General features: G+C 71.1%; 54 protein-coding genes (1 of these 54 running past the window's edge). 18 read left to right on the plus strand and 36 right to left on the minus strand.

What is annotated here, in order from left to right:
* Positions 1-35: 35 nt before the first annotated feature.
* Complete coding sequence (locus tag ABZ910_RS11620) at positions 36-431, plus strand: DUF192 domain-containing protein (protein ID WP_361362106.1); 396 nt, start codon at positions 36-38, stop codon at positions 429-431.
* Here the strand turns inward: ABZ910_RS11620 and ABZ910_RS11625 are convergent.
* The 14 genes from ABZ910_RS11625 to ABZ910_RS11690 all read right to left on the minus strand — a co-directional run bounded on the left by ABZ910_RS11625 (position 406) and on the right by ABZ910_RS11690 (position 11,680).
* Entirely contained in the window at positions 406-1,044 is a 639-nt protein-coding gene (locus tag ABZ910_RS11625; protein ID WP_361362108.1) for an OmpA family protein, read from the minus strand. The two genes, ABZ910_RS11620 and ABZ910_RS11625, sit on opposite strands and share 26 nt — an antisense overlap.
* A gap of 7 nt (positions 1,045-1,051) precedes the next feature.
* Positions 1,052-1,633, minus strand: coding sequence for a hypothetical protein (locus ABZ910_RS11630; protein ID WP_361362110.1), 582 nt, complete (start codon positions 1,631-1,633; stop codon positions 1,052-1,054).
* 34 nt (positions 1,634-1,667) lie between these two features.
* The gene (locus ABZ910_RS11635; protein WP_361362281.1) at positions 1,668-2,285 is read right to left on the minus strand and encodes a pilus assembly protein TadG-related protein; all 618 of its coding nucleotides are present in this window, start codon (positions 2,283-2,285) and stop codon (positions 1,668-1,670) included.
* Positions 2,282-2,488, minus strand: coding sequence for a hypothetical protein (locus tag ABZ910_RS11640; protein ID WP_361362283.1), 207 nt, complete (start codon positions 2,486-2,488; stop codon positions 2,282-2,284). Before ABZ910_RS11640 ends, ABZ910_RS11635 begins: the two co-directional genes overlap by 4 nt.
* A gap of 143 nt (positions 2,489-2,631) precedes the next feature.
* Positions 2,632-3,393, minus strand: coding sequence for a response regulator transcription factor (locus ABZ910_RS11645; protein ID WP_361362112.1), 762 nt, complete (start codon positions 3,391-3,393; stop codon positions 2,632-2,634).
* 11 nt (positions 3,394-3,404) lie between these two features.
* The gene (locus ABZ910_RS11650; RefSeq protein WP_361362286.1) at positions 3,405-4,706 is read right to left on the minus strand and encodes a histidine kinase; all 1,302 of its coding nucleotides are present in this window, start codon (positions 4,704-4,706) and stop codon (positions 3,405-3,407) included.
* Positions 4,707-4,786: 80 nt separating this feature from the next.
* Positions 4,787-5,683: a DUF5936 domain-containing protein gene (locus ABZ910_RS11655; protein ID WP_361362114.1), complete on the minus strand. Its 897-nt coding sequence runs from the start codon at positions 5,681-5,683 to the stop codon at positions 4,787-4,789.
* 14 nt (positions 5,684-5,697) lie between these two features.
* Positions 5,698-6,642, minus strand: coding sequence for a type II secretion system F family protein (locus ABZ910_RS11660; RefSeq protein ID WP_361362116.1), 945 nt, complete (start codon positions 6,640-6,642; stop codon positions 5,698-5,700).
* Positions 6,643-6,651: 9 nt separating this feature from the next.
* The gene (locus tag ABZ910_RS11665) at positions 6,652-7,989 is read right to left on the minus strand and encodes a CpaF family protein (RefSeq protein WP_361362118.1); all 1,338 of its coding nucleotides are present in this window, start codon (positions 7,987-7,989) and stop codon (positions 6,652-6,654) included.
* 24 nt (positions 7,990-8,013) lie between these two features.
* Positions 8,014-8,370: a TadE/TadG family type IV pilus assembly protein gene (locus ABZ910_RS11670; protein ID WP_361362120.1), complete on the minus strand. Its 357-nt coding sequence runs from the start codon at positions 8,368-8,370 to the stop codon at positions 8,014-8,016.
* Between the two features lies 1 nt (position 8,371).
* Complete coding sequence (locus ABZ910_RS11675) at positions 8,372-8,764, minus strand: pilus assembly protein (RefSeq protein ID WP_361362122.1); 393 nt, start codon at positions 8,762-8,764, stop codon at positions 8,372-8,374.
* On the minus strand, positions 8,761-10,014 hold the full coding sequence (locus ABZ910_RS11680) for an AAA family ATPase (protein ID WP_361362124.1): 1,254 nt from the start codon (positions 10,012-10,014) through the stop codon (positions 8,761-8,763). Before ABZ910_RS11680 ends, ABZ910_RS11675 begins: the two co-directional genes overlap by 4 nt.
* Positions 10,015-10,026: 12 nt before the next feature.
* Entirely contained in the window at positions 10,027-10,734 is a 708-nt protein-coding gene (cpaB, locus tag ABZ910_RS11685) for a Flp pilus assembly protein CpaB (RefSeq protein ID WP_361362126.1), read from the minus strand.
* Between the two features lie 91 nt (positions 10,735-10,825).
* Positions 10,826-11,680 carry a hypothetical protein gene (locus ABZ910_RS11690; protein ID WP_361362289.1) on the minus strand — a complete coding sequence of 285 codons (855 nt, stop codon included), beginning with the start codon at positions 11,678-11,680 and terminating at the stop codon, positions 10,826-10,828.
* Between the two features lie 392 nt (positions 11,681-12,072).
* On the opposite strand from ABZ910_RS11690, the gene ABZ910_RS11695 reads away from it, so the two are divergent.
* Entirely contained in the window at positions 12,073-12,588 is a 516-nt protein-coding gene (locus ABZ910_RS11695) for a SigE family RNA polymerase sigma factor (protein ID WP_361362129.1), read from the plus strand.
* A gap of 53 nt (positions 12,589-12,641) precedes the next feature.
* Complete coding sequence (locus tag ABZ910_RS11700; protein WP_361362132.1) at positions 12,642-13,895, plus strand: hypothetical protein; 1,254 nt, start codon at positions 12,642-12,644, stop codon at positions 13,893-13,895.
* Here ABZ910_RS11700 and ABZ910_RS11705 read toward each other — a convergent pair.
* On the minus strand, positions 13,874-14,410 hold the full coding sequence (locus ABZ910_RS11705; RefSeq protein ID WP_361362135.1) for a hypothetical protein: 537 nt from the start codon (positions 14,408-14,410) through the stop codon (positions 13,874-13,876). The two genes, ABZ910_RS11700 and ABZ910_RS11705, sit on opposite strands and share 22 nt — an antisense overlap.
* A gap of 70 nt (positions 14,411-14,480) precedes the next feature.
* A complete protein-coding gene (locus ABZ910_RS11710; protein WP_361362138.1) occupies positions 14,481-14,891 on the minus strand; it encodes a RidA family protein in 411 nt (136 codons plus the stop codon).
* Positions 14,892-15,045: 154 nt separating this feature from the next.
* Between ABZ910_RS11710 and ABZ910_RS11715 the strand changes: the two genes are divergently transcribed.
* Both ABZ910_RS11715 and ABZ910_RS11720 read left to right on the plus strand, forming a co-directional pair.
* Positions 15,046-16,323, plus strand: a complete 1,278-nt coding sequence (locus tag ABZ910_RS11715) for an amino acid deaminase (RefSeq protein ID WP_361362141.1) — start codon at positions 15,046-15,048, stop codon at positions 16,321-16,323.
* A gap of 47 nt (positions 16,324-16,370) precedes the next feature.
* A complete protein-coding gene (locus tag ABZ910_RS11720; protein ID WP_361362144.1) occupies positions 16,371-17,999 on the plus strand; it encodes a D-aminoacylase in 1,629 nt (542 codons plus the stop codon).
* 21 nt (positions 18,000-18,020) lie between these two features.
* Here ABZ910_RS11720 and ABZ910_RS11725 read toward each other — a convergent pair whose 3' ends face one another.
* The 3 genes from ABZ910_RS11725 to ABZ910_RS11735 all read right to left on the minus strand — a co-directional run bounded on the left by ABZ910_RS11725 (position 18,021) and on the right by ABZ910_RS11735 (position 22,058).
* Positions 18,021-18,911, minus strand: a complete 891-nt coding sequence (locus ABZ910_RS11725) for a serine protease (protein WP_361362147.1) — start codon at positions 18,909-18,911, stop codon at positions 18,021-18,023.
* 127 nt (positions 18,912-19,038) lie between these two features.
* A complete protein-coding gene (locus ABZ910_RS11730; RefSeq protein WP_361362150.1) occupies positions 19,039-21,141 on the minus strand; it encodes a bifunctional polysaccharide deacetylase/glycosyltransferase family 2 protein in 2,103 nt (700 codons plus the stop codon).
* Positions 21,142-21,245: 104 nt separating this feature from the next.
* The gene (locus ABZ910_RS11735) at positions 21,246-22,058 is read right to left on the minus strand and encodes a hypothetical protein (RefSeq protein ID WP_361362153.1); all 813 of its coding nucleotides are present in this window, start codon (positions 22,056-22,058) and stop codon (positions 21,246-21,248) included.
* A gap of 126 nt (positions 22,059-22,184) precedes the next feature.
* Between ABZ910_RS11735 and ABZ910_RS11740 the strand changes: the two genes are divergently transcribed.
* Positions 22,185-23,396 (plus strand): pyridoxal phosphate-dependent aminotransferase, encoded by a 1,212-nt coding sequence (locus ABZ910_RS11740; RefSeq protein WP_361362156.1) that lies wholly within the window; start codon positions 22,185-22,187, stop codon positions 23,394-23,396.
* A 179-nt stretch (positions 23,397-23,575) separates the two neighbouring features.
* Here ABZ910_RS11740 and ABZ910_RS11745 read toward each other — a convergent pair whose 3' ends face one another.
* Positions 23,576-25,399, minus strand: a complete 1,824-nt coding sequence (locus ABZ910_RS11745; protein WP_361362159.1) for a phosphoenolpyruvate carboxykinase (GTP) — start codon at positions 25,397-25,399, stop codon at positions 23,576-23,578.
* Between the two features lie 327 nt (positions 25,400-25,726).
* On the opposite strand from ABZ910_RS11745, the gene ABZ910_RS11750 reads away from it, so the two are divergent.
* Genes ABZ910_RS11750 through ABZ910_RS11760 form a run of 3 tightly spaced genes read left to right on the plus strand, consistent with a single transcriptional unit; the run spans position 25,727 to position 27,869 of the window.
* Positions 25,727-26,440 carry a hemolysin III family protein gene (locus ABZ910_RS11750; RefSeq protein WP_361362162.1) on the plus strand — a complete coding sequence of 238 codons (714 nt, stop codon included), beginning with the start codon at positions 25,727-25,729 and terminating at the stop codon, positions 26,438-26,440.
* 31 nt (positions 26,441-26,471) lie between these two features.
* Positions 26,472-27,104, plus strand: a complete 633-nt coding sequence (locus ABZ910_RS11755) for a TetR family transcriptional regulator (RefSeq protein ID WP_361362165.1) — start codon at positions 26,472-26,474, stop codon at positions 27,102-27,104.
* Positions 27,105-27,137: 33 nt separating this feature from the next.
* On the plus strand, positions 27,138-27,869 hold the full coding sequence (locus tag ABZ910_RS11760; protein WP_361362168.1) for a Mut7-C RNAse domain-containing protein: 732 nt from the start codon (positions 27,138-27,140) through the stop codon (positions 27,867-27,869).
* 33 nt (positions 27,870-27,902) lie between these two features.
* Here ABZ910_RS11760 and ABZ910_RS11765 read toward each other — a convergent pair whose 3' ends face one another.
* Together ABZ910_RS11765 and ABZ910_RS11770 are read right to left on the minus strand one after the other, a co-directional pair.
* A complete protein-coding gene (locus ABZ910_RS11765; RefSeq protein WP_361362171.1) occupies positions 27,903-29,930 on the minus strand; it encodes a thioredoxin domain-containing protein in 2,028 nt (675 codons plus the stop codon).
* Entirely contained in the window at positions 29,911-30,501 is a 591-nt protein-coding gene (locus tag ABZ910_RS11770; RefSeq protein ID WP_361362174.1) for a helix-turn-helix domain-containing protein, read from the minus strand. Before ABZ910_RS11770 ends, ABZ910_RS11765 begins: the two co-directional genes overlap by 20 nt.
* Before the next feature lie 90 nt (positions 30,502-30,591).
* Here ABZ910_RS11770 and ABZ910_RS11775 point away from each other — a divergent pair, with 90 nt between their 5' ends.
* Together ABZ910_RS11775 and ABZ910_RS11780 are read left to right on the plus strand one after the other, a co-directional pair.
* Positions 30,592-30,972, plus strand: a complete 381-nt coding sequence (locus ABZ910_RS11775; RefSeq protein WP_361362177.1) for a hypothetical protein — start codon at positions 30,592-30,594, stop codon at positions 30,970-30,972.
* A 94-nt stretch (positions 30,973-31,066) separates the two neighbouring features.
* Positions 31,067-34,270 (plus strand): tetratricopeptide repeat protein, encoded by a 3,204-nt coding sequence (locus ABZ910_RS11780; RefSeq protein ID WP_361362179.1) that lies wholly within the window; start codon positions 31,067-31,069, stop codon positions 34,268-34,270.
* A 25-nt stretch (positions 34,271-34,295) separates the two neighbouring features.
* Here the strand turns inward: ABZ910_RS11780 and ABZ910_RS11785 are convergent, their stop codons facing one another.
* A complete protein-coding gene (locus ABZ910_RS11785) occupies positions 34,296-34,541 on the minus strand; it encodes a hypothetical protein (protein ID WP_361362182.1) in 246 nt (81 codons plus the stop codon).
* A 1-nt stretch (position 34,542) separates the two neighbouring features.
* Entirely contained in the window at positions 34,543-35,424 is an 882-nt protein-coding gene (gene mca / locus ABZ910_RS11790) for a mycothiol conjugate amidase Mca (RefSeq protein WP_361362185.1), read from the minus strand.
* Positions 35,425-35,638: 214 nt separating this feature from the next.
* On the opposite strand from mca, the gene ABZ910_RS11795 reads away from it, so the two are divergent.
* Positions 35,639-36,037 carry a DUF4307 domain-containing protein gene (locus ABZ910_RS11795; RefSeq protein ID WP_361362188.1) on the plus strand — a complete coding sequence of 133 codons (399 nt, stop codon included), beginning with the start codon at positions 35,639-35,641 and terminating at the stop codon, positions 36,035-36,037.
* A 168-nt stretch (positions 36,038-36,205) separates the two neighbouring features.
* Positions 36,206-36,706: a transcription elongation factor GreA gene (gene greA, locus ABZ910_RS11800; RefSeq protein ID WP_361362191.1), complete on the plus strand. Its 501-nt coding sequence runs from the start codon at positions 36,206-36,208 to the stop codon at positions 36,704-36,706.
* Positions 36,707-36,765: 59 nt separating this feature from the next.
* On the opposite strand, the gene ABZ910_RS11805 is transcribed toward greA, so the two are convergent.
* The 3 genes from ABZ910_RS11805 to ilvA all read right to left on the minus strand — a co-directional run bounded on the left by ABZ910_RS11805 (position 36,766) and on the right by ilvA (position 39,990).
* Positions 36,766-37,557, minus strand: a complete 792-nt coding sequence (locus tag ABZ910_RS11805) for an ABC transporter permease (protein ID WP_361362194.1) — start codon at positions 37,555-37,557, stop codon at positions 36,766-36,768.
* Between the two features lie 5 nt (positions 37,558-37,562).
* Positions 37,563-38,555, minus strand: a complete 993-nt coding sequence (locus ABZ910_RS11810; protein ID WP_361362197.1) for an ATP-binding cassette domain-containing protein — start codon at positions 38,553-38,555, stop codon at positions 37,563-37,565.
* Positions 38,556-38,760: 205 nt separating this feature from the next.
* Positions 38,761-39,990, minus strand: coding sequence for a threonine ammonia-lyase (ilvA, locus tag ABZ910_RS11815; protein ID WP_361362200.1), 1,230 nt, complete (start codon positions 39,988-39,990; stop codon positions 38,761-38,763).
* Positions 39,991-40,152: 162 nt separating this feature from the next.
* Between ilvA and ABZ910_RS11820 the strand changes: the two genes are divergently transcribed.
* The 3 genes from ABZ910_RS11820 (at position 40,153) to ABZ910_RS11830 (ending at position 41,610) form a co-directional block, all read left to right on the plus strand.
* On the plus strand, positions 40,153-40,659 hold the full coding sequence (locus tag ABZ910_RS11820) for a MarR family transcriptional regulator (protein ID WP_361362291.1): 507 nt from the start codon (positions 40,153-40,155) through the stop codon (positions 40,657-40,659).
* A gap of 138 nt (positions 40,660-40,797) precedes the next feature.
* Positions 40,798-41,301 carry a sigma factor-like helix-turn-helix DNA-binding protein gene (locus ABZ910_RS11825; RefSeq protein WP_361362203.1) on the plus strand — a complete coding sequence of 168 codons (504 nt, stop codon included), beginning with the start codon at positions 40,798-40,800 and terminating at the stop codon, positions 41,299-41,301.
* A gap of 60 nt (positions 41,302-41,361) precedes the next feature.
* Positions 41,362-41,610 carry a hypothetical protein gene (locus ABZ910_RS11830; RefSeq protein WP_361362205.1) on the plus strand — a complete coding sequence of 83 codons (249 nt, stop codon included), beginning with the start codon at positions 41,362-41,364 and terminating at the stop codon, positions 41,608-41,610.
* Between the two features lie 34 nt (positions 41,611-41,644).
* On the opposite strand, the gene ABZ910_RS11835 is transcribed toward ABZ910_RS11830, so the two are convergent.
* On the minus strand, positions 41,645-42,799 hold the full coding sequence (locus ABZ910_RS11835; RefSeq protein WP_361362208.1) for a cystathionine gamma-synthase: 1,155 nt from the start codon (positions 42,797-42,799) through the stop codon (positions 41,645-41,647).
* A 187-nt stretch (positions 42,800-42,986) separates the two neighbouring features.
* Between ABZ910_RS11835 and ABZ910_RS11840 the strand changes: the two genes are divergently transcribed.
* Positions 42,987-44,105 carry a hypothetical protein gene (locus tag ABZ910_RS11840; RefSeq protein WP_361362211.1) on the plus strand — a complete coding sequence of 373 codons (1,119 nt, stop codon included), beginning with the start codon at positions 42,987-42,989 and terminating at the stop codon, positions 44,103-44,105.
* 170 nt (positions 44,106-44,275) lie between these two features.
* Here ABZ910_RS11840 and msrA read toward each other — a convergent pair whose 3' ends face one another.
* The 4 genes from msrA to ABZ910_RS11860 form a co-directional block, all read right to left on the minus strand.
* Entirely contained in the window at positions 44,276-44,788 is a 513-nt protein-coding gene (msrA, locus tag ABZ910_RS11845; RefSeq protein ID WP_037683774.1) for a peptide-methionine (S)-S-oxide reductase MsrA, read from the minus strand.
* Between the two features lie 186 nt (positions 44,789-44,974).
* Positions 44,975-47,395, minus strand: a complete 2,421-nt coding sequence (locus ABZ910_RS11850; RefSeq protein ID WP_361362214.1) for a SpoIIE family protein phosphatase — start codon at positions 47,393-47,395, stop codon at positions 44,975-44,977.
* 156 nt (positions 47,396-47,551) lie between these two features.
* Positions 47,552-47,935, minus strand: coding sequence for a VOC family protein (locus ABZ910_RS11855; RefSeq protein WP_361362217.1), 384 nt, complete (start codon positions 47,933-47,935; stop codon positions 47,552-47,554).
* Between the two features lie 93 nt (positions 47,936-48,028).
* The gene (locus ABZ910_RS11860; RefSeq protein WP_361362220.1) at positions 48,029-49,072 is read right to left on the minus strand and encodes an NAD(P)-dependent alcohol dehydrogenase; all 1,044 of its coding nucleotides are present in this window, start codon (positions 49,070-49,072) and stop codon (positions 48,029-48,031) included.
* Between the two features lie 170 nt (positions 49,073-49,242).
* Here ABZ910_RS11860 and ABZ910_RS11865 point away from each other — a divergent pair, with 170 nt between their 5' ends.
* A complete protein-coding gene (locus ABZ910_RS11865; RefSeq protein ID WP_361362223.1) occupies positions 49,243-50,136 on the plus strand; it encodes a helix-turn-helix transcriptional regulator in 894 nt (297 codons plus the stop codon).
* 98 nt (positions 50,137-50,234) lie between these two features.
* On the opposite strand, the gene ABZ910_RS11870 is transcribed toward ABZ910_RS11865, so the two are convergent.
* The 4 genes from ABZ910_RS11870 to ABZ910_RS11885 all read right to left on the minus strand — a co-directional run.
* The gene (locus ABZ910_RS11870; protein WP_361362226.1) at positions 50,235-53,477 is read right to left on the minus strand and encodes a S8 family serine peptidase; all 3,243 of its coding nucleotides are present in this window, start codon (positions 53,475-53,477) and stop codon (positions 50,235-50,237) included.
* A 229-nt stretch (positions 53,478-53,706) separates the two neighbouring features.
* Positions 53,707-53,907, minus strand: coding sequence for a hypothetical protein (locus ABZ910_RS11875; protein WP_361362228.1), 201 nt, complete (start codon positions 53,905-53,907; stop codon positions 53,707-53,709).
* Between the two features lie 54 nt (positions 53,908-53,961).
* Positions 53,962-55,203, minus strand: coding sequence for an Ig-like domain-containing protein (locus ABZ910_RS11880; protein ID WP_361362231.1), 1,242 nt, complete (start codon positions 55,201-55,203; stop codon positions 53,962-53,964).
* 222 nt (positions 55,204-55,425) lie between these two features.
* Positions 55,426-55,705: the 3' portion of a hypothetical protein gene (locus ABZ910_RS11885; RefSeq protein WP_361362234.1), read on the minus strand. It continues 74 nt past the right edge of the window; the window shows 280 of its 354 coding nt (coding positions 75-354); its start codon lies beyond the right edge, outside the window — the gene reads right to left on this strand; it ends in the stop codon at positions 55,426-55,428.

A 55,705-nucleotide genomic window follows, 5' to 3' on the forward strand; every position in this document is an offset into this window, starting at 1 on the left:
CAGGCGCAGCACGGGACAGCGGAGGGGATCTCGGCATGGGGTACTGGAAGGACGGGCCGGGGAGGCTGGTCGTGCACGGGAGCGATCCTTCGGACGCCGGCGGCCCGACCGTTCCCCTGGAGATAGCGGCCTCGTACCGCACGCGTACGAAAGGGCTGTTGGGGCGGGACTCTGTGGCCGGGGCGATGCTGCTGACGCCCGCGAACAGCGTGCACACCTTCGGGATGGGGATGCCCATCGACGTCGCCTACCTCGACCGCCTGCTGAGGGTCATCGCCGTACGCACCATGAAACCCGGCCGCCTGGGCCTGCCCCGGCTCCGCGCCCGGCATGTGCTGGAGGCGGAGGCGGGGGCCATGGCGGAGTGGGGGATTCGGGCGGGGGTGCGGGTGACGGTCGAGGACGTCAGCTCTCCGGGCGCGGGAAGGTGACCTCCACCCGTCGGTTCTTCTTGCGGCCCGCCTCCGTGGAGTTGTCCGCGATCGGGTACTGCTCGCCGTAGCCGCGCACCTCGAAGGTGATGTCCGGGTCGTTCAGGTCCTGGTCCAGCACCTCCTGTACGGCGTTGGCGCGCCGCTTGGACAGGACGTCGCCGTGGGCGGAGGAGCCCAGGTCGTCGGTGAAGCCGAACACCCGGATCTGCGTAGCGTTCTGCTTCTTGATCTCCTCGGCGATCGCGGAGATACGGGCCTTCGCCTCACCACCGAGCTTCGCGCTGTCCTTGCCGAACAGGACCTCGGCCTGGAGCGCGAACGTCACGTCCGCGTTGGTGTCCTCGCGACGCTCGTCGCCGCTCTGGTCCTCGACGACCGACTTGATGTCCAGGACCTTGGGGCTCGCGAGGGTGGCGCCCTCGGGCAGCTTCAGGTCCGGGTCGTTGGGGTCGACCCGGACGGGGGCGGCGGGGCCGGCCTCGGTGCCCGGGGGAACGCTGGGGCCGCTGTCGTCGGCGCGGGCGGCTCCGGCACCGTAGAGGCTCGTGGCGAGGAGGACGGTGGCGGTGGCGGTGGTGACGGCGAGGGGGAGGCGGGATGTGGTGGTCACGGCGGCCTCACCCGGAGATCGTGACGGGGGCGGACGCAAACGTCGGCAGCTGGAAGGTGACGTCGGTCGTACTCGTCGGCGGCGCCGGGAACTGCATGAACACGGCCAGGCTGTCGCCCGCCTTGATCGTGGAGAATCCCGTGGTGGTCAGCGGACGGCCGTCCGTGTCGCGCAGCACGTAATAGCGCTTCTTGCCCTTGGAGTCGACGAGGGTGGCGCCGCCGAGTGAATGTCCGTTGCGGATGATCTCCGTCTCGTTGCCGCTCAACGCCGAGGGAATCGCGACGCTCTTGGCGCCGTCGTTCTTCAGCATTCCGTTCACCGTGACGAAACCGCCGGAATCCCGCTGGGCCGAGGTGATCCGGAGGATCAGTCCGTCCGATCCCTTCAACTCGGCCAGGGGCGTGTCCGACTGCCCCTCCTGGGCGCTCGGATCGGCTCCACCGTTCTTGTCGGCCGAGGCCGAGGTCTTCGGCTTCTCGTCACCCCCGCCACTCCCACCGCAGCCGGCCGCACCGACGGCCAGGCCGGCCGCAACGGTCAGTGCGACCATCCCTCTGCGGGCCCCCGCAGTGAACCGCATGCTCATCGCCCCGCTTCCTTCTCCACTCGTCGTGTGCTTGTCAGTCGGCGGCCAGGTGGACGTCGAAGAGATCCTCAGGACCCGGGAGGTCCGTGAGGTCGTGCGGATCCAGGTCCCAGTCCCGGTCCTTGCAAGTGAGCCGCGGCAACGCGTGGCCGCCCGCCTTACCGCCCGGAACCTTTCCGCTTGGAAGCTCGAACGTGCACAGCGGCTCGATGACCGCGGTGGCATGCGCCTTGGCGTACGTCCGTTCCGTGCCGGGCACGATCGAGTCCCCCACCGGCTTGTCGGTCCGGACGTCCACCCGGTAGCCCAGCGGGCCCTTCGGCGTGCACGCCTCCACATGGGCGCCGTTGCGGCCGGCCAGCTGATCGGCACGCCCGCAGGAGGGGTCGACGGGCACGTCCGCGTCGAAGATGTCCTGCCACTTGGCCGGGTCGAGTACGTCCTTCACCCACTGGCCCGTCAACTGGTCCCGGGTGTCCTGAGCCGCCGCGAGCGCCGCCGCGTCCGCGGCTGTCTGGGCGCCGTTGCGCGTCGCCGCGGCCTGGCCGACCGCGAGATAGACCAACGCGAGAAAGAGCAGGCCCGCCACCACCGTGAGGTAAATGGGAAAGGCCTGCCCTGCGTCGTCGTAGTAGGTGAGAGGGCGCCTCAGCCGCCGGTCACCTCGGCGATCTTCTGCGTGATCGCGTCGAAGATCGTCTGCCCGATGTCCGTACCGGTGATCGCCAGCACGATCGCCACGACCACCGCGATGATGCCCAGGTACTCCACCGCCGTCTGCCCCCTGTCGTCGCGGGCGAGACGGGCGACGCGGGACCGCAGGTACGCGACGGTCGTGTTGGTCCAGTTGCTCATGGAGCTCCCCTCCCCGTGCCGCGCTCCCGGCTTCCTCCCCGCCGCTGCAGCCGTCGGCACGGGCAACGTACGGCCGGGCACCCCACCCGCCGGAGGGCCCCAGGACCCAATCCCGGGCCCAGCCCGTCCCCCGTACGCGCATCTCAGGCCACCCCCAGCCACTTGGCGGCCGCCTGCGAGCGGCTGGTGCTGTGGAGCTTGGCGAAGATGCGGTTGATGTGGTTCTTGACCGTCTTCTCGCTGATGAAGCAGGCGGCGGCGATCTGCTGGTTGGTCATGCCGGACGCGATGAGGTCCATGATCTCCGCCTCCCTCGGGCTGAGTTGGAACCGCGACCTCCCCGACTGTCCCACGCCTGATTGCAGTTGCGAAAGGTTTTGTGAAGAAACAGTGGGTGCGGAACTGGCCATTTCCGGATTGCCGTGTGCAGTTGCGTCGCTTTTGAGTTGCGCCATCAGCGCTCCCGCCGCCGTCGGCGTGAAGTGCGGTCGGCCGTGGCGGATGTCCCGTACCGCCGTGAGGAGTTGGTCCACGGTGAACTCGCCGTGGACCAGATAGCCGGCGGCGCCCAGCCGTACGGCCTCCTGGACGGTCTCCGACTCGTGGCTGTAGGTCAGCATCATGACCGGGGCCAGGCGCACGAGGTGCGGGAGCGCGGCGATGCCGTCGACGCCGGGCATGCGGACGTCGAGGAGGATGACGTCGGGGCGGTGACGGCAGGCCGCGTCGTAGGCCTCGCGGCCGTCCGCCGCCTCCGCCACCACCGTGATGTCCTCACGGCCGGCGAGAAGGGCCGTGAGGCCCGCGCGGACCACGGGGTTGTCGTCGGCCACCAGGATGCGGAGGGGGGTGGCGACGGGGGTGGTCGGGGGAAAGGTGTCGAAGGGGTTCGCCGGGACCGGCATGGGGCCTCCTCTCATGTGTCCGGGGCCTGTTCGGCGTTCGGGGGTGTCAGGGCCGTCAGCGGCAGCTCCAGGAGCACCTCCGTGCCCTGGGGGCGGGCGCCCTGTCCGATATGGATGCGGGCGCCGACCGACGCGGCACGCTCGGTCATGCCGATCAGGCCGAAGTGGCCGGTACGGCGGAGTCGGTCGAGGGTGGTGCCGGGCGGCAGGCCCCGGCCGTCGTCGCGGACGCTGATGCGGAGCACACCGCCTTGGACGTCGGCCCGTACGTCCACGCGGGTGGCGTCCGCGTGACGGTGGGCGTTCTCCATGGCCTCCGAGGCGATGGCGAGGAGTTGGCGGGCCATGGCAGGGGGGATCGGTGGGAGGGGGTGCGTGGGTGTCGCGGGGCCGGTGGTCGGCAGGCCCGTCCGGTGTGTGAAGTCCTCAGCCTTCCTTGCCAGTTCCGCGAGCAGGCCCCTGTCCGGGGTGTCCTCGCGGCGCAGGTCCGTCAGCAGCTCGCGTGCCTCCACCGCCGCCCTGCGGGCCGAGCGGGACACCAGTTCCGCCTGCTGTCTGATCAGGGCCGGGTCCATGCGGGGGCCCGCTGCCGCCGAGGCCGCCAGGCCGTCCGCCGCGAGGGCCACGCCGTACAGCGTCTTGGTGACCGAGTCGTGCATCTCCCGGGCCAGGCGGGCCCGTTCCGCGCCCGCCGCCTCCGCGCCCGCCAGCCGGGCCTGGACCGCCGTCAGGGCCTGGGTCGCGGCGCCGTAGCGGAGCATCAGGTTGCGCAGGGTCGAGCCCATCGCGCCCGTGATGACGCAGAGTCCGGGCAGGAGCAGTGACTCGGCCGCGTCCGTGTGGGGGCCCTTCGTCAGCGTGGCGTGGACCAGGAGCAGGATCAGGGCCTGGAGCGAGGCGAAGCAGGCCGCGCCCCGCCAGCCGTAGACGAGGCCGGCGAGGAGGGGGGTGCAGACGCTGACGTAGGCGAGGGTCGTGTCCGGGCCGGCCGAGACGAGCAGGAGGGAGCCGAAGAGGGTGTCCGCCGCCAGGAGGGTGGGGTGGCGCAGGAGGAGGGGGCCGAAGCGCTCCCAGTCGCGGAACAGGACGTACGACACCATGAAGGTGACGACCACCGCCGCGCCCACCAGGCGGGCGCCCAGGCCGGGGGCCGCGTTGACGAGGGCGGCGGGGGCGGCCACGGCGATCATGGCCAGACGGAAGCCGAAGACCTGGCGGCACATCGCCTGCAGGGCGCGTATCTGGAGTCTTTCGGGGTCCGGTGGGGGTGGTCCCTGCGGGGCCCTTCCGCCGGGGGTGGCCGGCGGGTCGATCGTGATCACGGGGGGCTCCGTGGGGTGCCGGGGCTGCGGTCCCGTCCGGTCGTTCGCCGTCGCCATGGCCATCACCCCGCCTACTTCCCCGTGAGCGTGCCGAAGTCCACCCCGGAGCCCAGCAGCAGGCCCGCGCCCAGGAGCAGCATCGTGGCCGGGACCATGAACGTCGTGATCATCAGCGTGGCCTTGGGGACCGCACGGGCGGCCTTGCGGCGGGCGTTCTGGGCGTCCGTGCGGCGCATGTCCTTGGCCAGGGCGACGAGGGTGTCGACGATGGGGGCACCCAGTTCCTCGCCCTGCTGCAGCGCCGTCACGAACATCGCCACCTGCTCGGAGTCGTTGCGCCGGCGCAGCTCCGCGAAGGCCTGGCGGCGGCTCATGCCGAGGTCCATCTGGCGCAGGGTGATGCGGAGTTCGTCGGCCCAGGGGCCCTCGTACCGCGAGGCGACCCGGTCCAGCGCCTGGCGGAAGCCCAGGCCCGCGCTCACCACCACCGCCAGGACGTCCAGGAAGTCGGGCAGCGTCCGTTCGATCACGTCCTTGCGGATGCGGATCGCCGACCAGATGCCGACCTCCGTCCAGAACGCGCCGAAGGCGAGCAGGAGTACGGCCACGACGTACTCCCCTCTCAGCAGCATCACCAGGAACCCCACCCCGCCGAGCGCGCCGTACACCGCCCGGCGGGCCGCGTAGCGGTCGATGGTCAGGCCCCCGGGGTTGCCCGCCAGGTCGATCCTGCGGCGGTACTTGGCGACCTGCTTCGGGCCCATCAGGCGCAGCACGGCCGGGGCGTAGCGCATGCCCATGCGGTCGATCAGGGAGTTCGCGGCGCCGGTGCGGGTCGCGCCCACCTCCAGGGCCAGTGCGAGGTCGCTGGGCAGCTTGACCTCCGCCCGGTACATCCGGATCCCGGCGAGGACGCCCCACACGCTCAGGCCCATCAGCAGGGCCGGCAGGAATCCCGTCCATCCCATCAAGGCCGGCCTCCTCAGACGTCGATACGGCTCATGCGGCGGATGAGGACGAAGCCGACCGCGTACATCGCGAACGCGACGATCACGCAGGCCTGGCCGATGGCCGAGCCGGTCATGCGGTCCAGGGCGCCCTCCTTGACGCCGTTCATGAGGAACAGCGCGCCGGTGCCGAGGACGGGGACGGCGTACGAGGTCATCGTCACCTGGGAGAGCTGGGTGCGGATCTCGCGCCGGGTCTCCTTGCGTTCCTCCAGCGTCTCGGTCAGGTTGCGCAGGGCGCCCACCACCTGCCCGCCGGCCCGGTTGGACAGGACGAGTGTGGTGACCAGCACGACCAGCTCGCGGGAGGGGAGGCGGTCGGCGAGGTCGCCCAGCGCGTCGTCCATGGAGTGACCGATCGCCAACTGGTCGGCGACTTTGGCGAGTTCCTCGCCTGCCGGGGCCTCCAGCTCCTCCGCGGCCAGGCCGATCGCGGTGCGCAGGGCGAGGCCGGCCTGGGTGGCGTTGGCCAGGATGCGGGCCAGTTCGGGGAGTTGGTTGATGAAGCGCTCGATGCGTTTCTGGCGTTGCCAGGCGAGGAACTGCCAGGCGGCCCAGACGCCGAGCAGCCCCGCCAGCGGGCCGAAGAAGGGGGCGAGGGTGGCCTCGCCGACGAGCCACAGCGCGGCCACGGCGGCGAGCATGCAGGCGAAGAACTCGCCCGGGGTGATGTCCAGGCCGGTCGCCGCCAGCCGGAGTTCCAGCCTGCGGCCGAGAGCGGTGCGGCGCAGGCGGCGGTCGAGGGTGCGCAGGCGGCGCCGGCGGCCGGTCATCGGGATCTGCCCCGTGCTCGACAGCCGCTCGACCAGCTCGGCCTGCCGGCCGCGGCCCGCCGCGTAGGCGTGCAGGCCGAGCACGGCCAGGACGAGGGTGAGCAGCGTGATGCCGGTGGTGAGGGCGACGAGGGTGTGGAGATCCATGGGGGTGGCCTACCTGGCTTCTCGGGTGGCGAGCTGGTCCGCGCTCTGGGCGACGCCGAAGGCCTGCGGGAGGGGCTGGCTCGCCATGTAGAGGCGGTCGGCGGTACGGCGCGGGAGGGGGAAGTGCTCGAAGGTGCCGTGGACGCGGCCGTCGGGGGTCATGGGCCGCGCGTGGAAGCGGGCCACCGTCGCCAGCCGGTACGGCTCGCTGCCGTGGCTGTCGAGCAGGGCGATCTCGGTGATGCGGCGGGCGCCGTCGGCGAAGCGGGTGAGCTGGACCATGACGTCCACGGCGCTGTTGATCTGGTCGTGCAGGGCGACGAAGGGCACCTCGACGTCGGACATCGAGGCGAGGGTCTGCAGCCGGGTGAGGGCGTCCTCGGCGCTGTTGGCGTGCACGGTGGCGAGGGAGCCGTCGTGGCCCGTCGACATCGCCTGGAGCATATCGAGGGACTCGCCCCCGCGGACCTCGCCCACCACGATCCGGTCGGGGCGCATGCGCAGGGAGTTGCGGACCAGGTCGCGGATGGTGACCTGGCCCTTGCCCTCGACGTTCGGCGGGCGGGACTCCAGGCGGACGACGTGGGACTGCTGGAGCTGGAGTTCGGCGGAGTCCTCGATGGTGATGATGCGCTCGTGGGCCGGGATGAGCCCGGAGAGGGCGTTCAGCAGGGTCGTCTTCCCGGTGCCGGTGGCCCCGGAGACGATGATGTTGAACTTCGCCTGCACCAGGCCCGCGAGCAGGAACACCATGGGCTCGTCGAGCGAGCCGAGGCCGATCAGCTCCTGGAGGGTGAAGGAGCGCGGGAAGCGGCGGATCGTGAGGATGGGGCCGGTGAGCGACAGGGGCGGGATGATGACGTTGACGCGCTCGCCGGAGGGCAGGCGGGCGTCGACCATCGGATTCGACTCGTCCACGCGGCGGTTGACCGTCGAGACGATCCGCTCGATGGTCTGCATCAGCTGGTCCTGCGAGACGAAGCGCAGCGGCAGCTGCTCGACCCGGCCGCCGCGCTCGACGAAGACCGCGTCCGGGCCGTTGACCATGATCTCGGTGATGGACGCGTCCTCCAGCAGCGGCTCCAGGATGCCGAGGCCCAGCGCCTCGTCGACCACCCGGCGGATCAGCTGCGCACGCTCGGCCGTCGACAGGACCGGCCCCTCGCGGCTGATGATGTGCCCGAGCACCCGCTCCAGGCGTGCCCTGCGCTCGGCCGCCGCGAGCGAGCTCATCTCCGCGAGGTCGATCTCCTCCAGGAGCTTGGCCCGGTAGGAGGCGACCAGATGGCCGTCCTCGCCCCGGCTGCCGTGCTCCTCGGGGGAGTTGATGCGTGCCCGCAGGCTCATGGGTCGCGTGCTCCTCGGTCCTGGTCAGTGGTCGAGCGGCATGGTGGCCGTCTTGTGGGCGTCCCCGAAGTCCCAGCCCGGGACCACCGACGGGATGTGGACGGTGGCGGTGACCGTCACCGCGTCGCCGCCGTACGCGGCGGGGCAGCTCATCCTCGCCGCCAGCCAGTTGCTCACGGTCCGCGCGCAGCCGTCCGCGGCGCTCTCCCGCAGCGAGGCGGCACGCGCCCCCGCGCGCGCCGCCGTCCCCGCCTGCTGCGCGGTGTAGGCGATCAGCCCGAGCTGTACGCCGGCCAGCGCGACAAGGATCAGAATCGGAATGAACCCGAGGTATTCGAGGGCGACTTGCCCCCCGTCGCGGCGCTTGCTCTCGTACGGCATCTCAGTGCGTCGCCTCCTCCACCGCGCCCGCGTGACCGTGCACCGTGAACGGGAAGGCGAACGCCCCCGGGAAGAGCACGGGGACCTTGAGAGACACATCGGCCGTGACATAGCCCGTCCCGCCGCAGCGCACCGTGGCCGCCCCCCTCCACGCCCCCGGCAGATGCCGCAGCCCCGCCTGTTCGCACGCGCCCTGCCGGGCCCCCGGCGGGGCCGCCGTCCCCTGCCGTACGGCCTCGTCCGCAGCGTTCCCCGCGAGCGTGAAGGTGTACCCCACGAGCACGCACTGCCACAGGAGCACCAGCGTCACGACGATCAGCGGGGTCATGCCGAGGAACTCGATGCTGACCTGCCCCCGGTCCCGTTCGGCCCGCTCCGTCCCCCGCGCCGTCATCCGCCGGCCTCCTTACGGCGCCGGAAGCCGCTCGGCCCGCGGTCGCCGCGCGACCGGCCACCGCGCGGGGAGCCCTCGGGGGCGCGGGCCAGGCCGAGTTCGCCCGCGAGGGTCCACAGGGCCTGCTTCACCGTGCTCCTGCTGTCGAGTTCATGGACGCGTCCGGCGTCCACGGCTCCCTGGAGCTCCCGGAAGTTGGCGGGGACGGCCGTGCGGGCGAGCGCGGTGCCGGTGATGCGCTGGACGAGCGCCGGCTGGATCTCCGTACCGCGGCTGAGGCGGTTGACGACGACCGTGGTCTCCTCGGCCTTGCGGATCTGCAGCCGGTCCCACATCCGTACGGTGCGCTTGGCGGCCCGTACGGCGACCACGTCCGGGGTGGTCAGCAGCAGGGCCCGGTCGGCCAGTTCGACGGCGGCCGCGCTCGCCCCGCTGAGCTGGGCGCCGCAGTCCACGACCACGACCTCGTAGCGAGAACGCAGGGCGCCGAGGATCTGGCGAGCGGCGCGGTCGGTGACCTCCTCGCCGCGTTCGCCGTCGGCGGGGGCGAGCAGCAGGGCGAGGCCGGTGTCGTGGCGGAAGACGGCGTCGGCGAGGACGCGCGCGGAGAGGTCGGTGATGGCGGCGAGGTCGGCGACGGAGCGGCGGTACTGGATGTCCAGGAAGGAGGCGACGTCGCCGGTCTGGAGGTCCAGGTCGACCAGGGCGGTGGGACGCCCGGACGCCTGGGCGGCGAGGGCGAGCTGAATGGCGGCGAGGGTGGCGCCGACGCCGCCCTTGGCCCCGCTGACGGTGACGACGGTTCCGCCGGCGCCGCCGGGCGCCTCGGTGCCGTGGCCGAGATGGCGCCGTACGCCGTGGGACCACTGGGCGACGGCCTGGACGCGCGTCCCCAGCTCCTCGTAGTTCAACGGCAGCGTGACCAGCCCGCGGGCGCCGGAGTCCATGGCGGCGGAGAAGAGGCCGGGGCCGGCGTCCGAGGTGACGAGGATGACGCCGACGGCCGGGAAGCGCAGGGCGACCTCGCGGATCAGCTCCAGCGCGGGGACCGGGCCGATGCGCTCGTCGACGACGACGACCTCGGGCAGTTCGTCCAGGGACTCGGCGGCGAGCCGGGCGAGGGTGTCGATCAGCTGCGTGGAGTCGGCGACCGGGACCAGAGGTTCGGCGTCCGGCAGCTGGCTGAGCAGGGTCGTGAGGGAGCGTACGGCGTCCACGTCGCCTGCGGCCGACAGGATCCTGGTGGGCATGCGGGCCGCCTCTCACTTGTCCGTCGCGAGTTCGTAGGTGCGGTCCTTGTCCGGGACGGTGGTCTGGCTGCCGGGCGCCACCAGCGCGAGCCGCACCCGCTGGGCGAACGACTCGGCGTAGGTGATGCGCTGGGCGTCGATGGTGGACAGCGCGAAGGTGATCGGGACGGCGTCGGTGGGCTGCCGGTTCTGGTTCCTGTCGTCGGGTTCGAGGGCGGTCAGCCTGCCGACGTCGAGGACCCGGGCGTTCGTCACGATGATCTTGGACTGGTCCGGGTCGCCCTCGCGCTTGCCCTCGAAGGTGGCGTAGACGTTGACCCGGGAGCCGGGGGTGATCTTGCCGGCGACCCCGGTGGCCGCGTCGATCATGATCGCGACCTCCTGCTGGCCGACCTGAAGCGCGGGTTGGTCGACGATCATGTCGGTCTGGAGCAGGGAGCCCTTGCGCAGGGTGGTCACGGCGATCTTGCCCTGGATGTCGCCGAGATGCGTGACGGCGTTGGCCGACAGCCAGCGTTCGGGCATCCGGATCCGCTCGAACTGGCCCGTGTCCAGCGTCGTGTACGGCGCCACGTCGGACCTGAGCCGGTACGCGGTGACCTCGGGGCCGACCTTGGAGTTCGCGTCGGCGATGACGGAGAGCACGCCGGCGAAGGCACCGAGCGCGCAGAGGACCGACAGGATCAGGAGTATGACGCCGCGGCGCTGACGGGAGTTCATGGACCGTGCAACCTCGTGGGGGGATTCGGTCGGGCGGGGGCATCGGGACAGGAGTGGCGGGCGTGGTGCGTCCGGCGTCGTCGGGCCGCGGTCAGGCGGGGGCGCGTTGCTCCAGGGCCCGGGGAGCGGGTGGCTCATGGCCCGGCGGGGCCGCGGAGCAGAAGACGCAGCGGTCGCCGATGACGTCGATGCCGCACCAGTGGCAGTTGCCGCGCCGTACCGACGTCACCAGCTGGTAGAGGACGGAGAGGTCGGCGAGATGGCCGCAGAACTCCACCATCCGCCCCGTCCCCCACCAGCGCGGGGACTCGGCCGGCAGCGGGGCCTCGCGCAGCCCGAGGACGTTCCAGGCCTTGGACAGGGTGCCGACCCAGTCCGCCTGGGCCTGCGTCTGCGACGGCCCCTTGGCGACGAGCATCCACGTGCCGAACCTGGGCCCGGTCAGGGTGGCGCCCGGCCCGACGCGCACGAACTGCGGCTCGGGGTGGGCGAGCACGGCGAACTGGCTGCCCGGAACCCAGGACTTGGCGTGTGCCGTGAGGCCGACGGGCACCCGGTCCAGCCGGGCGACCGAGCCGAGGACCGCGCCCGCGTGGATGTAGTGGGTGAGCAGACGGCCCGCGGAGGCGAGCACGCCCGGACCGAGGTCGCAGGAGGCGAGCTGTCTCAACTGGCGGGCCAGGACGGCGATTCCGAGCGGCGGGAGATCCGGCCGGAACACGGCGATCCGGTCGCTCTCCATGAGCGCCCGGAGGGTGTACAGCCGCCGGGTCACGGCCGCCGAAGCGGCCTGCGAACACACCACGATCACATGTCCGTGCTGCTCGACCAGCGCGTGGAGTTCGGCCAGCGCGTGTTCCAGCGGTCGCTTGTCGAGGTCCCGCAACACCACGGCGGGCATGGTCCGTTCGTCCTGTGCCGGCAGCGCCAGGTCGGCGCTCGTCACGGCAATGGCAGTTGGCACGCGCAGCTCCCCGCTCTTCACACCCGCCGGCCCACCGGCGTTACTCCCATGCGCCGGGACGACTTCACAGCGTGACTACCTCAGCACTGTAACCACGCCTCTGTGACCGGAGAACAGCGTTTGTGTAGCTCGCGAGGATCCGTTGTGCGCAACACCCGTCAAATCGGGACAGGATGAGCGGGAAATGAGATGAGGTCCCGGGAATTCGCTTGAAACATTCCGGGGGGTCCGCCGCATCAGTGAGGTGAAGGCGACGCACGCGGCCAAGCGTGCGGAAGCACACAGGGAACATCGGGAACGTCGGGGACATCGGGAACGCGGGGAACCGGACATCGGGACCAGTGGGCCCGGGACCCGGGATTCGAGGGGCACGCATGAGACAAGGGCGCGGCGACGGCTATCCGGAGTTCGCCTCCGCGCGCACCGGGCATCTGTACCGGTCCGCCTGTCTGCTCACCGGCGGCGACACACACCTCGCCGAGGACCTCGTCCAGGAGACCCTGGGCCGGGTGTACGTCCGCTGGGGCCGGATCGCCCGCGCCGACAACCCCGCCGCGTACGCCCAGACCGTCCTGACCCGTACCTTCCTCGCGCATCAGCGGCGCTTCAGCAGCCGCAGGGAGCGCGCCAGCGACGTCCTTCCCGACCTCCCCGATCCGGGCACGTCGGGCGACACCCCGCTCCGGCTCACCCTCATCGAGGCGCTCGGGCGGCTGTCCGCCAAGGACCGTGCCGTGGTCGTCCTGCGCTACTGGGAGGACCGCAGCATCGAGGAGACCGCCGCCGCGATGGACACCAGCTCGGCCGCCGTACGCACCCGCTGCGTCCGCGCCCTCGCCCGGCTGCGCGCCCTACTCGGCGACGCCCTCAGCGAGTACGCGAGCCCCTGACCCGCCCCCGGGCCCACCCATCCACCACTCATCCGCGGAAACGGCGGTTTGCCATGCCTGTTGAAGAGCACGACCCCTTCGAGGAGCAGTTCGCCCAGGCCCTGCGGCACGCGGGCGGCACCCTCGACGACCAGCCGGCCGACCTCGCCGTCCGCGGCGAGCTGCGCGGCCGCAGGCTCCGCCGGCGCCGGGCCGCCATCGTGGGAGGCGTGACCGGGGTCGCGCTCGTCGGGCTGGGCGGGGCGCTCGTCCTGCCCGGCCTCCGGCCGGACGGCGCACCGCAGGCCTCAGTGGCCGCATCCCCGAGCCGTCCCACGGTCGTGACCGGTGACCAGCTCCTCGCCACCCTGAAGAGGCTGCTTCCCAAAGGCGGCTTCAGCAACGAAGAGGCGCGCGGCACCGACGAACCTCCGGCGTCGTACGCCCAGCTCGTGTACGACGACGGCAAGGGAAAGGCCGCCATCGCCGTCGGCCTCACCCGCATCCATGACGCCGCCGACGCCGTCACCGAGGCCACCCAGTGCCCGGACAAGGTGTTCGTCTCGTACGACGCCTGTCACACGAGCAGGCTCGCCGACGGCTCCGTGCTCAAGATCTTCCAGGGGTACGAGTATCCGGACCGCCGCGTCGACACGAAGCTGTGGATCGCCCACCTCCTCACGCGGAAGGGGCAGTACGTCACCGTCCAGGAGTGGAACGCCCCCGCCGAGAAGGACAGGCCCATCAGCCGCGAGCAGCCTCCCCTCTCCCCGGACCGGTTGAAGGCGATCGTCAGCGCGCCGGAGTGGCGTGCCGCCGTCGACGCCATTCCCGTGCGTCGCCACGTGCGGACAGCCGAGCCGAGGCCGACCCAGGCGGTGCCGGGCGGCTCCGTGTCGTCGAGGCTGGCCTCACTCCTGCCCAAGGGACTCACGGTCGTCACGAAGGGCAGGCGGGACTCCGAGTTCGGGTACGTCATCGTCGACGACGGCAACGGCGCGAGCTTTGTGCAGGTCAACGTCCAGACGGACATGTCCGACGTCAGGAATCAGCTCTTCGGGCAGGGCTCCAGGACCCTGCCCGACGGCACCCGGGTCGCGACGCGTCAGCAGCCCGGTGAGAAGGGCGCCGCGGGGGTCGTGCAGTGGACCGTCGACACGATGCGCCCCGACGGCCGCCGCGTGGTGATCACGGCCTTCAACTCCCGGACCCAGACGACCGCCGCGACCCGCAAGACCCCCGCGCTCACGATGAAGCAGTTGGAGGCCATCGCCCTCGACTCGAAGTGGTTCGCGAGCGGCGAGCGTCAGTCGCCGTCCTCGAAGTAGGCGTCCAGCACCGCGTCCAGCTGGGCCTCCCACTCCTTGAAGCGGCTCCTGGCCGTCGCCTCGATCTCTATCGGGTACCAGCGGCGGTCGGTGGTGTGCACCGTGATGGTGAACCGCTTGCCGAAGCGGGCGGGCTCCGTCTCGATCGCGCCGACCTCGTCCCAGCGGAACTCGCAGGATTCCTGGTCGAGGCTGAGGCGGACGCCCTGGTGGTCGGCCACGATCCTGGCGCGGCGGTCGGACGCCTCGAAGACGGGGCCGTCCTCCGGGGCCTCGACCGTCCCGGCCGCCTTGCCCTCAGCCTCGTCCGCGTCGTCCGTGTCGGCCTCGGCCGTTATGGCGGACGACGTGACGCCGGGTTCCGGCTGCGCGGCCTCCGCCGCCGACGCCGCGTCCTCCGCGGGCTCGGCGTCCTGCGGCTCGGCGGACGCGGGTGAGGTGAGCCCGGGGATGAAGGCCGGGTCGAATCCGGCGCCTTCCAGGGGCTGGCTGCTCGATCCTATGCGCTGCTCCACGCCGCAGAGTATGGACGACATACCTGTGCCGGGACCAACCGACCCACCCGGAACCCGAGTTCGACGGGGATCAGTCCAGTACGGCGAGGGCGTCGATCTCGATGAGGTGCCCCGCGGGCAGCCCGACGTACACCGTGGTGCGCGCGGAGGGCGGCTGGGTGAGGTTCTGCTCCGCGAAGTAGGTGTCGTAGATCTCGTTCATCTCGGCGAAGTGGTCCACGTCCGTCAGGTAGACGCGGATCATCATCACGTCGTCCCAGCTCGCCCCGCCCTCGTCGAGGACCGCCTTGACGTTGGCGAGGGTCTGGAGGGTCTGCTCGCGCAGGGCGGGGCCGGCGATCCTGCGGGGCTTGCCCTCCTCGGCGGGCAGGAAGGCGACCTGACCGGCGACCTGGAGGATGTTCCCCTTCCGCACGCCGTGCGAGAACCGCGCGGGCGGGGCGGTGTGGGTCTTGGGGGTGAGCGCGATCTTCTCGGTCATGCCCGCACCCTACCCAACTGCCGCAGCCGCATTGGCCCGTTGGGGGCGGATCGGTCCGTGGCTCCGTTGACCCCGTCTCGACCAGGATGTTAGACAGCGCCCGGCGGCCTCATCCCGCGTCGCCCATCTGCGAACAGCCAGATCAGGAGGCTCCATGAGCAGCACCGAAGCGCTCGCCCGCCTGGCCGAGGAACGCGTGGACCACCGGTTCAAGGGCCTCCCGCCGGACGCCGGCGGGCTGACCGTCGGGGAGCTGGCCGCCGAGCGCCGCGACCTCTTCACCGGCGGCTTCGCCACCCCCGTCCTCGCGCTCTCCGCCGAGCGCCTGGAGCACAACCTGCGGCTCATGGAGACGTACGCGCGACGCCACGGCCTCGCCTTCGCCCCGCACGGCAAGACCTGCATGGCCCCGCAGCTCTTCCGACGACAGATCGAGCACGGCGCGTGGGGCATCACGCTCGCGGTGCCCCACCAGGTGCGGGTGGCGCGGGCGTTCGGCATCGAGCGCATCTTCCTCGCCAACGAGGTGGTGGACGCGGCGGCCCTGCGCTGGATCGCGTCCGAGCTGGACGCCGACCCGTCCTTCCGCCTCGTCGCCTACGTCGACTCGGTGAGCGGCGTACGGCTGATGGACGAGGCGCTGCGGGGCGCCTCCCGGCCCCTGGACGTGGTGGTGGAGCTGGCCGCCGGCGAGGGAGCCCGTACCGGCGTCCGGACGGAGGCCGGGTGCGCCGCGGTGGCGGACGCGGTGGCGGCCACCGGGACGCTGCGGCTGGTCGGTGTCGCGGGCTACGAGGGCGAGGTGCCGCACGCCGACCCGGAGCGGGTGCGCGGGTGGCTGGACCGGCTGGTCTCCGTGGCCGTGGACCTCGACAAGGCGGGCCGGTTCGCGGGCCTGGAGGAGGGCGAGGAGATCATCGTCAGCGCGGGCGGCAGCGCCTGGTTCGACGTGGTGGCCGACGTGTTCGGCCGTATCCCCGAACTCTCCCGACCCGTCCTGAAGTTGCTGCGCTCCGGCGCCTACGTCTCGCACGACGACGGCCACTACCGCGAGCGGACCCCGTTCAACCGCGTCCCGGAGGAGGGCGCCCTGGAGCCCGCCTTCCGCCTCTGGACGCAGGTCGTCTCCCGCCCCTCCCCCGAGCAGGCCTTCGTCAACGCGGGCAAGCGGGACGCCGCGTACGACCTCGGTCTGCCGATCGCCCAGGTGGTGCGCCGGGGCGGCACCGAGCGCCCGGCGACCGGCGTGTCGGTGACCGCCCTGTCCGACCAGCACGCCTGGCTGCGGACGACCCCGGAGGCGGACCTGGAGGTCGGCGACTGGGTGGGCCTTGGCCTGTCCCACCCGTGCACGTCCTTCGACAAGTGGCAGCTGATCCCGGTCGCGGAGGCGGACGGCACGGTGGTCGACTACCTCCGCACCTTCTTCTAGACACGATCCTCCGGAAGGCGTGAGCCTCCAGAGGCGGGAGGCCTGACGTGGAAGAGCTCGTCATCCGGGACGCGGACGTCGTGGACGGCAGCGGCGCGCCGTCGTACCGCGCCGACGTGGTCGTGCACCGCGGCCGCGTCGTGTCCATCGTGAAGGAGGCCGCGGCGGCCGGCTGCCAGCGGCCGCGGGCCCGCCGCGAGCTGGATGCCGAGGGCCTGGTCCTCTCCCCCGGCTTCATCGACATGCACGCCCACAGCGACCTCGCGCTGCTGCGCGACCCCGACCACAGCGCGAAGGCCGCGCAGGGCGTGACGCTGGAGGTCCTCGGCCAGGACGGACTGTCGTACGCGCCGGTCGACGACCGCACGCTCGACGAGGTGCGCCGGGCGATCACCGGCTGGAACGGCTACGGCGACGACATCGACTTCACCTGGCGCTCGGTCGGCGCGTACCTGGACCGGCTGGACTCCGGCTTCGACGGGCAGGGCATCGCGGTCAACGCCGCCTATCTGATCCCGCAGGGCACGGTCCGCGCGCTCGTCGTCGGCTGGGAGGACCGCGCGGCCACGCCCGAAGAGCTGGACCGGATGCGGCAGTCGGTCGCCGAAGGCATGGAGCAGGGCGCCGTCGGCATGTCGTCCGGGCTCACCTACACGCCCGGCATGTACGCCGAGGACGCCGAACTCACCGAGCTGTGCCGGGTGGTGGCCGCGTACGGCGGCTACTACTGCCCGCACCACCGCTCCTACGGGGCGGGCGCGCTGGAGGCGTACGCGGAGATGGTGGACCTGGCCCGCCAGGCGGGCTGCCCGCTGCATCTCGCGCACGCCACCATGAACTTCGGCGTGAACAAGGGCCGGGCGGCCGAGCTGCTGGCCCTGCTCGACAGCGCGCTCGCCGCCGGGGCCGACATCAGCCTCGACACCTACCCGTACACCCCCGGCTCCACGACCCTCGCCGCGCTGCTGCCGAGCTGGGCGAGCGAGGGCGGCCCCGAGGAGATCCTCCGGAGGCTCGCCGACGACGCCGTGGCCGAGCGGATCCGGTACGACCTGGAGGTGGTCGGCGCCGACGGCTGCCACGGGGTGCCGGTCGAGTGGGACACGATCGAGATCTCGGGGGTGGGCGACCCGGGCCTCGCGTCGTATGTCGGCCGGACGGTGCGGGAGTCGGCCGACCTGCGCGGTGAGACCCCGTGGGCGACGGCGCGCCGCCTGCTGGTCGAGGACCGGCTGGGCCCGACCATCCTCCAGCACGTGGGGCACGAGGAGAACGTGCGGGAGATCATGCGCCACCGGGTGCACACCGGCGGCTCGGACGGCATCCTCCAGGGCACGAAACCGCACCCGCGCGCCTACGGCACGTTCCCGCGCTATCTCGGGCGGTACGTCCGGGAGTTGGGGGTGCTGTCGCTGGAGGAGTGCGTCGCCCGGCTCACCTCGCGCCCGGCGGCCCGGCTGCGGCTGCCGGACCGCGGCCTCGTCCGCGAGGGGTACCGCGCCGACCTGGTCCTGTTCGACCCGGCCACGGTCGCGGAGGGCGCCACCTTCGAGCGGCCCCGCACGCTCCCGACGGGCATCCCGTACGTCCTCGTCGACGGCCGCTTCGTGATCGAGGACGGGCGCCGGACGGACGTACTGGCGGGGCGGGCGGTGCGCAGGACTCCTGCCGTGTGACCGCCCGCCTCACCGCGTGCCCTACGGCTTGGGCAGGACGCAGCCGCTCGCGCTCAGGTCGAGCTTGTTGCCGATGCCGAAGCAGGCCGGTATCTGGTAGGTCTCCTCGGCGTAGTTGATGCCCTTCCGAACGGTCACGGTGCCGTTCTCGTCCACCTCGCACGGGTTGTCCACGGTGCAGGTCTGGCCGTCCTCGTTGCCGGTGTTGTTGACGGCGACGACCTTCCCGGTGGCGTTGTCGACGACGGGCGAGCCCGAGGTGCCGCCGATGGTCTGGCAGGCGGAGGTGTAGCGGACGGAGTCCTTCCAGGTCCAGTCGCCCTCCTTGAGCCGGTAGACGAACCCGTCGATGTCGCAGCTGTAGGTCTGCTTCCAGTAACCGGAGACGACCGTGATGGCGGTGCCGGCGACCGGGTGCGTGTCGGCGAGGTTCAGCGCGCTGATGCCGTAGGTGCTCTTGATCTGCGCGTAGGTGCGGGTGAGTTGGTAGATCGTGACGTCCGTGTCGGTCATCGTCGAATAGGCGACCTTGCTCGCCCGCAGCGTCCCGACCTTCTGGGCCGACGCGTTGAGCAGGCTGAACGTGCGGGTGGACGGCTGGTCCACGATGACCTGGCCGGGCTTCGGGAAGCCGGTCTCCAGGCAGTGGCCGTTCGTCATCACCAGCGCCGGGTCGTTGTCCGCGGAGTTCGGGAAGCGGATGACGGAGCCGGAGCAGTTGCTGAGCGCGACGGTGCCGGCGAAGTCGACGGCCTTGACCGTGGGCGCCGTGCGCTGGGCGGGCGCGGCCTTGGTGGCCCGGGCGGCCTTGCCGGCCTGGGCGGCCTCGGGAGCCGTCGCCGCGGCCGCGGGTGCCATGCCCGCCCCGGTGATCACCAGGGTCGCGAGCGCGGCCAGGAGAGGCTTTCGCATGTGGGGGTCCCCTCTGCAGACGTGAGCGACCGGAAATCTTCCGGCCGCCGAGTCTTGTCATGCGCATTGTGAGGGGTGGTCTCGGGCGGGGCAAGGAGTCGACTCCCGCCCCGTGGCCGAGAACGCGTCAGACGGGCTGCCGCTGCAGCGTGTCCGTGGCCCCTCCCGTGCGCTGCATGCGGTGCCAGCGCAGCCGGCTGCCCAGCAGAGCCGTCACCACCGACTGGACCACGACCAGATACATCAACTGCCGGTAGACGAAGATCTGCAGCGGCATCGTCCACAGTGGCTCGAACCGCTCCTTGTCGAGGCGGAGAGCGTAGACCGCACTGACGACCTGGACGGCGGTGAAGGCGAGCCACACCAACCCGGCCTGTGCGGCGCCCTGGAAGAGCAGCCCGTAGACCGCGAAGACGTCGACCAGGGGGGCGAGCAGCGGAAGCAGCGTCTGGAAGACGGCGAGGTACGTCAGTCCGCGGCGGCCGAACTTGCCGCCGGCACCCCGCTCGACGAGCGCGCGCCGGTGCTTCCACATCGCCTGGAGCGTGCCGTAGCACCAGCGGTAACGCTGCTTCCACAGCTGCTTCACGGTCGACGGAGCCTCGGTCCACGCGATGGCCGACTCCTCGTACACGACCCGCCAACCGGCCCGGCACAGCGCCATGGTGAGGTCGGTGTCCTCGGCCAGGGTGTCCTCGCTGACCCCGCCGACCCCCAGGAGCGCCTCGCGGCGGAAGGCACCGATGGCACCGGGCACGGTCGGCATGCATTCGAGGACGTCGAACATGCGACGGTCGAGATTGAAGCCGATGACGTACTCCAGGTGCTGCCAACGCCCCAGGATGCCCTGCCGGTTGCCGACCTTGGTGTTTCCGCTGACCGCGCCGACGCGCGGATCGGCGAGCGGCTGGATGAGCCGGCCGATCGCGTCCGGTTCGAAGACCGTGTCACCGTCGATCATCACGACGATGTCGAACTCGGCCCAGGACAGGCCGGTGTTGAGGGCTGCGGCCTTGCCCGCGTTGGGCTGGCGGATCACCATCACGCGCGGGTCCTCGGCGCGCACCGACTCGGCGATCTCGAAGGTGCGGTCGGAGGAGCCGTCGTCGACCACGATGATCTGCACGTACTCGTGCGTCGAGGCGAGCAGGGAGCGCAGGGTCGCCTCGATGCCCGCCTCCTCGTTGTACGCCGGGACGATCACCGTGACCGGGTCGGCGACCAGGGCCGGCCGGTGGCCCCGGCGGCGCTTCTTGCGGGTGCGGCTCACATGCACGCGGGCGACCGTGAACAGCAGCACCAGCCGGGCCACGGTGATCACGCCGGCGGCTGCCATGAGCCAGGTCATGCCGTCCGCGAAGGCCCGGGAGACGTCCTGAGCCCACACGATGACCGTCCCCTTCGCCTCGTCGGCTCCGGAGACGGAGTAGGTGGTGCCGTGCAGGCCCAGGCCGGCGCCGACGGTCGTGAAGCGCAGGCCCTTCACCGGCGGCTGCGCCAGCAGGCGTTCGGTCTCGCTCACGGCCGCGGGCGAGCCGGTGAGCTGGCGGATCGCGCCGCTCTTCGAACTGCGGCCCGGCGCGTCGGCGGCGACCAGGACGTATCCGTCGTCGACGGCACGCTTGCCGGCGGCCCACTCGGCGTCGCACAGCGTGGTCACGGAAGAGGTGTCCGGCAGCCGCAGCAGGTGGGTGCCCAGGGCCGCGGTGCCCGCGAACGTGTTCTGGGTCAGCGCCAGTTCGAGCTGGGAGCGGGCGGCGCCGGTCCGGGCGAGATCGGCGTCGGTGTACGTGTGCGAGCCGATCTCGTGGCCCTCGTCGCGGATGCGGCGGACGAGGTCGGGATGGGCCGCGGCCTCGGCGCCGGACAGGAAGAAGGTGGCCTTGGCATGGTGCCGGGCGAGGACGTCGAGCAGCCGCGGGGTCCAGGCGGGGTCCGGCCCGCCGTCGTACGTCAGCGCGACCGTGCGGGCCGGGAGCCGCGCGCTGCGCAGTCTGCCGCCGGACTCGCTCAGGACCGCACCGCCGGATCGCACCGCCTGCGGAGCCGGGGCGCAGTCCCGGGCGGGCGCCGCGGTCGGGGCTATCTCGTGCCGCCCGTAGCCGCTGAACAGCAGGGCCGTGGCCGCCACCGCGAGCGTCAGGACGAGCAGCAGCCAGTGGGCGCGGGGGTCGCGGCGGCGGGCGTGGCGGCTGGGGGTGCGCGGGGTACGGGAAGACGGGGGCAGCACGGCGGTACGTGACGCGCCGGAGTCACCGAAGGGTCCGGACGTACGAGCAGTGTCGGCGCCACTCGCCGTGCCTGCCGGTCTTGCGGTGCGGGCTGTTCTTCGACTCACTTGGGTCCCCTGGTCGATCCCTGGCCGCGGCCGGGGGTGACACCGGAGTTTCCCCGCCCCGGTGCCGTGGTCGTGGTGGGGGTCGCCGTGGTCGAGGGCGCCGTGCTGGGTTCCGTGGACGTGTCACCGCTGCCGGCGGACGCGCTGCCGGACACACGCGGAGAGGCGGAGGCCGCGCCGGTGGCAGCGGGGGCCGCCGCGGACTCGGACGGCCGGGGACCGGCAGTGCCGGTGGCGCTGCCACCAGCGCTGCCGGGGGTGGCGCCGGGCGCCGCCGTGGGCGACGCGGACTGCTCCGCCTGCCCGGCCTTCTGCTTGTGTTCCTTGCCCTGCACCCAGGGCAGCGGGCCGTCGGAGGGCCCGGAGCCGAAGAGTCCCGAGACGACGACGGCTATGAAAAGGACGCAGACCGCGCCCACGGCTATCGCCACCCGGCGCATCAGCCGAGCGCGCCGCCCCGAGCCGTCGACGAACACGGAACCGTCATCGTCCTGGGGCGCTGCGGCGTCGTATCCCCCGGGCGCGGTGAGGTGCCCCTCGTCCTCATGGTCCGCGTCACCCCTGCCGTCGTCGGTCACCGGGGGCAGCTCGGCCGTCTGGTCGTACGCGCTCTGCCAGCCGTGGGCGGCCGCCGGGTCGGCGTACTGGTCGTACTCGGGCGTCGCGTCGGGGTACGGGTGGTACACGTTCGGCGCCCCCTGGGCACCGCCGTTCTGCTGATGCACCCCGTTCAGGGGGTGCGCGCCCGTCGCGCCGTTCGCGGCATTCGCGCCGTATGCCCCTTCGCCGGGCCGCTGCTCCCATGACATGGCGGGCCATTCTAGAGGTGTGAACGACGCGTGACGGAGTTACCTGCGATAACAGCCCAAACCGCCCCGTCCCACGTGGTGGAAAACACGCGGCGCACGGCGTGCTGCGGCCCTAAGCTCACGGACATGCAGGTGATCCAGTCGACCAAGCTCGCCAACGTCTGTTACGAGATCCGGGGCCCGGTGCTCGAGGAGGCGATGCGGCTCGAGGCGGCCGGACACCGCATCCTCAAGCTGAACACCGGCAACCCGGCCGCGTTCGGCTTCGAGTGCCCGCCCGAGATCCTGGAGGACATCCTCCGCAACGTGTCCTCGGCGCACGGCTACGGCGACGCCAAGGGCCTGCTGGCCGCCCGCCGCGCGGTCGTCATGCACAACCAGACCCTCGGCATCGAGACGGACGTCGAGCACGTCTTCATCGGCAACGGCGTCTCCGAGCTGATCGTGATGGCCATGCAGGGCCTGCTGGACGACGGCGACGAAGTCCTCGTCCCCGCACCGGACTACCCCCTGTGGACCGCGGCCGTCTCCCTGTCCGGCGGCACGGCCGTCCACTACCGCTGCGACGAGCAGTCCGACTGGATGCCCGACCTCGCCGACATCGAGCGCAAGGTCACCGACCGCACCAAGGCCATCGTCATCATCAACCCGAACAACCCCACGGGCGCGGTGTACGACGAGGCGGTGCTCAGGGGCCTGACGGACATCGCCCGCCGCCACAACCTGCTGGTCTGCTCGGACGAGATCTACGACAAGATCCTCTACGACGGCGCCACGCACACCCCGACCGCCGCGGTCGCCCCCGACCTGCTGACCCTCACCTTCAACGGCATGTCGAAGGCGTATCGGGTGGCCGGCTACCGGGTGGGCTGGATGTCCGTCTCCGGCCCGCGCGCGCACGCCAACTCCTATCTGGAGGGCCTGACGATCCTGGCCAACATGCGCCTGTGCGCGAACATGCCGGGCCAGCACGGGGTGGTGGCCGCGCTGAGCGGCCGGCAGTCGATCGACGACCTGGTGCTGCCGGGCGGTCGCCTGAAGGAGCAGGTGGACGTCGCCTACGAGCTGCTGACGCAGATCCCGGGCGTGACGTGCGTACGGCCGAAGGGGGCGCTGTACCTCTTCCCGCGCCTGGACCCCAAGGTCTTCAAGATCAAGGACGACCGCCAGATGGTGCTGGACCTGCTGCGCCAGGAGAAGATCATGGTCGTCCAGGGCACCGGCTTCAACTGGCCGGAACCGGACCACTTCCGGGTGGTGACCCTGCCGACGGTCGGCGACCTGCGGGACGCGGTGACCCGGATCGGCACCTTCCTTGACGGCTACGGCCAGCCGTAGCGCAGGAGCCGGAGCCGTACCGCGTTCGACACGCCACTTGCCCCCCAGATCTCCACGACTGTTCAAGGACCGGGCCCCGCACGCCGTTGTGCGGGGGCCCGGTACGGGAGCACCGCGGCCGGCCGTGACGATCGCAGGTCAGGGCAAGTCGAGCCGGCCGCGGAGTCTTGCGGGCGGGATCAGCCCAGGCGCTTCACCAGCGCGCGGTACTCGTCCCACAGCTCCTTCGGGGTGTGATCGCCGAAGGTGTTGAGGTGCTCGGGAACCAGGGCGGCCTCCTCGCGCCAGATGTCCTCGTCGACCGTGAGGAGGAAGTCCAGGTCGGCGTCGGCCAGCTCGAGACCGTCGGTGTCCAGGGCCGCCTTCGTCGGCAGGACGCCGATGGGGGTCGCGACACCCTCGGCCTTGCCGTCGAGGCGCTCCACGACCCACTTCAGGACGCGGCTGTTCTCGCCGAAGCCGGGCCAGACGAACTTGCCCTCGTCGTTCTTGCGGAACCAGTTGACGTAGTAGATCTTCGGCAGCTTGGACTGGTCCTTGTCCTTGGCCACGTCGATCCAGTGGGCCATGTAGTCGCCCATGTTGTAGCCGCAGAAGGGCAGCATCGCGAACGGGTCGCGGCGCAGCTCGCCGACCTTGCCCTCGGCGGCCGCGGTCTTCTCGCTCGCCACGTTGGCGCCGAGGAACACGCCGTGGTTCCAGTCGAAGGACTCGGTCACCAGCGGGACGGCCGTGGCCCGGCGGCCACCGAAGAGGATCGCCGAGATCGGCACGCCCTTGGGGTCCTCCCACTCGGGCGCGATGATCGGGCACTGCGAAGCCGGCACGGTGAAGCGGGCGTTGGGGTGGGCGGCCGGGGTGCCCGACTCGGGCGTCCAGTCGTTGCCCTTCCAGTCCGTCAGGTGGGCCGGAGTCTCCTCCGTCATGCCCTCCCACCAGATGTCGCCGTCGTCGGTGAGCGCGACGTTGGTGAAGACCGCGTTGCCCCACAGCGTCTTCATCGCGTTGGCGTTGGTGTGCTCGCCGGTACCGGGCGCGACACCGAAGAAGCCGGCCTCCGGGTTGATGGCGTACAGGCGGCCGTCCTCGCCGAACCGCATCCACGCGATGTCGTCGCCGATGGTCTCCACGGTCCAGCCGGAGATGGTGGGCTCCAGCATGGCGAGGTTGGTCTTGCCGCAGGCGCTCGGGAAGGCGGCGGCGACGTACTTCGGCTCGCCGGTGGGCGGGGTGAGCTTCAGGACGAGCATGTGCTCAGCCAGCCAGCCCTCGTCACGCGCCATGACGGAGGCGATACGCAGCGCGTAGCACTTCTTGCCGAGCAGGGCGTTGCCGCCGTAGCCGGAGCCGTACGACCAGATCTCGCGTGTCTCGGGGAAGTGCGAGATGTACTTGGTCGAGTTGCAGGGCCACGGGACGTCCTCCTGGCCCTCCGCCAGCGGGGCGCCCACGGTGTGCACGGCCTTCACGAAGAAGCCGTCGGTGCCGAGCTCGTCGAGGACGGCCTGGCCCATGCGCGTCATCGTGCGCATCGAGGCGGCGACGTACGCCGAGTCCGTGATCTCCACACCGATCGCGGAGAGCTTCGAGCCCAGCGGGCCCATGCAGAACGGAACGACGTACATGGTGCGGCCACGCATCGACCCGCGGAAGACGCCCTGCTCACCGGTGAAGATCTCGCGCATCTGCGCGGGAGCCATCCAGTGGTTGGTGGGACCGGCGTCCTCCTCCTTCTCGGAGCAGATGAACGTGCGGTCCTCCACGCGGGCGACGTCGGTCGGGTCGGACGCCGCGTAGTAGGAGTGGGGGCGCTTGACCGGGTCCAGCTTCTTGAAGGTGCCCTTGCCGACGAGCTCCTCGCACAGCCGCTCGTACTCGGCCTCGGATCCGTCACACCAGACCACGTTGTCCGGCTGAGTCAGTTCGGCGATCTCGTTCACCCACGAGATCAGTTCCTGATGGTCGGTGGGGATGACGGGGGGAGCCGCGATGTCGCGCGCCACGATCGCTCCTAAAATGATGGATTTTGTCCTATGGGCCCCATGGGGGCTGCGACCCGGACGCTTCGTAGCCGCTCATCCGGTGTCGACCGCACTCATTTGATCATCCGACGCCTGCGCCCATCTGTCCAGAGGACCCCACAGGTGAGCGGAGTGAGGAACGCCACGATTACCGCATCACCGGGCGGATTTTTTGCGTGCAGGTAGGCTTCACCTGGACGTTCTTTTGCCTTCCGCCCGCCCTGCCGTCGCATCGCCGCCGATTCCTGTCGGTTCGTCACCGAACCCCGCTGATCCGCAACTTACGGTGCCGTAGGTACCATGACCTGCATGACTGCGTCCGCCTCCGACGCGCCCACGGACACGCCGGCCGACGACCGCCGTTCCGTCGCGCTTTCCCTGCCGCACCCGGTCAAGCCCAAGCTCCGCGGCTGGCTGCACCTCGGCATGTTCCCGGCCGTCCTCGTCGCGGGCCTGGTCCTCACCGCCCTCGCCGACTCCGCCCGCGGGCGCATGGCCTGCGGGATCTACGTGCTGACCGCATGCCTGCTGTTCGGCGTGAGCGCGCTCTACCACCGGGGCAGCTGGAGCCCGCGGATGGACGGCATCCTGCGCAGGCTCGACCACGCCAACATCTTCCTGATCATCGCGGGCACCTACACCCCGCTGACCATGCTGCTCCTGCCCGGTGCCAAGGGACAGTGGCTGCTGTGGGGCATCTGGGCGGCCGCGGCCGCGGGCATCGTCTTCCGCGTCTTCTGGGTCGGCGCCCCGCGCTGGCTCTACACGCCCTGCTACATCGCCATGGGCTGGGCGGCCGTCTTCTTCCTGCCGGACTTCCTGCGCGCGGGCGGCATCGCCGTCCTCGTCCTGGTCATCCTGGGCGGCGTCCTCTACAGCGCGGGCGGCGTGATCTACGGGATGAAGCGGCCCAACCCCTCACCGCGCTGGTTCGGCTTCCACGAGGTGTTCCACTCCTTCACCCTGGCCGCCTTCGTCGTCCACTACGTCGGCATCTCCCTGGTGGCGTACCAGCACGCGTGAGCCACTCGCAGGTGAGAGCTACTCTCTTTTCATGCCGGCCCCCGGTTCCGCCCCCGCCGACCGCCCCCGGCCGGGCCTGCGCGAGCGGAAGAAGACCAGGACCCGCGCGGCGATCCGCGAGGCGGCGTACGCGCTGATCGAGGAGCAGGGCTACGACGCCACGACGGTCGAGCAGATCGCCGACCGGGCCGAGGTGTCGCCCTCGACCGTCTTCCGCTACTTCCCGGCCAAGGAGGACATCGTCCTCCCGGAAGAGCGCGACGCCGCCCTCCTGGCCCAGCTGCGCGCCCGTCCCGCGGACGAGCCATGGACGGAGTCCGTCCGGCACGTGGCGCGCCACGCCGCCCGGCAGGCGGTCGACGACGAGCCCGAGGTGACCCGGCTGCGGACCCGGCTCGCCGCCGAGGTCCCCGCGGTCCGCTCCCGGATGACCCGGAGCCTGTCGGCCACGGGCCACACGCTCGGCCGGTTCATCGCCGAGCGCACCGGCCTCGACCCCGACGGCCTGGAGGTGCGGATCGCCGCGGTGTCGCTGCTCGGCGCGCTGCTGGAAACCTCCCTCCACTGGGCGGAACACAGCCACATTGACGACCTCGCGGAGCTGGTCGACCGCACCCTGGACGTCCTGGAGCACGGCCTGCCCACGACCGCCGAAAAACCCTGAGGCCCAAGAGCCCTGCCGTGGCATCCTGACCGGGTGAACGGTCCCGAGATACGCGTCGACGTCTCCCCCGAGCTGCGGCTGTTCGTCCCGCACGCCCGGCGCCGGGGCACCACCCCGCTCGCCACCGACGGCGTCTCGACGCTCGGCCACGTCATCGAGTCCCTCGGCGTCCCGCTGACCGAGGTCGGCGCGCTGCTCGTGGACGGCCGCGAGGTGCCCGTGTCACACATCCCGGCGGCCGGCGAGACCGTGCGCGTACGGGCGGTCGAGCGCCCCCAGCGGGTCCCGGGCGCCCCCCTGCGCTTCCTCCTCGACGTCCACCTCGGCACCCTCGCGCGCCGGCTGCGCCTGCTCGGCGTGGACACGGCGTACGAGTCGACGGACATCGGCGACGCGGCGCTCGCCGCCCGCTCGGCCGCCGAGAAACGGGTCATGCTCAGCCGCGACCGCGGCCTGCTGCGCCGCCGCGAACTGTGGGCGGGCGCCTACATCTACAGCACCCGCCCCGACGATCAACTCCACGACGTCCTCGACCGGTTCGCCCCCGAGCTGCGCCCCTGGAGCCGCTGCACCGCCTGCAACGGACTGCTGAAGCACGCCACCAAGGACGAGGTGGCCGACCACCTGAAGGGCGGCACGCAGCGGTCGTACGACGTCTTCGCGCAGTGCCGGGCGTGCGGCCGCGTGTACTGGAAGGGCGCGCACCACAACCAGCTGGAGGCCATCGTGGAGCGCGCCCTGGCCGAGCACGCGAAGCACCCCTGAGCGCGCGGCGCCGCCCCGGCCGCTCGGGCCGGCTCAGCTCAGCGCCGTGCGCAACCGCTCCGGGTCGGTGGTCGGGGCGTCACAGGTGAAGTTGCGGCAGACGTACGCGGTGGGATCGCCGTCCACCAGCGGCCGGTCGGCCAGCAGCGGGAACTCGTCGGTCCCCTCGGTCCCGGCGGCGACGACGGCGCCCGGAGCGGTGCCGAGCAGCGCCGTACGGTGCAGGTCCTTCGTCTTCTCGTCACCGAGGTCCGGTCCGACGACCGCGACCTCGCGCGGCCCGTCGAGCAGCGCCTCGGCGGCGGCGAGCCCCCACCCGATGAACCGCGGGACGCGCGGCCCGAGCGCCTTCACCACCCCGAGCGCCCGCTCGGCGGCGGTGCGATGAGCCTCGGCGCCGGTGTGGGCGGCATAGCTCAGCAGGGCGTTCGCGGCGGCGGTCCAGCCGGAGGGTGTGGCGTTGTCGGTGGGGTCCTGCGGGCGCCGGATGAGCCGCTCGGCGTCGGCGGCCGTGTCGTACAGGGCGCCGGTCTCCGGGTCGGTGAAGCGGGTGAGCACCTGGTCGAGGAGCAGCCCGGCGAACTCCAGCCACACGCCCTCCCCGGTCACGGAGGCGAGCGCGAGGAAGCCCTCGGCGACGTCGGCGTAGTCCTCCAGCACACCGGCGTTGGCGCCGGCCCGGCCGTCCCGGCTGGTACGGGAGAGGTGGCCGCGGTCGTCCAGGTGCAGCCGTACGAGGAGATCCGCGGCGCCGACCGCGGCCTCGACCAGGTCGGGTCGGTCGAAATAGGCGCCGGTCTCGGCGAGCGCGGCGATCGCCAGCCCGTTCCAGGCGGCGACGATCTTGTCGTCACGGCCGGGCGCGGGACGCTCGGCCCGCGCCGCGAGCAGCCGCCGCCTGATGGAGCCGATCCTCTCGGCGTCGAACACCCCTTCATCCTGCGGGAGTTGCAGCACGGACTGCCCGTGCTCGAAGGTGCCCTCGTCCGTCACACCGAAGTACTGCGCCGCGCGCTCGGCATCCTCGGGCCCGAGGACCTCGACGAGCTGCCGAGGCGTCCACACGTAATACGCGCCTTCGACATGCTTCCCGGTCCCGTCGTCACTGTCGGCATCGAGCGCGGAGGCGAACCCGCCCTCGGCGGTGCGCAGTTCGCGGACCAGGAAGTCGGCGGTCTCCAGCGCGACGCGACGCGCGAGCTCGGAGCCGGTGGCCCGCCAGAGGTGGGCGTAGACGCGGCACAGCAGCGCGTTGTCGTACAGCATCTTCTCGAAGTGCGGCACGATCCAGTCCCGGTCGACGGAGTACCGGGCGAACCCGCCGCCGAGCTGGTCGTAGATCCCGCCGCGCGCCATGCGCTCGCAGGTGTCCCGGGCCATCTGCAGCGCGCCTTCCGACCCGGTCCGCGCATGGTGCCTGAGCAGGAACTCGGTGACCATGGACGGCGGGAACTTCGGCGCCCCGCCGAATCCGCCGCGCTGCGGGTCGTACTCCCGCGTGAGCCCCAGCAGCGCCCCGGCGAGCTCCTCCTCCCCGGGAGCCTCCGAGGCCCCGTAGGGAATCTCCCGCCCGGCCAGATCCTGCACGATCTTCCCGGCCACCTCGGTGACCTCGTCCCGCCGCTCCCCCCAGGCCCGCTGCACGCCCTCCAGCACCTGCGGGAAGGAGGGCATGCCGTGCCGGGGCTCGGGCGGGAAGTACGTCCCGAAGTAGAAGGGCTCGGCATCCGGAGTGAGGAATACCGTCATGGGCCAGCCGCCCTGCCCGGTGGCCGCCTGGACGGCCTCCATGTAGACGGCGTCGACGTCGGGGCGCTCTTCTCGGTCGACCTTGATGTTGACGAAGTGGTCGTTCATAAAGGCGGCGGTCGACTCGTCCTCGAAGCTCTCCGTCGCGAGGACATGGCACCAATGACAACTGGAATAGCCGACGCTGAGCAGCACCGGGACCCCTCGCCGCCGCGCCTCCTCGAATGCCTCGTCCGACCAGGGCCACCAGTCGACGGGGTTGTCGGCGTGCTGGAGGAGGTAGGGGGACGTCTCATTCGCCAGTCGGTTCACCGTTCCACTCTCCCACGGCGTCCGGTACGGCGTAGAACCGCAGGTTGACCGGGCGCGCCCCGTCGGGAGCGTCCTCGCGTGAGTGGACGTAGCGCTCCAGGAGTGCCTGGTACTCCCTTGTGAGGTCGAGGAGTTCGTCCTGGGTGAGCCAGGTACCGGCGCGCATGACCTGGGCCCATCCGTCCGGTCCCCGGTACTCCTCGTGGGCGCGGCGGAACAGCTCGGTGTCCGCCTCGATCTTCAGCAGGGCGAGCTGCCGGGCAGCCGCGTACTCCTCCGTGGGCATGGCGGCGGGGTCGGGCGTGGTGTGGCTGAAGGGCAGCATCCGCCACCAGCGCTCGCGGCCGCCGGACTTCTCCGGGATCTCCTCGATGAGCCGCTGTTCGGCGAGTCTGCGCAGGTGGTAGCTGGTGGTGCCGGAGCTCTCGCCGAGTTCGCGCGCGAGCACGGTGGAGTTCGCCTCGCCGCGTCGTCCGAGGTAGTCGAGGATCCGGCGGCGCAGGGGGTTGCCGAGGGACTTGTAGAGAGCGGTGCGCTCCAGGCTGGTCAGCTCGGTCATGCCGTCGGTCATGCCGTCACGGTAACCCTGAGAACCCTGAGCCGTCCCTGATGTCTGCAGAATTTTCTTTGCAGACATTTCTCTGCGATTTAGGGTGGCGGCATGCGAACGAAATGGGTTCTGCTCGCGCTCGGCGCCGCCGCCGTGCTGCTGACGCCCTGGATGGTGGTGCTCGGCCTGACCCTCCCGGCGGACACGGAGGTCCGGCACTGGTCCCTGGCCTGGATCGGCCTCGACGTCCTCATGGCCGTGGGCTGCGCGGCCACGGCCCTCCTCGGTCTGCGCGGCGACGACCACGCCCGTCTGACCGCCTCCGCGACGGCCGCGGTCGCGGTGCTCGACGCCTGGTTCGACATAACCACCGCGCAGTCGGGCCCGGCTCTGCTGCAGGCACTGGCCTGCGCGGTCGCGGAGGCTGCACTCACCTGCGCCTGTGTGTTCCTGGCGCTTACGCGGGGGCGGGGCCGGCCGGTCCGGCGGTGAAGCCGTCCGCCGCGTGATCTGGGCCCTCTCGCGCCCCAGCGCTCCCCGAAGGACACTCGTAGGCAAAGGAGTTGACGCCGGAGGGGGACGAGACATGCGGGACAGCCTTCGGGTGGAGGCCGAGCGGCTGATGGTGCGGGCCGTGGAGGAGGAGGTACGGCGCTCGGGCGGGCGCATCGACGGGCAGGTGTTGCTGGCTCGGGCGCGCGAGGCGCTGGATGCCATGGCACAGACGGCCGCCGAGGAGTACGAGGCCTATACGCGCGCGCTCGACCAAGGGGAGGCAGGACGACTGACCTTCGCGCAGCGGTATGCCCGGGAGGGTGCCGGAACCCCCTTGCTGGTGGCGGGTGTTGCCGCGGTCGCGGCCGCGGTGAGCGATCTGGCCCTCGGTACCGGTGCGGGCACGGCGCTCGGTGCGGGCGTCGCCGTCGGCGTGGTGGGGGCGGTCGCCACCGTGGTGAAGGTGGCCGGATCCCATCTGCCCGCCGCCCACCACCGTGCCGGCGCGGTCACCCAGCCGGGCGGCCCGGAGCAGTTGCGGCTGCAGTGGCTGACGGCGCTGGAGGTGCGCGGTGTCCGTCCGTTCCTGGATCAGCAGCGGGTGCTCAGCGCCTCGACCGGGCCGAGGAGTGCGGGCGGCCCCTTGCTGCGTGGCACGGACAAGAGCGCGGCGGCGCGGCGGCGTAGCGTGCTCGACCAGTCCTTCGGGCAACTGCCGGAGCCGGACGGGCCGTTCGCGGGGCGGCGGCAGGAGATGGCGCAGATCCGGCAGTGGGTGCAGGCGGCCCGCGCGGCGACGGAGACCCGGCCGACGGTGGTGGTCCTGCACGGGGTGCCCGGCTCCGGCCGTACGACGCTGGCGGTCCGCGCCGCCCATGACCTGCGGGACCACTTCCGCGGCGCGGTCGTCGTCGATCTGCGGGGCGGCCGCAACGAGGAGCCGCCGCTGCCCACCCGCGACGCCCTGCTGCATCTGCTCAACCGGCTCGGCGCGCCGCGTGAGCAACTGCTGTTCCGTGAGCGGTCCTCCCCCGACCAGCAGGTCAAGCGCCTGGGCGAGCTGTACCACCAGCATCTGACCGGTCTCCCGGTGACGATCGTGCTGGACGACGCCTCGGACGCCGAGCAGATCCGCGCCCTCGTGCCCGAGCGCTCCGACAGCCTGGTCCTGGTCACCGCCCGGCGGCCCGTCGAGCTGCCAGCGGACCTCCCGGCGTGGGTGCACCGGCTGGAGGTCGAGCCGTTGGACTCGGCCGGTGCGGAGGAGCTGCTGGGCGCGGCCGCGCAGGAGATGCCGGGGCCGTACGACGCCGAATCGGCGGACGCCGTCCGGGAGTTGTGCGGGGGTCTGCCGCTGGCGCTGCGCATCGCGGGCTCGTCGCTGGGCCCGCGCTCACCGCGCGGACTGGCGGCGGATCTGGGGGCGTACGGCCCGGTGGAGCCGGTGGAGCGCGCGCTGTGGCTGCGCTACAGCGACCAGTCGGAGCCCGCGCGCCGGCTGCTGCGCCGGCTCGCGCTGGCCGACCGGGCCTCGCTCGGCACGGCGGCGGCCGCCGCCCTGCTCGCGACGGAGGAGGCGGAGGCGACCCGCCACCTGGCCACCCTCGCGCAGGCGGGCCTGATCGACCACGTCCGCGGCAGCCGCTACCGGCTGCACGACCTGGTGCGCGCCTTCGCCCAGGCCCGTCTGCTGGACGAGGAGGAGCCGGCCGAGCGCACGGCGGCGCAGGAGCGCCTGATCGTGAACTACGCGGAGCTCGCCGACTCGGTGCTGCGTCTGGTCGACGGCAACCGGTCGACCCGCTCGGACCGCTTCGGACCGCACGGCTTCACGTCCCTGGACGAGGCCCTGCGCTGGCTGGACGACGAGTCCAGCTTCATCACGGCGGCCCTGCGCCACGCGGAGGGCGTGAACCAGGCGGCCGTACTGAACCTGCTCGGCGCCCTGTGCGACTACTGCCTGCTGCGCGGCGACCTCTACCGGCTCGGCGAGATCAGCGAGCTGGCACAGGCCGTGGACCAGGGGCTCCTCGTCCGCTCGGTGCAGTGGCGCACCGGCATCGCCGCGCGGCAGCTGGGCGAGCTGGACAGGGCCCGTACGACGCTGAGCTCCGTCGTCGACCTCTACCTGGAGGCGCACCACGACGCGGGCGCGGCCCGTGCCCTGTGCTCACTCGGCATCACGTTCCACCACCAGGGCCACCTCACGGAGGCGGCGGCCAAGCTGCAGGAGGCGCTGGATCTGCAGGCGGCTCCCGCGCTGGCGACGGACCGCGCCTGGACGATGCACGCGCTGGCGGCGGTGCAGCGCGACCGCGACCGGCTGGCGGAGGCCCGGGATCTGCTCGCCCGGTCCCTCGTCCTGCATCAGGAGGGCGGCTCGGTGCACGGCGAGGCGTGGGCCCACTACCAGCTGGGCCAGCTGGCGCTGCGCATGGGCGACGTACCGCACGCTGAGACGGAGCTGCGCGCCGCCCTCGACGGTTACGGCCGTACGCGTGACGCCCGTGGCGAGGCGTGGGCGCTGACCCAGCTGGCGCGGGCCCGGCTGGTGGACGGCGATGCGTCGCCGGCGGTGGAGGGGCTGCGCGGGGCGGCCGCCCGGCACCGCGACAACGAGGACGCGCGCGGCGAGGCCTGGACCTTCTACTACCTCGGCCAGGCCCTGGAGGAGACGGGCGACCTGGACCGGGCCGTGCGTGAGCTGGAGCGCTCCCGCACGATGTTCTCCCGTATGCGCGACGTCTACGGCCTGGCCTGCGCCCGCCACCACTCGGCCCGTGTCACCCGCGACCAGCGGGCGGCCCGGACGGGCTCGCTGCGGAACTCGGGTTTCGCGCGGCAGCTCCTCGTCGACGCCCGGGCCGACTTCCAGCGCATCGGCGTCGCCCACGGCGAGGCGTGGACGTGCCTGGAGCTGGCCGTCGTGGAGGGCGGCAACGCCCGCGCCCAGCAGGCCCTGGCGCTGTGCGACGAGGCCGTCGGGCTGTTCACCTCGTACGGCGACCGGCGAGGCGAGGACTGGGCCCGCTTCCTGCGCTGCACCCTGCTGCCCTACGCCGCGCCCGGCGGTGTGGACGTCGGCACGGCGGTCGCCCAGGAGGAGCTGGCCCAGCTCTCCCGCGCCGCCCACCCGGCGCGCGACGAGAAGCTCGGCGACTACGTGGCGGCGTACCGGCTGCTGCTGGAACGCGGGGTCGTCCTGGAAGAGGGCTGGCCGGCGTGGCGGCTGGGGATGGTGCCCGACCGCCACGCCCGCGAGGTGATGGGCGTGGCGGTACCGGCACCGAGCTGACGCGCCGCCCGGACCGCCCCGCGGCTCAGCTCTGCTGCTTGCCCCGGCCGGCGGCCTTGCCCGTGCCGGCCTCGTCGGTCTCCTCCCGGGAGGGGGTGGATTCCTTGAAGTCGACCTTCTGCATGTGCTTGTTCATGGACTTCATCAGGCCCCATACGGCCACGGCCATCACCGCGAAGACGATGAAACCGAGGACGCCGGGGGTGACCTTGTTCTCGTCGACCTCCTTGGCCAGGGGGACGAGGTGTGTCAGTGCCAGGCTCGCGCTCATGTCAGGCATTGTCGCGGATGCCCGCAAAGAGGTCGTCCTCGGGGAGGGAGGTATCGACGAGGGACTTGGCGAGCTCGTACTCCTCCGTCGGCCAGACCTCCTTCTGGATCTCCATGGGCACCTTGAACCAGCCGCCGTCGGGGTCGATCTGCGTGGCGTGCGCGATCAGCGCCTTGTCGCGAGTCTCGAAGAAGTCGGCGCACGGAACGTGCGTGGTCAGCGTGCGCTCGGCGCGCTGGAACTCCTTCCAGCGCTTGAGCCACTCCCCGTACGGCGACTCGAGGCCGCGGTCGAGCATCGCGTGGTGCAGCGCCTCGGTGCGGGGGCGGTTGAAGCCCTGGTTGTAGTAGAGCTTGAGCGGCTGGTGGACCGCGCCGTACTCGCTCTCCGGGTACTTCTCGGCGTCCGCCGCCCCATCGAACGCCACCATCGAGATCTTGTGGGTCATGATGTGGTCGGGGTGCGGATAGCCGCCGTTCTCGTCGTAGGTGGTGATCACCTGGGGGCGGAAGGAGCGGATCTGCCGCACCAGCTCACCGGCCGCCTTGTCGACGTCCTCCAGGGCGAAGCAGCCCTCGGGCAGCGGGGGCAGCGGGTCGCCCTCGGGCAGGCCGGAGTCGACGAAGCCGAGCCACTCCTGCTTGACGCCGAGGATCTCGCGGGCCTCGTCCATCTCCTTCTTGCGCACCTCGTGGATGTGCTCCTCGATGTACGCGTCACCCTGCAGCTTGGGGTTGAGGATGGAGCCGCGCTCCCCGCCCGTGCAGGTCACGACCAGCACGTCCACCCCCTCGGAAACGTACTTCGCCATGGTGGCCGCGCCCTTGCTCGACTCGTCGTCGGGGTGCGCGTGAACGGCCATCAGTCGCAGCTGGTCAGTCAAGACTCATCCTCGGTAAGTCGGCGCCCCGGTGTTGTCGGGTGCGATGCAATGCGTTGCAACGGGTGTCGTCCCGCAGGGACGTCGTTGAGGGGCGGTGGTCGGGTGACGGGCGGGCGGCTTCTATAGTGACGGAATCGGGGGGCGAATAATTCCGGGGCCCGGCTCCAAAGGCCCCTTTCGGGACAATCGTCCCGCTCCTGCCGAGAGGATGATCATGAGTACGGCGAGCACGCGACTGCCCGAGGGCCGCTACGGCCGTTCCTCGGACGAGCGCGCTGACCGCAAGCTCAGGATCGCCGGAACCGTGCTCGGCTCGGCCGTCCTCGTGCTGATCGGCTACTTCGCCTACCACTACGTCGCGGAGAACGAGATCAGCGCACAGGTGGTCGCCTTCAAGGCCTCTGACGACGCGGTCCAGGCGCACCTGGAGGTCCACAAGGACGCCGGCGCCGACGGCTACTGCACCCTGCGCTCCCAGAGCGCGGAAGGCGCCGAGGTGGGCCGGGCGGACTTCCACTTCGCCGGGCCCGCCACGCGCATCGACCGGGTCGTCACGCTCCGTACGACTGCGCGGGGTGCGACGGCCGAGCTGCTCGGTTGCCACGCCGGCTGACACCCGCCCCGAAACATAGGGCCTGACCTGCGTCGACGAGATTCTGATGGCTTATGTCCTCCCCCTTGAGCCATTGAATTGTTAGGCTCGTGGTTTCGCCCATCCGTGAAGGAACATTCTTCTGGGTAGGGCGATGCTTTGTATTCCCAGTACCGACGAGGAGCACCTGTGACCCAGACCAGCGAGAACGTCACCTGGCTGACCCAGGAGGCGTACAACCAGCTCAAGGCCGAGCTGGAGTACCTGTCTGGTCCTGCGCGCACGGAGATCGCCGCCAAGATCGCGGCCGCGCGCGAGGAGGGCGACCTGCGCGAGAACGGCGGGTACCACGCGGCCAAGGAGGAGCAGGGCAAGCAGGAGCTCCGTGTGCGCCAGTTGACCCAGCTCCTGGAGAACGCCAAGGTCGGCGAGGCTCCCGCCTCGGCCGACGGCGCTGTCGCGCCCGGCATGGTCGTGACGATCGCCTTCGACGGTGACGAGGACGACACGATGACGTTCCTGCTCGCCTCCCGCGAGTACGCGAGCGCCGACGTCGAGACGTACTCGCCGCAGTCCCCCCTGGGTGCAGGCGTCATCGGCCACAAGGTCGGCGAGGACGCGGAGTACGAGCTGCCGAACGGCAAGACGGCTTCGGTGAAGATCCTCAAGGCCGAGCCTTACTCGGGCTGATCCCGTATTTCCGATGCCCCCGGTATCCGCTCCCGGATACCGGGGGCATCGCGCGTTCCTCAGGCGGTGGCCGAGCGGTACTTGCGGACCGCCAGCGTCCGGAATATGACGATGATCAGGACCGACCAGATCAGCGAGGCCCACACGGGGTGCTGCATGGGCCAGACGTCGGGCGTCCGGAAGCCCGGGGGGAGGTTGCCGAACAGCTCGCGGCACGCCTGCACGGTGGCACTGAACGGGTTCCACTCCGCGATGTGCCGCAGGAAGGCCGGCATCTGGTTCGCGTCCACGAACGCGTTCGAGATGAATGTCAGCGGAAACAGCCAGATCAGGCCGCCCGAGGTCGCCGCTTCAGGAGTGCGCACGGACAGGCCGATGAGCGCGCCGATCCACGAGAACGCGTACCCGAGGAACAGAAGCAGGCCGAATCCGGCGAGCACCTTGCCGAAGTTCTCGTGCGTGCGCCAGCCCACCAGCACGGCGACGACCGCGAGGACGAGCAGGGTCAGCGCAGTCTGGACCAGGTCGGCGAGGGTGCGCCCGGTCAGGACCGCGCCGCGTGCCATCGGCAGGGAGCGGAAGCGGTCTATGAGGCCCTTGTGCATGTCGTCGGCGATGCCCGCACCCGCGCCCGCCGTGGCGAACGTGACGGTCTGGGCGAAGATGCCGGCCATCAGGAACTCGCGGTAGGCCTGAGTGGCATTGGACGAGCCGACCTGGATCGAGCCGCCGAACACATAGGTGAACAGCACCACGAACATGATCGGCTGGATCAGGCCGAAAATGAGCATCTCGGGGATCCGGCCCATGCGAATCAAATTCCGCTGGGCGATCACCAGGGAATCGCTCATGGCACTCACTTCACGGCCTCCTTGCGGCTGTCGTCACGGTCGCTCTCCTCTTCCTTCTCCTCGGCGACGTGACCCGTCAGGGACAGGAAGACGTCGTCGAGGGTGGGGCGGCGCAGGCCGATGTCGTCTATCTCGATGCCGCGGGTGTCCAGTTCGCGGATGACCTCGGCGAGCAGCTTGGCGCCGCCGGTGACGGGCACCGTCAGCTTGCGGGTGTGCTCCTCGACCGTGGTGTCGCCCTTGCCGAAGCCGCGCAGCACCTCGTCGGCAGTCGCCATGCGCTCCCGCTCATGGACGACGACCTCGACGCGCTCCCCGCCGGTGCGGGCCTTGAGCTGGTCGGAGGTGCCCTGGGCGATGACGCGGCCGTGGTCGACGACCGCGATGTCGTGGGCGAGGTGGTCGGCCTCTTCCAGGTACTGGGTGGTGAGCAGCAGCGTCGTACCGCCGGAGACCAACTCCTTGATGACCCCCCACAGTTGCTGGCGGTTGCGCGGGTCGAGGCCGGTGGTCGGCTCGTCCATGAACATCACGGGCGGTGAGACCACGAGGGCGGCCGCGAGGTCGAGCCGGCGGCGCATGCCCCCCGAATAGGTCTTGGTGGGGCGGTCGGCGGCGTCCGTGAGGTGGAACTGCTCGAGCAGCTCCCCCGCGCGGGCCTTCGCCTGCTTCGCCTTCATCTGGTAGAGCCGGCCGACCATCTGCAGGTTCTCGCGACCGGTGAGGTATTCGTCGACCGCCGCGAACTGGCCGGACAGGCCGATGGAACGGCGCACGGCGTCGGGGTGCTTGAGCACGTCGACACCCGCGACGACCGCGTGGCCGCTGTCGGGGCGCAGCAGGGTCGTCAGGCAGCGGACGGTCGTCGTCTTGCCCGCGCCGTTCGGCCCGAGCAGGCCGAGGACCGTGCCCTCGGGGACATCGAGGTCGACGCCGTCCAGTGCCCTTACGTCACCGAAGGTCTTCACCAGGCCTTCGGCATAGATGGCGCCTGGCATATGAGTCTCCACGTCGTCGGGGATTCGTTGGGATGCGCTGGACCGATCGAGACAGACGATATCGCGATGTATCGCGTCTCTCAATGGATTTACTCGAACGAGTGACCGTCGAGCGACGAAGAGTTCCCTGACCTCGGGCTTCCATGACGCTTCGCCAGATTCCGTGCCGTCAGGTGCCGCCCCGTCAGGTGCCGTGCCTGGCGCCTCAGTCGATGACCGTGTACCCGGCCTCGCGCAGCGCCTGGCCGACCTCGACGCAGTGCGCCGGGCCCTTCGTCTCCAGGTGCAGCTCCACCTCCGCCTCCGTGAGCCCGAGCCGTGGATCGGTCCGCACATGGCTCACGTCGAGGACGTTAGCGTCGACCACTGACAACGCCCCGAGGAGCGTGGCGAGGGCACCCGGCCGGTCGGTCAGCCGTAGCCGTACGGCCAGGTAGCGGCCCTGCGCGGCCATGCCGTGCCGCAGGACCCGCTGAAGCAGGACCGGGTCCACGTTGCCGCCGGACAGCACCGTGACGACCGGCCCGGGGAAGACGCCGGGATCGCTCAGCAGCGCGGCGACCGGGCTGGCGCCGGCCGGCTCGACGACCAGCTTCGCGCGCTCCAGGCACAGCAGCAGCGCCGCGGACAGCTCGTCCTCGCTGACCGTGCGGACCTCGTCGACCAGGTCACGGACGATCCCGAACGGCACGTCGCCGGGCCGACCCACCTTGATGCCGTCGGCCATCGTCACCGGATTCTCGATCGACACGGGACGTCCGGCCTGGAGCGAGGGCGGATACGCCGCCGAGCCCGCCGCCTGCACCCCGACGATCCGCACGTCCGGCCGCAGCGCCTTCACGGCGACGGCGATGCCCGCCGCGAGCCCGCCGCCCCCGATCCCGACGATGATCGTGCCCACCTCGGGGCACTGCTCCAGGATCTCCAGGCCGACCGTGCCCTGCCCCGCGATGATGTCGGGGTGATCGAAGGGGTGGATGAACACCGCGCCCGTCTTCTCCGCGTACTCCCGGGCGGCGGCCAGCGTCTCGTCGACCACCTGGCCGTGCAGGCGCACCTCGGCGCCGTAGTCCCGGGTCGCGCTGATCTTCGGGAGCGGGGCGCCCTTCGGCATGAACACGGTGGCGTGCACGCCGAGCAGCGCGGAGGCCAGCGCGACGCCCTGCGCGTGGTTGCCGGCGCTCGCGGCCACCACACCGGCGGCGCGCTCCTCGGGCAGCAGCCCGGCGATCCGGACGTACGCGCCGCGCAGCTTGAACGACCCGGTCCGCTGGAGGTTCTCGCACTTGAGGTGCACCGGCGCGCCGACCAGCTGGGACAGGTGCCGGCTGCCCTCCATCGCGGTCACCCGCGCCACGCCCGTGAGCATCTTCTGGGCGCCTCGTACGTCGTCGAGAGTGACGAGGCCCAGGGAGTCAGCCGTGCCGTAGCTCATACCTCAAGTCTCGCAGTTCACAGTCCCGTCCATCGGGTGTGACCAAGCTCCGGAACAGGTTTTCCCGGCGCCGGTACGGCCCGTGCCCCGGCCGCGTACCCTGTCCCCCATCCCAGCACTCTTCTATGAAGTGAGCCTCCGGCCATGCCCACAACACCTGACATGTCGATGGACATGACGACCGTCGGCGCCACCGGGCTTCTCGAGACGCTGCAGCACGAGGTGGCGGTGTTCGCCCGCCGTGCCGAGCAGACCCGACTCGGCGGTGTCGGACAGGTGCGCAACTCCATGGACCGCGCCGCATACCTGCTGCTCAGCCGCCTCGACAAGGAAGGCCCGATGGGCGTCAAGGCGCTGGCTTCGAGCATGGGGATCGACTCGTCGACGGTCACCCGGCAAGTCGCTCCGCTGGTGGACACCGGGCTCGTCAAGCGCACCTCGCACCCCGAGGACGGGCGGGCGGTGGTGCTCCAGCTGTCCCCGCGCGGGTTGTCCCGGCTGGAGGAAGTGCGTTCGTCGAGGCGTCAGCTGATGGCCGAGTTGACGCACGACTGGGCACCGGAGGAGCGCGAGGCGTTCTGCACGCTCCTGACGCGCTTCAACAGCGCGCTCTCCGCCCGTATGACGGTCCAGGGCATGCCCGCGCCGGAGACGCCCCCGGCCTCCTGACTCCCGGACTCCCGCGCCCCGGACTCATGGGCGCCGGACTCTTGACCTTGGGCCGCCGCTGGCCTCATATGAGACCGGGGCCGCGTCGTACGTGCTTCCACCACCCGTACCGGACGGGCCCCTCAGGGGGGAGGCGCGGTGCGAGAACGGCAGGCGTTCCAAGATGCCCGCCGGGCCCGGGAGTTCGAAGCGTTCGTCGCGGGCGCGGCAGGGCGGCTGCTGCATGCCGCGACGCTGCTCACCGCGGAGACGCCGGACGACAACCCGCGCGCGCGGCGCCTGCTCACGCTGGCACTCGCCCACACGTACGCGTCCTGGGGCCGGCTGCGCGGCGAGGACCCGTACGACCGCGCCCGTCAGTACCTCGCGACGCGCTTCGCGCGCGGGGCGTGGCATCAGCACGGGAGCTTCGGCCGCGCCCGGCCGCATGCCGGGAGTCCGCTGGCCGTCCTCACGCCCCAGGAGCGCCTCATCCTCGTCCTCAGGTTGTACGAGGGAGTCGCCGAGGAACAGGCCGCGGCCCTGCTCGGCCTGCCCACGGAACGCGTGCACACCGTGTGCGACCGGGCGACGGCCACCCTGCTGCATCCGCCACGAGCGCGGGCCACGGCGGTGGCGGGGAGGAAGGTGGCGCCGTCATGAGAACGACCCGTGAGAGGGACGCCGTCATGATCACGACCCACCGGAGGGACGGAGGCCGGCGTGAACCGTCCCGAGCGTGAGGCCGCCGTACGGCGGATCATGGAGCAGGCGCCACCGCCGGTCCCGCCCGACCTGTACACCGAGGTCGTACGCCGCGGGAGCCGCGTGCTGCGCCGCCAGACCGCGGCCCGGCGGCTGCTGTGGCTGCTGCTGTTCGCCGCAGCCGTGGCCTTCACCGTGTGGGCGCTGAGCGCGCGCCCGTGGATGGAGCCGCCGTCCCAGACGACTCCACCCGTCACCAGCTGGTGAACCGCGTCACCGGCCGGTGACGCGGTTCACGCGACTAGCCGAGGGCCTGCTGCAGGTCCTCGAGGAGGTCGTCGACGTTCTCGATGCCCACGGAGAGGCGTACGAGGTCGGAGGGGACTTCCAGGGCCGAACCGGCCACGGAGGCGTGGGTCATACGGCCGGGGTGCTCCAGGAGCGACTCGACGCCGCCCAGGGACTCGCCGAGCGTGAACACCTTGGCGCGGTTGCAGGCCTCGACGGCCGCCTCCTCGCCGCCCGCGACCTGGAAGGAGACCATGCCGCCGAACGCCTTCATCTGCTTGGCGGCGATCTCGTGACCGGGGTGCTCCGGCAGACCCGGGTACAGGACGCGCGTCACGCGCGGGTGCCGGCTCAGCATGTCGGCGATCTTCGTGGCGTTCTCGCTGTGCCGGTCCATGCGCACCGCGAGGGTCTTGGTGCCGCGCAGCACCAGCCAGGAGTCGAAGGGCCCGGCGACCGCGCCCATCGCGTTCTGGTGGTAGGCCAGCTCCTCGCCCAGCCCCTGGTCGGAGACGATCAGGGCGCCGCCGACGACGTCCGAGTGGCCGCCCATGTACTTGGTCAGGGAGTGCACGACGACGTCCGCACCGAGCGAGAGCGGCTGCTGGAGGTAGGGCGTCGCGAAGGTGTTGTCGACGACGAGCTTCGCACCGGCGTCGTGGGCGATCTGAGCGACCGCGGCGATGTCGGTGATGCCGAGCAGCGGGTTGGAGGGGGTCTCCACCCAGACGGCCTTGGTCTTCGGGGTGATCGCGTCCCGCACGGATGCCGGGTCGCTGGTGTCGGCCACGGACCACTCCACGCCCCAGCGCGTGGCGACCTTCGCGAAGAGACGGAACGTGCCGCCGTACGCGTCGTTCGGGATGACCACGTGGTCACCCGGGCTGAGCAGCGTGCGCAGCAACGTGTCCTCGGCCGCGAGGCCGGACGCGAACGCGAGGCCGCGGCGGCCGCCCTCGAGGGCGGCGAGGTTCTCTTCCAGGGCGGTCCTGGTCGGGTTCGCGCTGCGGCTGTACTCGTAGCCGCCGCGCAGACCGCCGACGCCGTCCTGCTTGTAGGTCGAGACCTGGTAGATCGGCGGGACGACCGCGCCCGTGAGGGGATCGGCGGTGTTGCCCGCGTGGATCGCAAGTGTCTCGAAATGCTGACTGATGTGGCTGTCGCTCATGGACACCGAGCGTAATGCGCTCGCGGGGCTGGTGGGCGCCGATGGGGCGTACGCCGGTTGTCCGCAGCGGCACGCCTCCGTCTCCCACAGCGGCAAGACCCGGTTTTCCACAGGCACACGCGCCGGTTTTTCCACAGGCCGCCGGGCAGGTTGGCCAATTGTCGGCGGCGTCTGGTTCGCTTGTCCCATGGCGATTCTCTGGGTCCTGATGGCACTGCTCATGCTGAGCCTCGTGCTGCTTCCCTACCTGCGGCGCAGGCGCGGAATGATCGAGCGGGTCTCGCCGGAGCACCCGGACGCCGCGGACCCGGCGAACTACGGCTTCGTGCGCGAGGAGCAGCTGGACATCCGGATGCCCGGCCCCGACGAGGACCTGCTGGACGTTCTGGAACTGGTGCAGCGCACGCAGGACTACCGGGCGGCGGCACAGCTGCTGGCCGGCACCGAGGCGGAGGGCGAGACGCGCTGGCAGCGCGTGCAGGCCTTCGCGGGTGCGGCCGCGCTGGAGCTGCTGCAGCGGCCGGGCGGGGTCAGCGAGATACCGGGCGGTCAGTGGCTGCGGGTCTGGCGGGCCGAGGAGCCCAAGGACGCGGGCGGCGCGGCGGTGCACGCGGAGTTCCTGGCGCAGCAGGCGTGGCGTACGTCGACACCGGGCACGGACGACTTCCGGATCATCATGGAGGAGGCCAGGGAGACCTGCGGGCAGGCGGCGCTGCTGGCTCCCGGTGACCCGGTTCCGTACCTCATCGAGCTGTCGGTGGCGCGCGGACTGGCGTATCCGCAGCCGGAGTTCGAGAAGCTCTGGCTGAAGATCCTGGACCGCGCCCCGCACCACATGGGCGCGCATCTCGCCGCGCTGCACTACTGGTGCGAGAAGTGGCACGGCTCGCGCGAGCTGGCGTACTCCTTCGCGGAGGCCGCGGCGGCCCGCGCCCCGCAGGGCTCCCTCCTGGCCGCGATGCCCCTCTTCGCGGTCTTCGAGCACCTTCCCGAGGTGAACCTGGTCCGCGGCTTCTACCAGAGCGAGGTCGTCACCAGGGCGATCCACGGAGCGCTCCACGCGGTGCACTCCGCGCGCGCCGACGACCCGATGCTCGCGCACGTGCGCCATCTGCTGCTTTTCTTCCTGGTGCGCGCCGAGCGCTGGGCGGAGGCCATGGACCAGCTGATCCACATCGACGGCCACGTGGGCGCCCTTCCCTGGACCCTGTCCGCCGACCCCGCCGCGGAGTTCGCCGTCTACCGCGCCCTGGCGGTGGCGGGCTACGAGGCGAACGGCGGCAGCCCGGCGACGCTGCTCGGCTGACGGCAGCAGCCCGGACCGGGGCGCGCTCGGCGGCGAGGACGTCGTCCGAGTGCCGCATCCGCATCCGCACCGCCGGAGACCGACAGCGAGGCCCCCTTCATCTTCGCCGTACGGCGAAGACGGAGACCGTCGGCGGGCCGGCCTCCGCCTTGTGCCGGACCGCCTCGCGGTCAGCCCTCCGCGCGGGCGGGCAGCCGCCATCCCGGGCGCGGGAAGTGGCAGGTGTAGCCGTCCGGGTAACGCTGCAGGTAGTCCTGGTGCTCGGGCTCGGCCTCCCAGAAGGGGCCGACCGGCTCCACCTCGGTGACGACCTTGCCGGGCCACAGTCCGGAGGCGTCCACATCCGCGATCGTGTCCTCGGCGATCCGCTTCTGCTCGTCGTCCACGTAGTAGATCGCCGAGCGGTAGCTGAGGCCGATGTCGTTGCCCTGGCGGTTCTTGGTGCTCGGGTCGTGGATCTGGAAGAAGAACTCCAGGAGCGCGCGGAAGTCGGTCTTCGCAGGGTCGAAAAGGATCTCAATGGCCTCCGCGTGCGTGCCGTGGTTGCGGTACGTCGCGTTGGGCACGTCACCCCCGGTGTATCCGACCCGGGTCGCCGTCACGCCCGGGAGTCGGCGGATCAGCTCCTCCATCCCCCAGAAGCATCCGCCTGCCAGCACGGCCCTTTGTGTCTGCGCAGCCATTACGGCCCCTCCAATTTCTGTCAGCTCGGCGACTCGGGCTACTCGGCTCGCACTCCACCGGCATCCGATGCCCACTGTCCTCAACGCACGAGGGTTCCAGGCGATTCCATGCCTGCTCAACCCGCCCCTGCGGTCGACGACCCCCGGCCACCACGAGGAGCGCACCCGTACGAGACAAGCAGCGCCTCACGGGGAGAACTCGGCCCAGATGGTCTTGCCTCTCGGCGTGTAGCGGGTGCCCCAGCGTTCCGCGATCTGGGCGATCATGAACAGGCCGCGTCCGCCCTCGTCCGTGTCGGCGGCATGCCGCAGGTGGGGTGAGGTGCTGCTGGCGTCGGAGACCTCGCAGATGAGGGTGCGGCCCCGGATGAGGCGCAGTTGGATGGGGGCGCGGCCGTAGCGGATGGCATTGGTGACCAGTTCGCTGGTGACCAGCTCCGCTTCGAACGCGGCCTCGTCGAGTCCCCAGGCCTGCACCTGGCGCGTGGCGAGGGTACGGCTCTCCGCGACGACGGCGGGGTCGTCCTGCAGGTCCCAGGAGGCGAAGCTGTCCTCCCCCAGTACGCGGGTGCGGGCGAGCAGCAGGATGGCGTCGTCCTCGGGGGTGTGGGCGGGCTGCAGCGCGGTGACGGCGGCGTCGATGACCTCGTCCAGCGGGCGTCCGCGAGTGCTGAGGGCCTCGCGCAGCCGCTCCAGCCCGACGGTGAGATCGCCGCGGTAGCCGTCTGTCAGCCCGTTGGTGAACAGGGCGAGGATGCTGCCTTCGGCGAGTTCCGCGTCGGCGGTCTCGAAGGGGAGGCCTCCCAGGCCCAGTGGCGGTCCCACGTTCAGGTCGAGGCTCGGCGCCTTCCCTCCGGGGTCGACGATCACCGGCGGCAAGTGGCCGGCGCTGGCCACGGTGCACTGCCGGGAAACGGGGTCGTAGATCGCGTACAGGCAGGTGGTTCCGATCTCCTCGGCCAGGTCGTCGGGGTCCGGCTGTCCGCTCCCGGCTCGGGAGACCATGTCGTCGAGCTGGCTGAGCAGTTCGTCGGGGGGCACGTCGAGCTGGGCCAGCGTGTGGACCGCCAGGCGCAGCCGTCCCGCACCGGCGACGGCTTGGACGCCACGGCCCGGGACGTCGCCGACGACCAGTGCCACACGGGCGCCGGACAGGGAGATCACGTCGAACCAGTCTCCGGCGATGCCCGCGTGCGCTCGGGCAGGCAGGTAGCGGCAGACGGCCTCGACGGCGGTCTGCTCTGGCAGCGATCCTTGCAGCATGCGCCGCTGCAGCGTCAGAGCGGCGTTGTGCTCGCGGGTGTAGAGGCGGGCGTTGTCCAGGCAGACCGCGGCACGGGCGGCGAGTTCCTCGGCGATGACGAGATCGTCGTGGTCGAAGGCGTCGGGGTTCTGCCAGCGATAGAAGTGGACCACTCCCAGGGTGACGTCCCGCGCGCGCAGCGGCACGATGACGACGGAGTGGATCCCGGCGGCGCACATCTTGTCACGACGCACGGGGTCGTGGGCCAGCCATTCCTCGGTGTTCTCCAGCGTCGGCAGCAGGACGGATTTTCCGGTTGCCATGCACTGGGCCTGCGGCGATTCCGGCGGGAAGGTGATCAGTTCGCCGACCGGGTAACTCGCCTCGGGGGCGTCGGCGACGACGGAACGGATGGCCGCGCGGCGCAGCAGGGCACCGGTGCCGACCGGCCCGGGAATGTACTCCTCACCGCGTGCGATGCCCTCCAGCAGGTCGACCGCGATGTAGTCGGCCACGCAGGGGATCGCGACCTCGGTCAGTTCCTCGGCCGTGCGCGTCACATCCAGGGTCGTGCCGATACGCTCGCTGGCCTCGTCCAGCAGCAGGAGGCGCTCACGGTTGCGCTGCTCGTCGCTGATGTCCAGGACGGAGGAGGCCACACCCAGGGTCCGGCCGGTCCGGTCGGTCAGCCGGAAGGCTGAAATCGCCCACACGTGTTCATGGTCGGGGTCGGCCGGTGTACGGCCGCGGTGCTCGGTGGTCACCGGAAGACCGGTCTCCAGTACGGTGCGCAGCCTGGCCTCCGTGGCAGCGGAATCGGGGGCCGGAAACTGCTCGGCCATACGCTGCCCGAGCGTCTCGCTGCGCGGAACGCCGTGGATCTCCTCCAGGGCCGCGTTGAGAGCGATGTAACGCAAGTCGGCATCCAGGACGGCCAGGCCGATCGGCCCCTGGCTGAACAGCCCGTCCACGACCGCGCCTTCCACATTCCGCCAGCGCAGATCGTCGACCGTGGTCAGCAGGGCGATCCAGCCCTGCCTCCCGGATGCGTCGCGCAGCGGGCAGCCCCACACCCCCAGGCACACCTCGCGCCCCGCCCGGTGCCGCAGGGCCAGCACGCACGTCGCCCCTGCCCTGGCGACGGTGCGCTCCAAAACCGACTGTACGGTCGCCCGCTCGTCCGCGGAGGCCAGCAGCCGCTCGGCGGGCATGCCCACCGCCTCGTCGGCGGAATATCCCAGCAGGTGCTGCGCCGCACCGGCCCATGCCGAGATCACGCCCTCGGCGTCCACCCCCACCAATCCGATCGTCCGGTACGCAGAGAACAGGCTGTCGCACTCACCCCCGTCTGCCAGTACGTCCACGCCTCCAATCTCCCAGGAAATCCCCGCCACCGCGTCCGCACGGGCCTGGGTCGGTACGCGTTCTTGCCTGCGTCAGCGCAAGCGATCGAGAAGTGGGCTTCGGCACGCCGGTTCGTCCGGGTCCGGCGGCGCGCAGACATCGCCCCGCCCTCCGGCTCACCCCCCGCTCCCGTACGGCCGCGTGAGGATTTCCATTCGGTGGCCGTCCGGGTCGTCGAAGTAGGCGCCGCGGCCGCCGTCGTTCCTGTTGATCTCGCCGGGACGGCTGCCGTACGGGTCCGCCCAGTAGGTCAGCCCCGCCTCCGTGATGCGCGCGAAGATCGTGTCGAAGTCGTCTTCCGACACCAGGAACGCGTAGTGCTGCGGGGCGATGGTGTCGGACGTCTCCATGTAGTCCAGGGTCACGCCGTTCGGTATCTGGACGGGGACGAACGGCCCGTACTCCGGGCTTACTTCGAGCCCCAGGATGTCGGCGAGGAATGCGGCCGAGGCGTGCTTGTCGTGCGCGGCGACGATGGTGTGGTTCAGATTCACAGTCATCGTGTGCACCTCCTCGTCCCCAACGTACTGCGGCCCCCACCGAGGGCGAGTTTTCCCTGGTGAGAGCCGCAGAGGCATGGCTGCCGGGAGGGGTCAGATCGTCGCCGTGTCGATCACGAAGCGGTAGCGGACGTCGCTGCCCAGCACCCGCTCGTACGCCTCGTTGATCTGGTCCGCGCGGATCAGCTCGATCTCGGCGCCCAGGCCGTGCTCGGCGCAGAAGTCCAGCATCTCCTGGGTCTCCGGGATGCCGCCGATGCCGGAGCTGCTCAGGCTGCGGCGGTTGCCGAAGACCGAGGAGAGCAGGACCGGGACGGGCTCCTCGGGGATGCCCACGTTGACCAGCGCGCCGTCCGTGCGCAGCAGCGACAGGTAGGCGTCGAAGTCGAGCGGGGCCGAGACCGTGTTGAGGATCAGGTCGAAGGTGCCCGCGAGCTCCTCGAAGGTCTTCGGGTCGCTGGTGGCGTAGTAGTGGTCCGCGCCCAGGCGCAGGCCGTCGTCCTTCTTGCGCAGCGACTGCGACAGCACCGTCACCTCGGCGCCGAGCGCGTGCGCGATCTTGACGCCCATGTGGCCGAGACCGCCGAGACCGACGACGGCGACCTTCTTGCCGGGGCCGGCGTTCCAGTGCTTGAGCGGGGAGTACGTCGTGATGCCGGCGCAGAGCAGCGGAGCGGCCACGTCCAGGCCGAGGCCGTCGGGGATGCCGACGACGTAGTTCTCGTCGACCACGACGTTCTGCGAGTAGCCGCCGTAGGTCGGCTCGCCGTCCTTGCCGACGGCGTTGTACGTCCAGACGGGGCCGCCGGCCGAGCAGTACTGCTGCAGGCCCGCCTTGCAGTTGTCGCACTCACGGCAGGAGTCGACCATGCAGCCCACGCCCACGCGGTCGCCGACGGCGAACTTGGTGACGCCGGGGCCGACCTCGGTGACGACGCCCGCGATCTCGTGGCCGGGCACCATCGGGAAGATCGCCGTACCCCAGCCCTCGCGGGCCTGGTGGATGTCGGAGTGGCAGATGCCGGCGTACTTGATGTCGATCAGGACGTCGAACTCGCCGACCTCGCGCCGTTCGATGGTGGTCCGCTCCAGTGGGGCCTTCGCGGCGGGCGCGGCATACGCAGCAACAGTGGTCATGCCCGGGTTCTCCTAGCAGGGGTTCCGTGCCCGGCAGCCGTTCGACCGGGTACGCGATCCAGAGTGCCTCATGAAAAGGCCGCCACCCAGACCACCCCTCTGCCTACGTCCGCTGGTCCTACCACTGGCGGGGTCAGGTTCCTGTGCGTACGACCGTGAATACTGGACGTATGGACATACGCCCTGAATCCGCTGCCCGGTCCCTGGACCGGCGCGCCGAGCTCAGCGAGTTCCTGCGCAGCAGGCGGGCCCGGCTGAAGCCCGAGGACGTGGGGCTGCCGGACTTCGGGCGGCACCGCCGGGTACCCGGGCTGCGCCGCGAGGAGCTGGCGCAGCTGGCCGGGGTGTCCGTGGCGTACTACACGCGCCTGGAGCAGGGCAACGGGCGGAACGTGTCGGCGGAGGTCCTGGACTCGATCGCGAGGGCCCTCAGGCTGACGGACGCCGAGCACGCGCACCTGACACACCTGGCCCGGCCCAAGCAGCACAAGAAGCGGCCGGCGGGACGGACGCTTCAGGTCAGGACGTCGCTGCGGCAGCTGCTCGACTCGATGGACGGCGTACCGGCGTATGTCGTGGGGCGGCGGTCGGAGATCCTCGCCTGGAACCGGATGGCGGCGGCGCTCTTCGGTGACTGGGGGGAGCTGCCGGTCGCGGAGCGCAACTGGGCGCGGCTGGTGTTCCTGCGGCCCGACTACCGCGACCTTTTCCTCGACTGGGAGCAGAAGGCGATCGACATCGTCTGCGCCCTGCGCATGGACGCGGGCTGCTATCCCGACGACCCGCGCCTGTCCGCACTCGTCGGCGAACTGTCCGTGAAGAGCCCGGACTTCCGGCGGCTGTGGGCGACCCACGACGTCAAGGAGAAGAGCCACGGCGTCAAACGACTGCGCCACCCGCTGGTCGGCGAACTGTCCCTGAACTACGAGACGCTCAAGCTGGCCGACGACGCCGACCAGGGACTGGTGGTCTACCACGCGGAGCCGGGCTCCGCCTCGGCGGAGGGGCTGCGGCTGCTGGCCAGTTGGGGAGCGGACGCGGCGCGGAGCGTACGGTCCGCGTGACGGTGACCCCAGACGATCGTCCAGCCGGACAGCTGAGTGAGCACCATACACAGTGAGGGGCACGCCGGAGGCGCTCCGGCATGCCCCTCAACCGTCGACTACTTGCCGTAGTACGCGTTGTAGATGGAGATCGTCGACTTGTTGCCCTGCTTGTCGGCGATCTTGGCGTGGAAGGAGATGGCCTTCCCCCTCGCCGGGTTCCGCACCGTGATCCGGCCCTGCTTGATCTCGGCCTTCTTCCAGGTCTGGCCGTAGTCGTACGACACCCAGACCGCCAGGGACTGCAGGTTGCCGCCCGCGGCGGCGCCCTCGACGGTGACCGGGAACGTGGTCATCTTGCCGGCCGGTACGCGGCTGTCCAGGCCGGTCCTGGCGTTGAAGCGGGCGGTGGAGGCCGGGAGCTTGGTCGGGGCCGTCGGCCGCTTCGAGTGGAAGGTCCAGCTCGCGTCGATCCGGGTGGAGGCGGCGGCGACCTTGACCGTGCGTATGACCGAGGTGGTCAGCTTGTACTCGGCGTCACCGGTCGGCACCTTGAAGGGCTCCTCGCCGAACAGCGGGTCCTGGTTGGAGCCCACCTTGGTGCCGTTGCGGTACAGGGTCGTGGCCACCGAGGTGAAGTCCGACGAACCGGCGTGCTTGTTGGCGTCGGAGAACAGCGGGATGAAACCGGAGATCTCGTTGCCGTCGCGGAACAGGCCGAAGTCGGCGTTGAGGTGCGGGCCGAAGACCGCCGTGTTGAACGTCTTCGAGTACGTCGTGCCGGCCTTGAAGGACTGCGGCGCGCCCAGTGTGTAGAAGGCGTCGGAGATCGGGAAGCCGTCCTGGTCGACCCCGCTGTCCTGCTCGAAGTCGAGCCCCCACTTCACCCCGCCCTGTGTCGACAGGTGCAGCGTGCGGGTGCCGGGGAGCGGCTGCGGGACGCCGATGGAGGAGGAGCCGAGGGCGCCGGGCTGCCAGCCGACCGCGCTCACCGAACCGGTCTTGCCGGGCGCGGCCGCGCCCATGTTGACCTTCACCGTGGCCAGGTCGCCGGCCCTGTAGTGCCGGGTGTAGCCGGTGGCGAACCGGGTGACCTCGGCGGCGGCGGTGGTGTCGAACTCCTCCTTGCCGCCCTTGGTCCAGTGCCCGTCCCACTGCTGGGAGAGCGAGCCGTCGGTGATCTCGGGGCCGAGGTGGGCGGTGTGCAGGTTCGCGTACGAGTTCAGCAGCATCCCGAAGTCGTAGGTGTCGTGGCCCACCGCGATGTCGTAGGCCCCCACGGCGAACATCGGCTGGGCCGCGGCGTCCGGCACGGTGATGTCCACCGGCTTGGCCTTGCGGGCGTCCAGCGTGATCGTCTGGTTCTTGGTGATGCTCAGCTTCGGCTGCGCGATCCAGTCGGTGCCCTTGGCGCCGTCCATCGGGTCCGCGTAGAGCGCGGAGTTGAGGATGTACGTGCCCTTGGGCGCGCGCACCTTCACCGTGCCGGAGGGGTCGTACGGGGTGAACCACGCGCCGTTCGCCAGGCCCGCGACGCCGGCCAGGTCGGCCTCGTAGTACGGGGCCGGCTTGCCGTCCCGGCCGATGAACTTCAGCGTGACGTCGTACGACTCGGCCTCGCGCTGCACCGCCGCCGCCGCACGCACGCTCTGCCCGTCGCCGGTCGCGGTGACGTACGCGAAGTAGGCGCCGTCGAGGGTGCCGCCCAGCCGGGTGTCGGCGGTCAGGCCGACGGAGGCCTTGCCGCCCGCCGGGACCGTCAGGGTCGTCGCGTCGAGCTTGAAGAGGCCCGTGGGAGCCGGCTGGCCCTTGGGGCCGGTGGCGTTGGTGGCGAGGGTGAGCGTGACGTCCTTGGTGCCGAGGTTGCGGTACGTCAGCTGCTTGGTGACCGGCTGGTCGTCGCTGTGCGGCCACTGCTGGGTGCCGAAGCTCAGCGACACCGGGTCGGCGACCACGGACTGGCCGATGGCCCTGTCGACCTGGATACGGCCCGAACCCTGCTGGAACGGCGTGTAGTTGCCGCCCTTGGCGGAGCCGGTCAGAGCGCCCTTCAGCACGGCGTAGCCCCAGTCGGGGTGTTCCTGCTTCAGGATCGCGGCGGCGCCGGCGACATGCGGGGTCGCCATCGACGTACCCGAGATGGTCAGGTAGCCGGGCGGGTTCTCGCCGACCTCCTGGTCGATGACGCTGCCCGGGGCCGCGGCGGCGGTGATGTCCACGCCGGGCGCGGTGACGTCCGGCTTGATGGCGCCGTCGCCGACGCGCGGGCCGGTGGAGGAGAAGTCGGCGAGCCGGTCGCCTCCGTCGACGGCGCCGACGGTGAGCGCGGCGTCGGCGCTGCCCGGCGAACCGAGCGACTCGGGGCCCTCGTTGCCCGCCGCGATGGCGAACAGGACGCCCTTCTCGGCGGAGAGCTTGTCGACCTCGGCTTCGAGCGGGTCGATCTCCGGGGTGTCGTAGCCGCCCAGGCTCAGGTTGACGACGTCGGCGCCCTCCTGGGCCGCCCACTCCATGCCGGCGAGGATGCCGGAGTCGTCGCCGAAGCCGGTGTCGTCCAGGACCTTGCCGTTGAGGATCTTGGCGTCGGGGGCGACGCCCTTGTACTTGCCGCCGGACGCGACACCCGTGCCGGCCGCGATGGACGCGACGTGCGTGCCGTGGCCGAAGTGGTCGGTGGCGTCGGCGGCGGTGGTGAAGTTCCGGGACTCGATCACCTGGTCCTTGAGGTCCGGGTGGTTCGTGTCGACACCGGTGTCCAGGACGGCGATCTTCACGCCCTTGCCGGTGTAGCCGGCCGCCCATGCCGTCGGGGCGCCGATCTGCGGCACGGACGTGTCGAGGCTGGCCTTGCGGACGCCGTCGAGCCAGACGTGCGCGATGCCGGAGGCGGCGTTGCCGTCGTGGGTGACCGCGTCCCACAGCTCGGGCGTGTCCTTGACCGGGGTCTGCACCGCGTCGGCGTTGAGGGCCTTGAGGCTGCGGCGCAGGGTGCCGGAGTCGCGGACGTCGGCCTTCGCGGTCGCGGCCGCGCCCCGGTAGCCGACGATGACCTTCAGGCCGTGCTTCTGCGCCCTGCGGGTGGTAGCCCGGTTCAGCTCGGTGACGTCGAACAGCCGCCGGTCCAGCTTGCCGGAGGCGACCATGCGGGCGGCGTCGGCCGGGATGACGAGGGTGTGCCCGTCGGCCTTCCTGACCTGGACGGGTATGTGCTCACGCCCCTTGGCCCGCTCCAGCCCGACGACCCTCCCCTTGGCGTCGACGACGACCCGGTCGCCGGTGATCAGGGTGACGCGGTGCCGGGCGGTGAACGACGCGGCGGCCTGGGCGCGCTGCTCGGGTTTCGCCGACGCGGGGCTGGTCATACCCGCTGCGAGGGCGACGGCTGCGGCCGTCGCGACGGTGGCCGCAGCCGCTCTTTTCACTTGTCTTCGCAAGACTCTCCCCCTGGAGATGAAGTACCGGACGAATTCCCCGTTCGCCCGGCCGGGGGCACTTTCGCACATCTGCACGCCAACCCCCCGGATCACGAAGTATGCCGGGGGGTGAACAGCGGTTCAATAGGGTTGCGGGGGAAGTGAGTTGGCCGACGCGTCAGGGGCCCGCGCTCTCCCGCACCGTGATCCGTCCCCTGCGGATGCCCCGGAAGGCGCGGCCGCTGGTGATCTTGGAAGAGGTCGGCGTGCCGAGCGCTGTCCGGGTGATGTCGGTGCCGAAGACGGCGCACTGGTTGATGTCGAACTCGGCGCGGCCGCCCTTGACTTCACCCCCCGGCCCCCCGCGCCCGCCCCCCAAAACGCCGATGCCGCCCCCGAGGGAGGGGCGGCATCGATCGGTGGTCGGGGAGCGTCAGACGGCCGAACCGGCCTTCCACTGCGCCCAGTCCATGTTCCAGCCGTTGAAGCCGTTGTCGGGCGAGACGGTCTTGTCGCCCGTGTGGGAGACGACCACGACGTCACCGACCATCGAGTGGTTGAAGAACCACGCGGCCGGCGTGCTCGGGTCCTTCGCGCCCTTCTTGTCCTGCAGGCCCACACAGCCGTGGCTGGTGTTCACGTTGCCGAAGACACCCGGGCCGCCCCAGTAGTTGCCGTGGATGAACGTGCCGGAGCTGGTGAGGCGGATGGCGTGCGGCACGTCCTTGATGTCGTACTCGCCCTTGCCGTCGTCGTCGGTGAAGCCCACGGTCGCGCCGTTCATGCGCGTCTCCTTGAACTTCTCGGCCATCACCATCTGGCCCTGGTACGTCTTGTGCTCCGGGGAGCCGGCGGAGATCGGGATGGTCTTGACGACCTTGCCGTCCTGCGTCACCCGCATCTGCTTGCTCTTCGCATCCACGTACGAGACCTGGTTGCGGGCGATGTGGAAGGTCACCGTCTTCTGCTGCACACCCTGGACGCCGGGGGCACCCTCGACGCCGTCGAGCGCCAGCTTCAGCGTGACGGTGGAGTTCTCCTGCCAGTAGTGCTCCGGACGGCAGTCCATGCGGTTGGCGTTGAACCAGTGGCAGGCGACCTCCTGGCCGCTGCTGGACGTGACCGTGATGCCCTTCTGGACGGCGGCCTTGTTGGTGATCGCCTTGTCGAAGTTGATCGACACGGGCATGCCGACGCCGACGGTGGAACCGTCGTCCGGGGTGAAGTTGCCTATGAAGCTGTTGGCCGGGGAGACCGTGGTGAACGAGCCGTTCTCGTGGGCGACGCGGCCCTTCGAGTCCTTGGCGGCCGCCGCGACCTTGTAGGTGGTGGAGCGCTCCAGCTGCGTGCTGGGCTTCCAGGTCTTCTTGTCGGGGGACAGCGCGCCGGAGACGGTCTTGCCGTCGGCGGACGTCATCGTCACATCCGTGAGCGTGCCCTTGCTGACAGTGACGGAGGCCGAGTTGTTGATCGAGGCGTTGCTCGAGCCGTCCTTGGGCGTGATCGTGATCTGGGCCGCGGAAGTCTTCTGAGCCGCGGCCTCGTCGACCTTGGCCTGCGAACTGTCGCTACCCGAGGCGTCCGCGTTGCCGTCGGAGCAGGCCGAGAGCACCAGCACACCGCCGAGCAGTGCGGACGCGGCCAACAGGCCCTTGCGCCGCTTACTGTCCGTCATCACACGCTTCTCCATCGTTGCCGAATACGCGAAAAACCCCGAGATATCCCGGTTACGAATTTTCAACGTCAAGACCGGTTCGTCCCGTTCCGCATTCCTCGAATGTGTGGGGCACACCACGTCCGCCCGGGACGGGTGGTGCACTGTCGGTCCGTGCGCCCCCTGAGACGACGAAACCCCGGGCGGTGGTTGCCGCCCGGGGTCACGAATTCCCCAGAACGCTCAGCCGATGCCGCCCTCTTCGCCGTCGTCCTCAACATCATCCTCGTCGAGATCCCAGTCCGGCGAATCAGGGTCGTACTCGATCCGCTCGCTGGACCAGGAGGCCTGCTGGAGTTCGACCCCCGGGACGTCACTGATCAGGTCGAAGGGGTCGACGAGATAGGCCAGGGCCTCCGCCGTGTCTTCCGTCACAGTGCTCTCGGCGTGCGCCCGTTCCTCTTCCGGCATCTCCGGATCGGCGGATTCCTCCGCAAGCCGGCGCAGCGCCGCCTTGGTCACC

The sequence above is a fragment of the Streptomyces sp. NPDC046805 genome (assembly GCF_040645355.1).
In the GTDB taxonomy this organism is placed as follows: Bacteria; Actinomycetota; Actinomycetes; order Streptomycetales; family Streptomycetaceae; genus Streptomyces.

What these genes read in the sequence shown, in the direction of transcription:
- ABZ910_RS11835 (WP_361362208.1), bottom strand. Translation starts at nt 42,799, where the DNA reads ATGAGCGACAGCCACATCAGTCAGCATTTCGAGACACTTGCGATCCAC.
- ABZ910_RS11655 (WP_361362114.1), bottom strand. Translation starts at nt 5,683, where the DNA reads ATGGGATGGACGGGATTCCTGCCGGCCCTGCTGATGGGCCTGAGCGTG.
- ABZ910_RS11755 (WP_361362165.1), top strand. Translation starts at nt 26,472, where the DNA reads ATGCCGGCCCCCGGTTCCGCCCCCGCCGACCGCCCCCGGCCGGGCCTG.
- ABZ910_RS11620 (WP_361362106.1), top strand. Translation starts at nt 36, where the DNA reads ATGGGGTACTGGAAGGACGGGCCGGGGAGGCTGGTCGTGCACGGGAGC.
- ABZ910_RS11855 (WP_361362217.1), bottom strand. Translation starts at nt 47,935, where the DNA reads ATGACTGTGAATCTGAACCACACCATCGTCGCCGCGCACGACAAGCAC.
- ABZ910_RS11680 (WP_361362124.1), bottom strand. Translation starts at nt 10,014, where the DNA reads ATGCCCACCAGGATCCTGTCGGCCGCAGGCGACGTGGACGCCGTACGC.
- ABZ910_RS11665 (WP_361362118.1), bottom strand. Translation starts at nt 7,989, where the DNA reads ATGAGCCTGCGGGCACGCATCAACTCCCCCGAGGAGCACGGCAGCCGG.
- ABZ910_RS11675 (WP_361362122.1), bottom strand. Translation starts at nt 8,764, where the DNA reads ATGACGGCGCGGGGGACGGAGCGGGCCGAACGGGACCGGGGGCAGGTC.
- ABZ910_RS11810 (WP_361362197.1), bottom strand. Translation starts at nt 38,555, where the DNA reads ATGCCAGGCGCCATCTATGCCGAAGGCCTGGTGAAGACCTTCGGTGAC.
- ABZ910_RS11805 (WP_361362194.1), bottom strand. Translation starts at nt 37,557, where the DNA reads ATGAGCGATTCCCTGGTGATCGCCCAGCGGAATTTGATTCGCATGGGC.
- ABZ910_RS11860 (WP_361362220.1), bottom strand. Translation starts at nt 49,072, where the DNA reads ATGACCACTGTTGCTGCGTATGCCGCGCCCGCCGCGAAGGCCCCACTG.
- ABZ910_RS11780 (WP_361362179.1), top strand. Translation starts at nt 31,067, where the DNA reads ATGCGGGACAGCCTTCGGGTGGAGGCCGAGCGGCTGATGGTGCGGGCC.
- ABZ910_RS11740 (WP_361362156.1), top strand. Translation starts at nt 22,185, where the DNA reads ATGCAGGTGATCCAGTCGACCAAGCTCGCCAACGTCTGTTACGAGATC.
- ABZ910_RS11645 (WP_361362112.1), bottom strand. Translation starts at nt 3,393, where the DNA reads ATGCCGGTCCCGGCGAACCCCTTCGACACCTTTCCCCCGACCACCCCC.
- ABZ910_RS11750 (WP_361362162.1), top strand. Translation starts at nt 25,727, where the DNA reads ATGACTGCGTCCGCCTCCGACGCGCCCACGGACACGCCGGCCGACGAC.
- ABZ910_RS11660 (WP_361362116.1), bottom strand. Translation starts at nt 6,642, where the DNA reads ATGGATCTCCACACCCTCGTCGCCCTCACCACCGGCATCACGCTGCTC.
- ABZ910_RS11880 (WP_361362231.1), bottom strand. Translation starts at nt 55,203, where the DNA reads ATGACGGACAGTAAGCGGCGCAAGGGCCTGTTGGCCGCGTCCGCACTG.
- ABZ910_RS11785 (WP_361362182.1), bottom strand. Translation starts at nt 34,541, where the DNA reads ATGAGCGCGAGCCTGGCACTGACACACCTCGTCCCCCTGGCCAAGGAG.
- ABZ910_RS11770 (WP_361362174.1), bottom strand. Translation starts at nt 30,501, where the DNA reads ATGACCGACGGCATGACCGAGCTGACCAGCCTGGAGCGCACCGCTCTC.
- ABZ910_RS11715 (WP_361362141.1), top strand. Translation starts at nt 15,046, where the DNA reads ATGAGCAGCACCGAAGCGCTCGCCCGCCTGGCCGAGGAACGCGTGGAC.
- ABZ910_RS11670 (WP_361362120.1), bottom strand. Translation starts at nt 8,370, where the DNA reads ATGCCGTACGAGAGCAAGCGCCGCGACGGGGGGCAAGTCGCCCTCGAA.
- ilvA (WP_361362200.1), bottom strand. Translation starts at nt 39,990, where the DNA reads ATGAGCTACGGCACGGCTGACTCCCTGGGCCTCGTCACTCTCGACGAC.
- ABZ910_RS11735 (WP_361362153.1), bottom strand. Translation starts at nt 22,058, where the DNA reads ATGTCATGGGAGCAGCGGCCCGGCGAAGGGGCATACGGCGCGAATGCC.
- ABZ910_RS11630 (WP_361362110.1), bottom strand. Translation starts at nt 1,633, where the DNA reads ATGAGCATGCGGTTCACTGCGGGGGCCCGCAGAGGGATGGTCGCACTG.
- ABZ910_RS11795 (WP_361362188.1), top strand. Translation starts at nt 35,639, where the DNA reads ATGAGTACGGCGAGCACGCGACTGCCCGAGGGCCGCTACGGCCGTTCC.
- ABZ910_RS11700 (WP_361362132.1), top strand. Translation starts at nt 12,642, where the DNA reads ATGCCTGTTGAAGAGCACGACCCCTTCGAGGAGCAGTTCGCCCAGGCC.
- ABZ910_RS11640 (WP_361362283.1), bottom strand. Translation starts at nt 2,488, where the DNA reads ATGAGCAACTGGACCAACACGACCGTCGCGTACCTGCGGTCCCGCGTC.
- ABZ910_RS11710 (WP_361362138.1), bottom strand. Translation starts at nt 14,891, where the DNA reads ATGACCGAGAAGATCGCGCTCACCCCCAAGACCCACACCGCCCCGCCC.
- ABZ910_RS11725 (WP_361362147.1), bottom strand. Translation starts at nt 18,911, where the DNA reads ATGCGAAAGCCTCTCCTGGCCGCGCTCGCGACCCTGGTGATCACCGGG.
- ABZ910_RS11775 (WP_361362177.1), top strand. Translation starts at nt 30,592, where the DNA reads ATGCGAACGAAATGGGTTCTGCTCGCGCTCGGCGCCGCCGCCGTGCTG.
- cpaB (WP_361362126.1), bottom strand. Translation starts at nt 10,734, where the DNA reads ATGAACTCCCGTCAGCGCCGCGGCGTCATACTCCTGATCCTGTCGGTC.
- ABZ910_RS11840 (WP_361362211.1), top strand. Translation starts at nt 42,987, where the DNA reads ATGGCGATTCTCTGGGTCCTGATGGCACTGCTCATGCTGAGCCTCGTG.
- ABZ910_RS11695 (WP_361362129.1), top strand. Translation starts at nt 12,073, where the DNA reads ATGAGACAAGGGCGCGGCGACGGCTATCCGGAGTTCGCCTCCGCGCGC.
- ABZ910_RS11870 (WP_361362226.1), bottom strand. Translation starts at nt 53,477, where the DNA reads ATGACCAGCCCCGCGTCGGCGAAACCCGAGCAGCGCGCCCAGGCCGCC.
- ABZ910_RS11865 (WP_361362223.1), top strand. Translation starts at nt 49,243, where the DNA reads ATGGACATACGCCCTGAATCCGCTGCCCGGTCCCTGGACCGGCGCGCC.
- ABZ910_RS11820 (WP_361362291.1), top strand. Translation starts at nt 40,153, where the DNA reads ATGTCGATGGACATGACGACCGTCGGCGCCACCGGGCTTCTCGAGACG.
- msrA (WP_037683774.1), bottom strand. Translation starts at nt 44,788, where the DNA reads ATGGCTGCGCAGACACAAAGGGCCGTGCTGGCAGGCGGATGCTTCTGG.